The 57,202-nt window shown below is 42.4% G+C and carries 60 protein-coding genes (2 of these 60 only partly in view); 37 read left to right on the top strand and 23 right to left on the bottom strand.

Annotated features, from left to right (window positions below; genetic code table 11):
• Both FSB76_RS06125 and FSB76_RS06120 read left to right on the top strand, forming a co-directional pair.
• Nucleotides 1-1,256 carry the 3' end of a valine--tRNA ligase gene (locus tag FSB76_RS06125; RefSeq protein ID WP_147052701.1) on the top strand. Its footprint begins 1,411 nt before the window's first position, so the window shows 1,256 of its 2,667 coding nt (coding positions 1,412-2,667); its start codon lies off the left edge, out of view; it ends in the stop codon at nt 1,254-1,256.
• A gap of 96 nt (nt 1,257-1,352) precedes the next feature.
• Nucleotides 1,353-3,158, top strand: a complete 1,806-nt coding sequence (locus FSB76_RS06120; protein WP_147052700.1) for an ATP-binding protein — start codon at nt 1,353-1,355, stop codon at nt 3,156-3,158.
• Here FSB76_RS06120 and FSB76_RS06115 read toward each other — a convergent pair.
• Complete coding sequence (locus FSB76_RS06115) at nt 3,155-3,616, bottom strand: type I restriction enzyme HsdR N-terminal domain-containing protein (protein ID WP_147052698.1); 462 nt, start codon at nt 3,614-3,616, stop codon at nt 3,155-3,157. The genes FSB76_RS06120 and FSB76_RS06115 overlap by 4 nt on opposite strands.
• 236 nt (nt 3,617-3,852) lie before the next feature.
• Here FSB76_RS06115 and holA point away from each other — a divergent pair, with 236 nt between their 5' ends.
• The 3 genes from holA to FSB76_RS06100 all read left to right on the top strand — a co-directional run bounded on the left by holA (nt 3,853) and on the right by FSB76_RS06100 (nt 6,590).
• The gene (gene holA, locus FSB76_RS06110) at nt 3,853-4,875 is read left to right on the top strand and encodes a DNA polymerase III subunit delta (protein ID WP_147052696.1); all 1,023 of its coding nucleotides are present in this window, start codon (nt 3,853-3,855) and stop codon (nt 4,873-4,875) included.
• 286 nt (nt 4,876-5,161) lie between these two features.
• On the top strand, nt 5,162-5,725 hold the full coding sequence (gene cysC / locus FSB76_RS06105) for an adenylyl-sulfate kinase (RefSeq protein ID WP_147052695.1): 564 nt from the start codon (nt 5,162-5,164) through the stop codon (nt 5,723-5,725).
• Between the two features lie 37 nt (nt 5,726-5,762).
• The gene (locus FSB76_RS06100; RefSeq protein ID WP_147052694.1) at nt 5,763-6,590 is read left to right on the top strand and encodes a sulfotransferase; all 828 of its coding nucleotides are present in this window, start codon (nt 5,763-5,765) and stop codon (nt 6,588-6,590) included.
• A gap of 90 nt (nt 6,591-6,680) precedes the next feature.
• On the opposite strand, the gene FSB76_RS06095 is transcribed toward FSB76_RS06100, so the two are convergent.
• Nucleotides 6,681-9,581 (bottom strand): PAS domain-containing protein, encoded by a 2,901-nt coding sequence (locus FSB76_RS06095; protein WP_158642851.1) that lies wholly within the window; start codon nt 9,579-9,581, stop codon nt 6,681-6,683.
• A gap of 296 nt (nt 9,582-9,877) precedes the next feature.
• Nucleotides 9,878-10,471: a DUF6624 domain-containing protein gene (locus FSB76_RS06090; protein ID WP_147052690.1), complete on the bottom strand. Its 594-nt coding sequence runs from the start codon at nt 10,469-10,471 to the stop codon at nt 9,878-9,880.
• Between the two features lie 288 nt (nt 10,472-10,759).
• Between FSB76_RS06090 and FSB76_RS06085 the strand changes: the two genes are divergently transcribed.
• Genes FSB76_RS06085 through FSB76_RS06065 form a run of 5 tightly spaced genes read left to right on the top strand, consistent with a single transcriptional unit; the run spans nt 10,760 to nt 15,035 of the window.
• The gene (locus FSB76_RS06085) at nt 10,760-11,287 is read left to right on the top strand and encodes a thermonuclease family protein (protein WP_158642850.1); all 528 of its coding nucleotides are present in this window, start codon (nt 10,760-10,762) and stop codon (nt 11,285-11,287) included.
• A 39-nt stretch (nt 11,288-11,326) separates the two neighbouring features.
• Entirely contained in the window at nt 11,327-13,768 is a 2,442-nt protein-coding gene (locus tag FSB76_RS06080) for a penicillin acylase family protein (RefSeq protein ID WP_147052686.1), read from the top strand.
• A 4-nt stretch (nt 13,769-13,772) separates the two neighbouring features.
• Nucleotides 13,773-14,126: a hypothetical protein gene (locus FSB76_RS06075; RefSeq protein ID WP_147052685.1), complete on the top strand. Its 354-nt coding sequence runs from the start codon at nt 13,773-13,775 to the stop codon at nt 14,124-14,126.
• Between the two features lie 4 nt (nt 14,127-14,130).
• Nucleotides 14,131-14,478, top strand: a complete 348-nt coding sequence (locus FSB76_RS06070; protein WP_147052683.1) for a tetratricopeptide repeat protein — start codon at nt 14,131-14,133, stop codon at nt 14,476-14,478.
• 38 nt (nt 14,479-14,516) lie between these two features.
• The gene (locus tag FSB76_RS06065) at nt 14,517-15,035 is read left to right on the top strand and encodes a hypothetical protein (protein WP_147052682.1); all 519 of its coding nucleotides are present in this window, start codon (nt 14,517-14,519) and stop codon (nt 15,033-15,035) included.
• 283 nt (nt 15,036-15,318) lie between these two features.
• Here FSB76_RS06065 and FSB76_RS06060 read toward each other — a convergent pair whose 3' ends face one another.
• From FSB76_RS06060 to FSB76_RS06050, 3 genes are all read right to left on the bottom strand, one after another.
• On the bottom strand, nt 15,319-15,498 hold the full coding sequence (locus FSB76_RS06060; RefSeq protein WP_147052680.1) for a hypothetical protein: 180 nt from the start codon (nt 15,496-15,498) through the stop codon (nt 15,319-15,321).
• A gap of 4 nt (nt 15,499-15,502) precedes the next feature.
• Nucleotides 15,503-16,396, bottom strand: coding sequence for an Rpn family recombination-promoting nuclease/putative transposase (locus FSB76_RS06055; protein WP_147052678.1), 894 nt, complete (start codon nt 16,394-16,396; stop codon nt 15,503-15,505).
• A gap of 171 nt (nt 16,397-16,567) precedes the next feature.
• The gene (locus FSB76_RS06050; protein ID WP_158642849.1) at nt 16,568-17,899 is read right to left on the bottom strand and encodes a MutS-related protein; all 1,332 of its coding nucleotides are present in this window, start codon (nt 17,897-17,899) and stop codon (nt 16,568-16,570) included.
• Between the two features lie 215 nt (nt 17,900-18,114).
• On the opposite strand from FSB76_RS06050, the gene FSB76_RS06045 reads away from it, so the two are divergent.
• Together FSB76_RS06045 and FSB76_RS06040 are read left to right on the top strand one after the other, a co-directional pair.
• Entirely contained in the window at nt 18,115-18,393 is a 279-nt protein-coding gene (locus tag FSB76_RS06045; protein WP_225976432.1) for a hypothetical protein, read from the top strand.
• A complete protein-coding gene (locus FSB76_RS06040) occupies nt 18,390-19,388 on the top strand; it encodes a fumarylacetoacetate hydrolase family protein (RefSeq protein ID WP_147052673.1) in 999 nt (332 codons plus the stop codon). Before FSB76_RS06045 ends, FSB76_RS06040 begins: the two co-directional genes overlap by 4 nt.
• Nucleotides 19,389-19,476: 88 nt before the next feature.
• On the opposite strand, the gene FSB76_RS06035 is transcribed toward FSB76_RS06040, so the two are convergent.
• Nucleotides 19,477-20,151 (bottom strand): lipid-binding SYLF domain-containing protein, encoded by a 675-nt coding sequence (locus tag FSB76_RS06035; RefSeq protein WP_147052672.1) that lies wholly within the window; start codon nt 20,149-20,151, stop codon nt 19,477-19,479.
• 246 nt (nt 20,152-20,397) lie between these two features.
• Nucleotides 20,398-21,069, bottom strand: coding sequence for a lipid-binding SYLF domain-containing protein (locus FSB76_RS06030; RefSeq protein WP_147052670.1), 672 nt, complete (start codon nt 21,067-21,069; stop codon nt 20,398-20,400).
• Nucleotides 21,070-21,305: 236 nt separating this feature from the next.
• On the opposite strand from FSB76_RS06030, the gene FSB76_RS06020 reads away from it, so the two are divergent.
• On the top strand, nt 21,306-22,517 hold the full coding sequence (locus FSB76_RS06020) for an IS4 family transposase (RefSeq protein ID WP_147052667.1): 1,212 nt from the start codon (nt 21,306-21,308) through the stop codon (nt 22,515-22,517).
• 18 nt (nt 22,518-22,535) lie between these two features.
• Here the strand turns inward: FSB76_RS06020 and FSB76_RS06015 are convergent, their stop codons facing one another.
• Nucleotides 22,536-23,033, bottom strand: coding sequence for a DUF1203 domain-containing protein (locus tag FSB76_RS06015; RefSeq protein WP_147052665.1), 498 nt, complete (start codon nt 23,031-23,033; stop codon nt 22,536-22,538).
• Between the two features lie 202 nt (nt 23,034-23,235).
• On the opposite strand from FSB76_RS06015, the gene FSB76_RS06010 reads away from it, so the two are divergent.
• Together FSB76_RS06010 and FSB76_RS06005 are read left to right on the top strand one after the other, a co-directional pair.
• Entirely contained in the window at nt 23,236-24,222 is a 987-nt protein-coding gene (locus FSB76_RS06010; RefSeq protein ID WP_147052664.1) for a LuxE/PaaK family acyltransferase, read from the top strand.
• Nucleotides 24,223-24,281: 59 nt separating this feature from the next.
• The gene (locus tag FSB76_RS06005) at nt 24,282-24,992 is read left to right on the top strand and encodes a PH domain-containing protein (RefSeq protein WP_147052663.1); all 711 of its coding nucleotides are present in this window, start codon (nt 24,282-24,284) and stop codon (nt 24,990-24,992) included.
• Between the two features lie 153 nt (nt 24,993-25,145).
• Here the strand turns inward: FSB76_RS06005 and FSB76_RS06000 are convergent, their stop codons facing one another.
• From FSB76_RS06000 to tyrS, 3 genes are all read right to left on the bottom strand, one after another.
• A complete protein-coding gene (locus tag FSB76_RS06000) occupies nt 25,146-25,601 on the bottom strand; it encodes an RES family NAD+ phosphorylase (protein ID WP_147052661.1) in 456 nt (151 codons plus the stop codon).
• Complete coding sequence (gene parS, locus FSB76_RS05995) at nt 25,601-26,095, bottom strand: type II RES/Xre toxin-antitoxin system antitoxin (RefSeq protein ID WP_147052660.1); 495 nt, start codon at nt 26,093-26,095, stop codon at nt 25,601-25,603. The genes FSB76_RS06000 and parS overlap by 1 nt, the downstream gene beginning before the upstream one ends.
• A 136-nt stretch (nt 26,096-26,231) precedes the next feature.
• A complete protein-coding gene (gene tyrS / locus FSB76_RS05990; protein WP_147052659.1) occupies nt 26,232-27,515 on the bottom strand; it encodes a tyrosine--tRNA ligase in 1,284 nt (427 codons plus the stop codon).
• A 170-nt stretch (nt 27,516-27,685) separates the two neighbouring features.
• On the opposite strand from tyrS, the gene FSB76_RS05985 reads away from it, so the two are divergent.
• Nucleotides 27,686-28,354: a hypothetical protein gene (locus tag FSB76_RS05985; RefSeq protein WP_147052658.1), complete on the top strand. Its 669-nt coding sequence runs from the start codon at nt 27,686-27,688 to the stop codon at nt 28,352-28,354.
• A 3-nt stretch (nt 28,355-28,357) separates the two neighbouring features.
• Here the strand turns inward: FSB76_RS05985 and FSB76_RS05980 are convergent, their stop codons facing one another.
• Nucleotides 28,358-28,648: a hypothetical protein gene (locus tag FSB76_RS05980; RefSeq protein ID WP_147052657.1), complete on the bottom strand. Its 291-nt coding sequence runs from the start codon at nt 28,646-28,648 to the stop codon at nt 28,358-28,360.
• Between the two features lie 227 nt (nt 28,649-28,875).
• Here FSB76_RS05980 and rpsA point away from each other — a divergent pair, with 227 nt between their 5' ends.
• The 8 genes from rpsA (at nt 28,876) to FSB76_RS05940 (ending at nt 35,986) form a co-directional block, all read left to right on the top strand.
• Nucleotides 28,876-30,855 carry a 30S ribosomal protein S1 gene (gene rpsA, locus FSB76_RS05975; protein ID WP_147052656.1) on the top strand — a complete coding sequence of 660 codons (1,980 nt, stop codon included), beginning with the start codon at nt 28,876-28,878 and terminating at the stop codon, nt 30,853-30,855.
• A gap of 70 nt (nt 30,856-30,925) precedes the next feature.
• Nucleotides 30,926-31,471: an RNA 2'-phosphotransferase gene (locus FSB76_RS05970; RefSeq protein ID WP_147052655.1), complete on the top strand. Its 546-nt coding sequence runs from the start codon at nt 30,926-30,928 to the stop codon at nt 31,469-31,471.
• A gap of 8 nt (nt 31,472-31,479) precedes the next feature.
• Nucleotides 31,480-31,875, top strand: a complete 396-nt coding sequence (locus FSB76_RS05965; RefSeq protein ID WP_147052654.1) for an ACT domain-containing protein — start codon at nt 31,480-31,482, stop codon at nt 31,873-31,875.
• A gap of 116 nt (nt 31,876-31,991) precedes the next feature.
• Nucleotides 31,992-32,537 (top strand): bifunctional pyr operon transcriptional regulator/uracil phosphoribosyltransferase PyrR, encoded by a 546-nt coding sequence (pyrR, locus tag FSB76_RS05960; RefSeq protein WP_147052653.1) that lies wholly within the window; start codon nt 31,992-31,994, stop codon nt 32,535-32,537.
• Nucleotides 32,538-32,600: 63 nt separating this feature from the next.
• Nucleotides 32,601-32,972: a four helix bundle protein gene (locus tag FSB76_RS05955; RefSeq protein WP_147052652.1), complete on the top strand. Its 372-nt coding sequence runs from the start codon at nt 32,601-32,603 to the stop codon at nt 32,970-32,972.
• A gap of 97 nt (nt 32,973-33,069) precedes the next feature.
• Nucleotides 33,070-33,996: an aspartate carbamoyltransferase catalytic subunit gene (locus FSB76_RS05950; protein ID WP_090467170.1), complete on the top strand. Its 927-nt coding sequence runs from the start codon at nt 33,070-33,072 to the stop codon at nt 33,994-33,996.
• 3 nt (nt 33,997-33,999) lie between these two features.
• Nucleotides 34,000-34,539 carry a hypothetical protein gene (locus FSB76_RS05945; protein ID WP_147052651.1) on the top strand — a complete coding sequence of 180 codons (540 nt, stop codon included), beginning with the start codon at nt 34,000-34,002 and terminating at the stop codon, nt 34,537-34,539.
• Nucleotides 34,540-34,555: 16 nt separating this feature from the next.
• Complete coding sequence (locus FSB76_RS05940; protein ID WP_147052650.1) at nt 34,556-35,986, top strand: serine hydrolase domain-containing protein; 1,431 nt, start codon at nt 34,556-34,558, stop codon at nt 35,984-35,986.
• Between the two features lie 129 nt (nt 35,987-36,115).
• On the opposite strand, the gene pruA is transcribed toward FSB76_RS05940, so the two are convergent.
• The gene (gene pruA / locus FSB76_RS05935; RefSeq protein ID WP_147052649.1) at nt 36,116-37,753 is read right to left on the bottom strand and encodes an L-glutamate gamma-semialdehyde dehydrogenase; all 1,638 of its coding nucleotides are present in this window, start codon (nt 37,751-37,753) and stop codon (nt 36,116-36,118) included.
• 98 nt (nt 37,754-37,851) lie between these two features.
• On the bottom strand, nt 37,852-38,046 hold the full coding sequence (locus FSB76_RS05930; protein WP_147052648.1) for a KOW motif-containing protein: 195 nt from the start codon (nt 38,044-38,046) through the stop codon (nt 37,852-37,854).
• Between the two features lie 168 nt (nt 38,047-38,214).
• Between FSB76_RS05930 and FSB76_RS05925 the strand changes: the two genes are divergently transcribed.
• The 6 genes from FSB76_RS05925 to FSB76_RS05900 all read left to right on the top strand — a co-directional run bounded on the left by FSB76_RS05925 (nt 38,215) and on the right by FSB76_RS05900 (nt 41,326).
• Nucleotides 38,215-38,829 carry a FeoB-associated Cys-rich membrane protein gene (locus FSB76_RS05925; RefSeq protein WP_147052647.1) on the top strand — a complete coding sequence of 205 codons (615 nt, stop codon included), beginning with the start codon at nt 38,215-38,217 and terminating at the stop codon, nt 38,827-38,829.
• A gap of 131 nt (nt 38,830-38,960) precedes the next feature.
• Complete coding sequence (locus FSB76_RS05920) at nt 38,961-39,506, top strand: tetratricopeptide repeat protein (RefSeq protein WP_158642848.1); 546 nt, start codon at nt 38,961-38,963, stop codon at nt 39,504-39,506.
• A 51-nt stretch (nt 39,507-39,557) separates the two neighbouring features.
• On the top strand, nt 39,558-39,905 hold the full coding sequence (locus FSB76_RS05915) for a VOC family protein (protein WP_147052645.1): 348 nt from the start codon (nt 39,558-39,560) through the stop codon (nt 39,903-39,905).
• Nucleotide 39,906: 1 nt separating this feature from the next.
• Nucleotides 39,907-40,470: a hypothetical protein gene (locus tag FSB76_RS05910; RefSeq protein WP_147052644.1), complete on the top strand. Its 564-nt coding sequence runs from the start codon at nt 39,907-39,909 to the stop codon at nt 40,468-40,470.
• A 9-nt stretch (nt 40,471-40,479) separates the two neighbouring features.
• Nucleotides 40,480-40,836 (top strand): MmcQ/YjbR family DNA-binding protein, encoded by a 357-nt coding sequence (locus FSB76_RS05905; RefSeq protein WP_147052643.1) that lies wholly within the window; start codon nt 40,480-40,482, stop codon nt 40,834-40,836.
• Nucleotides 40,837-40,921: 85 nt separating this feature from the next.
• On the top strand, nt 40,922-41,326 hold the full coding sequence (locus FSB76_RS05900; RefSeq protein WP_147052642.1) for a VOC family protein: 405 nt from the start codon (nt 40,922-40,924) through the stop codon (nt 41,324-41,326).
• A 383-nt stretch (nt 41,327-41,709) separates the two neighbouring features.
• On the opposite strand, the gene rpsJ is transcribed toward FSB76_RS05900, so the two are convergent.
• The 7 genes from rpsJ to FSB76_RS32680 all read right to left on the bottom strand — a co-directional run bounded on the left by rpsJ (nt 41,710) and on the right by FSB76_RS32680 (nt 46,475).
• The gene (rpsJ, locus tag FSB76_RS05895; RefSeq protein WP_022830652.1) at nt 41,710-42,015 is read right to left on the bottom strand and encodes a 30S ribosomal protein S10; all 306 of its coding nucleotides are present in this window, start codon (nt 42,013-42,015) and stop codon (nt 41,710-41,712) included.
• A 134-nt stretch (nt 42,016-42,149) separates the two neighbouring features.
• Nucleotides 42,150-44,261: an elongation factor G gene (gene fusA / locus FSB76_RS05890; RefSeq protein WP_147052641.1), complete on the bottom strand. Its 2,112-nt coding sequence runs from the start codon at nt 44,259-44,261 to the stop codon at nt 42,150-42,152.
• Nucleotides 44,262-44,422: 161 nt separating this feature from the next.
• A complete protein-coding gene (gene rpsG / locus FSB76_RS05885) occupies nt 44,423-44,890 on the bottom strand; it encodes a 30S ribosomal protein S7 (RefSeq protein ID WP_147052640.1) in 468 nt (155 codons plus the stop codon).
• Between the two features lie 19 nt (nt 44,891-44,909).
• Nucleotides 44,910-45,332: a 30S ribosomal protein S12 gene (gene rpsL, locus FSB76_RS05880; protein WP_067190071.1), complete on the bottom strand. Its 423-nt coding sequence runs from the start codon at nt 45,330-45,332 to the stop codon at nt 44,910-44,912.
• A 250-nt stretch (nt 45,333-45,582) separates the two neighbouring features.
• Nucleotides 45,583-45,792, bottom strand: coding sequence for a hypothetical protein (locus tag FSB76_RS05875; RefSeq protein ID WP_147052639.1), 210 nt, complete (start codon nt 45,790-45,792; stop codon nt 45,583-45,585).
• A gap of 279 nt (nt 45,793-46,071) precedes the next feature.
• Nucleotides 46,072-46,260, bottom strand: coding sequence for a hypothetical protein (locus tag FSB76_RS05870; protein ID WP_147052638.1), 189 nt, complete (start codon nt 46,258-46,260; stop codon nt 46,072-46,074).
• Nucleotides 46,261-46,352: 92 nt separating this feature from the next.
• A complete protein-coding gene (locus tag FSB76_RS32680; protein ID WP_262713503.1) occupies nt 46,353-46,475 on the bottom strand; it encodes a hypothetical protein in 123 nt (40 codons plus the stop codon).
• A gap of 196 nt (nt 46,476-46,671) precedes the next feature.
• On the opposite strand from FSB76_RS32680, the gene FSB76_RS05865 reads away from it, so the two are divergent.
• Both FSB76_RS05865 and FSB76_RS05860 read left to right on the top strand, forming a co-directional pair.
• Nucleotides 46,672-46,893, top strand: coding sequence for a hypothetical protein (locus FSB76_RS05865; protein WP_147052637.1), 222 nt, complete (start codon nt 46,672-46,674; stop codon nt 46,891-46,893).
• Nucleotides 46,894-46,950: 57 nt separating this feature from the next.
• The gene (locus tag FSB76_RS05860) at nt 46,951-48,711 is read left to right on the top strand and encodes a DUF885 domain-containing protein (RefSeq protein WP_147052636.1); all 1,761 of its coding nucleotides are present in this window, start codon (nt 46,951-46,953) and stop codon (nt 48,709-48,711) included.
• 411 nt (nt 48,712-49,122) lie between these two features.
• Here the strand turns inward: FSB76_RS05860 and FSB76_RS32060 are convergent, their stop codons facing one another.
• Nucleotides 49,123-52,440, bottom strand: coding sequence for a leucine--tRNA ligase (locus FSB76_RS32060; RefSeq protein ID WP_158642847.1), 3,318 nt, complete (start codon nt 52,438-52,440; stop codon nt 49,123-49,125).
• A gap of 328 nt (nt 52,441-52,768) precedes the next feature.
• On the opposite strand from FSB76_RS32060, the gene FSB76_RS05845 reads away from it, so the two are divergent.
• The 5 genes from FSB76_RS05845 to FSB76_RS05825 form a co-directional block, all read left to right on the top strand.
• Nucleotides 52,769-53,560 (top strand): hypothetical protein, encoded by a 792-nt coding sequence (locus FSB76_RS05845; RefSeq protein ID WP_147052635.1) that lies wholly within the window; start codon nt 52,769-52,771, stop codon nt 53,558-53,560.
• A gap of 373 nt (nt 53,561-53,933) precedes the next feature.
• Nucleotides 53,934-54,710 (top strand): hypothetical protein, encoded by a 777-nt coding sequence (locus FSB76_RS05840; protein ID WP_147052634.1) that lies wholly within the window; start codon nt 53,934-53,936, stop codon nt 54,708-54,710.
• A 150-nt stretch (nt 54,711-54,860) separates the two neighbouring features.
• On the top strand, nt 54,861-56,129 hold the full coding sequence (gene dctA, locus FSB76_RS05835) for a C4-dicarboxylate transporter DctA (RefSeq protein WP_147052633.1): 1,269 nt from the start codon (nt 54,861-54,863) through the stop codon (nt 56,127-56,129).
• 96 nt (nt 56,130-56,225) lie between these two features.
• Complete coding sequence (locus tag FSB76_RS05830; protein ID WP_147052632.1) at nt 56,226-56,555, top strand: hypothetical protein; 330 nt, start codon at nt 56,226-56,228, stop codon at nt 56,553-56,555.
• 183 nt (nt 56,556-56,738) lie between these two features.
• Nucleotides 56,739-57,202, top strand: the start of a protein-coding gene (locus tag FSB76_RS05825; RefSeq protein ID WP_147052631.1) for a glycoside hydrolase family 30 protein. Its footprint extends 1,012 nt past the window's final position; 464 of the gene's 1,476 nt are visible here — the first part of the coding sequence; its start codon is at nt 56,739-56,741; the stop codon falls past the right edge of the window.

Genomic DNA, 57,202 nt, shown 5'->3' with positions numbered 1-57,202 from the left:
TTTCATCATGGTTGTGGCCAATATCTGTTTTTGACGGTTTTAAAGATCCAAACAATGCCGATATTAATTATTACTACCCAACTAATGACCTGGTAACCGCACCCGAGATCCTGTTTTTTTGGGTAGCCAGGATGATTATGGCCGGACACGAATTCAGGGGAGAGTTGCCATTTAAAAACGTTTACCTTACCGGTATAGTACGGGATAAGCTGGGGCGCAAAATGTCCAAATCATTGGGTAACTCACCCGATCCGCTTGATCTGATCGAGCAATATGGCGCTGATGGCGTACGTGTGGGTATGCTGCTTTGTTCGCCTGCCGGTAACGATTTAATGTTTGATGTAAGCTACTGCGAACAGGGCCGTAATTTTGCCAACAAAATATGGAATGCCTTTAAGCTGATTAAAGGCTGGGAGGTTGATGACAGCCTTGAAAACCCTAATGAGATAGCCATTGAATGGTTTGGCAGCCGTTTTAACCAGGCCCTGGGCGAGATTGAAGATAACTTTGGCCAATACCGTTTATCAGAAGCGCTGATGGCTACCTACAAACTGGTTTGGGACGATTTCTGCGCCTGGTACCTGGAGATGATTAAACCCGCCTATCAGCAGCCTATTGATAAAATTACCTATGCCGCTACTGTTCAGTATTTTGAAAATATATTGAAAGTGCTGCACCCCTTTATGCCATTCCTCACCGAAGAATTATGGCATGACGAAATATTTGGAGAACGCGCCGAAATGGACTGTTGCATTGTTGCTCAATTGCCAAATATTGGGGAAATAAATGCACAGTTGCTTGGGGAAGTGGAGATTATAAAAACGGTTCTTACGCAAATCAGGTACATTCGTAATAAAAATGAAATTTCGCCTAAAGAGGCGCTTGAGCTTTCGTATAAATCAAACTCCGGGATAAATTATAATCAGTATGAGGCTATAATAGCTAAATTGGGTAATATAAGCCGGTTTGCTATGGTTGCCGATAAAGTTTCAGGTGCAGTTAATTTTATTGCTTCAACCGATGAGTTTTTTATTCCGCTAAGTCAAAATCTTGATCCGGTTGCCGAGTGCGCAAGGCTTGCCAAAGAGAAAGATTATCTTTTGGGCTTCTTAAAATCTGTTAACGCCAAGTTGGGCAACGAACGTTTTATGGCCAATGCCAAGCCCGAAATTATTGAAATTGAGCAACGCAAAAAAGCCGATGCCGAAGCAAAATTAGCCATCATCGAACAAAATATAATTGATTTGGCTTGCTAATTGCATGAATGAGAGGCTGCGAAATGCAAAACTAAAATAGGCTTTCAATCTTAATTGACTGGCTATAACGTTTGGTATAAGCAATGTGCTTTAATCATGAGTAAAGGAGTAAGCTTTTTCAACTTTTCAATTTTCAGCATTTTATCAAAGGAGCAGTCGTTTCTTGATCAGGCGCGTATCAGGCTGCTTTATTTTGGGTTTCCTTTGGTGTTTATCGCCTTAGGGGCCGTTTTTATGAGTGTTTATTTCCAGGGGCAAACTATGCTGGCTTATACAGCCGGCGTATTAATGGTTTGTGTTGCCGCGCTGTTTAAATTTTTAACATACCGGCCTCAGTGGCGTTTAATATCTCATTTACTGCTTAGTGCGGGCACTATTGTTAACACCAGCATAGTTTATATCACTTTACAATCGGTAAATATAATTACCGTTCAGGTAATTATATTGGTTATCGTGTTTAGCTACTATATGCTTGGGCAAACAGGGGGGCTGGTATATTCTTTATTGAACACGGTGCCCGTATTAATTTTCATGATTATTGAATTTACAAAGGGGTACGTTATCGGTATTAAGCCAGACAGGATAGATCAATCAACTATTATTATTACCCTTTTTGCCAACTTTATCCTGTTGATATTTATTCACAGCCATTTTTATACTGCGTTTTTAAAAAACATAAAACAGCTGAAAGAAAGTGGCGAACACCAGGTTGCACTAAACGCCCAGCTTGAAAAAGCAATAAACAAAGCCGAAAAATCAACCCAGGCCAAATCGGAGTTTTTATCAACCATGTCGCACGAGATCCGTACGCCGTTAAACGCGGTAATTGGCATGAGCAACCTGCTCATGATGGGCAACCCGAGGGCCGATCAAAAAGAAAACCTGGAGATCCTGAAATTTTCGGCCAATAATCTTTTAGCTGTGGTAAATGATGTGCTTGATTTCAATAAGATAGAATCGGGCAAGGTTGTTTTTGAAAACATCAGGTTTAACCTGGTTGAGCTGATGAATAATATTTGCGGCGCACAAATAATTAAGGCCGAAGAAAAAGGACTGTTATTTAAGCTGGATGTGGATAGCACGTTGAACAATAAGATAATTTTTGGCGATCCAACCCGTATCACCCAGATTATTTATAACCTGGTAAGCAATGCTATAAAATTTACAGCAACCGGCAATGTATGGGTTAAAGTTACCTGTTTTGAGGACCGGCATGATAGGGTTACGGTTAAATTTTCGATAAAGGATACCGGTATTGGTATCGAGGAGCACAATCTTACCAGTATTTTTGAACCGTTTACCCAGGAATCATTAACAACAACCCGCCAGTACGGTGGCACAGGGCTGGGTTTGGCCATTGTGAAACGATTACTTGATTTGCAGGGCCTGCATATGCACATATCCAGTAAGCCGGGCGCCGGTTCGGAGTTTTCATTTAATATGGAGTTCCCGGTATCAACAGAAATGGCTATTGAAAAAGCGATAACTCCGTTGGTACAGGCGCAGGAAAAAGATGATGTAATATCAGGTATCCGCGTGCTTATTGCCGAAGATAACATCGTGAATGTTATGCTGATGAAAAAGCTGTTATCTAAATGGAACATAACGCCTACCATTGCCGAAAATGGCTTACGCGCGGTTGAATTAATGCAATACGGCAACTTTGATATTATATTGATGGATTTGCAGATGCCGGTAATGAATGGCCTTGATGCCACCATGGAAATAAGGAAAATGGCCGATCCAAAAAAATCGCTTATCCCTATTATCGCCCTTACGGCTTCGGCGTTGCTGGATATTAAAGAGAAAATTTTTGAGGCAGGTATGAATGATTATGTTTCAAAACCATTTAAGCCCGATGAGTTGCTGGAAAAAATGCAGATGCTGGTACGCGCGGCTTAACCAGGCTTGCTGTAAACCGGCAGTTCTTCAATAAACTGATACTTTTTTTGTTCGTGATTGATTGTGCAATAATAGTGCTGCAGGCCATTACTTACCGCCAATAACGATACTTTGTGCACCATATTATACCTGGCTACCTGGTCGAAAGTTTTTTGATCGATGCTAACAGATGGCGCTTTACATTCTACAATCAAAATCCGTTGCCCGCTGCTGTCAAATACCACTATATCGGTACGTTTTTGCAATCCGTTAAGCTTTAGCCCTCCCTCCAGCCGGATGAGTGACCGTGGATATCCTTTTTGCCTGATAAGGTATTGTACAAAGTGCTGCCGTACCCACTCTTCGGGTGTAAGCACGATGTTTTTTTTACGGATTTCGTCAAACAAGCTCAACTGCCCGTTATCGTCGCTTATTTTAAAAGGATAGGGGGGGAGATTGAGGGGATGTAAATTCAAAATTCAAAATTAAAAAGTCAAAAGTAAAAAGGAATATCTGAAACATCGGCCTGTTTTATTGCTTAATTAAAAATTCAACAAAGGAAGTGTGGCATAGGGTCACAAACCCGGCACTTTTCAAAATATTACTTTCCACATTTACATCATTATGCGGCATTACCGCTTTGATTTTTTTAATTTTGAATGTTCAGCCAGAAAGTCATTTTTGAATTTTGACTTTTTAATTTTGCCTTAAAAGAATGACAGCTGCCGATATAGTAAAGGATATAAAGAACCGTAAATACAAGCCCTTGTACCTGTTGCACGGCGAAGAGCCTTATTTTATTGACGTGGTGAGCAACTACATTGAACACCATTTGCTGCCGGAGGCCGAGAAAGGCTTTAACCAAACCGTGGTATACGGCAAGGATACCGATATGATGGCTGTGCTTAATGCGGCCAAACGCTATCCCATGATGGCCGATTACCAGGTAGTTATGGTAAAGGAAGCCCAGGATATGAAATGGGGTAAGGATGATGACAGCAAAAAAGGAATCGACCCTTTATTGAGTTACCTGGAAAAGCCCCTGCCAAGTACCATACTTGTGTTTTGTTATAAGTATGGCAAGTTTGATAAGCGCAAAAAAACTTACAAGGCGATAGAAAAAAATGGGCTTATTTTTGAGTCGGCGCCTTTGTATGATAATAAGATACCGGCCTGGATAGAAAGTTTTATAAGCGATAAAGGTTATAAAATAAACCAGCAGGCATCGGCCATGTTATCTGAATACCTGGGTAACGACCTATCTAAAATAGCTAACGAACTGGAGAAACTAATGCTTAACATAGCCGCCGGGCAGGAAATTACCCTGAAGCTGGTGCAGGATAACATTGGTATAAGTAAAGAGTATAACGTATTTGAACTGCAAACCGCCCTTGGTAAAAAGGATGTTTTAAAGGTTAATCAGATTATTAATTATTTTGAAGCAAACCCCAAGGCAAACCCAATTGTGCTGGTATTAGGCAACCTGAATAACTTTTTTAGCAAAGTGTTGGCCTATCATTATGTAAAAGATAAATCGCCACAGAACGTAGCCCGCGAGATAGGGGTGAACCCTTATTTTGTAAAAGATTATGAGTTGGCCGGCCGCAGTTACAATTACCCCAAAACAATGCAAATCATCAGCTACCTGCGCGAGTATGATTTGAAAAGCAAAGGTGTTGAATCAAACGCCCCCCATGGCGAACTGATGAAAGAGTTGATGTTTAAAATACTGCACTAAGCCATTATCGTCTCAAAAATCAGCTGTATTACTATCTCAATCAGGTAACATTTTTGTTAGGTGTATCATGTGCCTGTGTTTGTCCGTAGCGCAGGTATTTTACGCAAAAACGCCTTTTAACGTTATTTGAGGGTTTTTTATTCCCCCCGTAACGGTGCTTGTTACAATGTAATTAACTATTTACATTGTGACAAAATTAACCGGTAATTTAATTTATTATGTTCACTTCATCAAAGGCAACCTGCAGTGCTTTTGGGCCTGATCATAAAACATAAATTACTGAAATATGATACTTCTATTCTGCGGATTGTCTGGGGCTGGTAAAACAACATTAGCTAAAAATGTTGCAAATGAATTAACCGAACTGGGAATAAGAACTGAAATAATTGATGGCGATGAATATCGCAATGAAATTTGCCGCGATTTAGGCTTCAGCAAGGCCGATCGCTGTGAAAATATACGGAGGCTGGGCTTTGTTGCCAGCCGCTTCTCGGCTCACGGTATTGTTACTATCGTAAGCGCTATTAACCCTTATGACGAAATGCGCCGCGAACTTGCCGAAAAATATGAACATGTAAACATTGTGCATATTGATTGCCAGGTAAAAAAACTCATTAGCCGCGATACCAAAGGGCTTTACAAGAAAGCATTTTTACCCGACGGGCACCCCGATAAACTGAGCAACCTTACAGGTATTAACGCGCAGTTTGATGTTCCATACGCTCCGGACCTGTATATAAATACCAGCGAATGCACGGTAATACAAAGCACCTCCTCTTTGCTTTATTTTATCCTGAATAACCTTCATCCGGCTGATAAGGTTGAAAAGAAAGTGGTCCATAATAGTTAAAATCTGCAGGTAGCCACTATTTATTGCCAAACGCATTATGCAAAAACGAACGCTTATTATAGCCGGCATGCACCGCTCCGGAACCTCGCTTATAGCGCACTGGCTTACCAGGTGTGGTATGCAACTGGGCGAAAAGCTGGTTGAACCCGGGCCGGGGAATCCTGATGGACATTTTGAAGATGTAGAGTTTTTAAAAATGCACGAAGAGATACTGGCCAGTAATAACCTGCCCAAAACCGGCTTAACAGACGGGCATGTTGATGCTTTCTCTATCTACGAGAAAGAGAAGATGAAAAGTGTTATCAGGGTTAAACAACAACTGTACGACCAATGGGGATGGAAAGACCCCCGCACTTGCATGTTTCTTGATGTTTATAAGGAACTTATCCCGGATGCCTGCTATTTGGTTATTATACGCGATTACCGGTCTGTAACCAGTTCGCTGTTAAGGCGGGAGTTTAAAATTATTGACAGAAAATACCTTGGCCGCAAATACCTGTCGAGGTTAATATGGTTGATTTTTAGACGCGCACGCAGAAGAAATGCTTTTTACCGGATAAATACCGAAGCCTATTTAAAAGTTTGGATTAATTATACCCGTGATATTTTAGCATGCATCAAAAAGTTGCCTCCTGAAGCCTTTGTTGTAGTTAATTATGATATGTTGAGCAAAGAGGATACATGCGTTTTTGGGCACCTGCAAAACAAATGGAATTTCACGCTAACCTATTCAAAATTTAAGGATGTTTTTAAGGAGAACCTGATAGGCCAGGATATTGATATAAACCCATACATCACCAATAAATCCCTGTTAAACCAGGCAAAAGAATTACAGGACGAATTGATGGGTTACATGAGCCTCTGAAGGGGGAAGTCTTTAGTCTGGAGTCTTAAGTCCTAAGCCGGAGTTTTTTTTCTGACTTAGAACTCAAGACTTAAGACTCCAGAGTTAACACTACTTACTTTCTATCCATTCCTCTGCCGATTTAATATCTGTAAAAAACTCAATCGCCAATTTGCCTTTTAATGTGTAAATGCTTTTTCGGGCAGATAGCTGGCTGAAAACACTTGGCGAGTGTACCCAGGCAAAGTATCGCAATCCGGCTTTCTCCATGTCAGGGAACCATTCGGTATTACCCCAGTCAGATGCTTCCGACCAATTACCCAAAACATGAATGTTACTGTTAAGCACCTTGCTTACGTTGTTTTTAATAAGCATATCCTGCATTTTTAAACAGCCATGCTGTACCGATTCGAGGTTTTGAAACCCTATCCAATCAACATCAAGGCGCTTGTGCTGCTGGTTTAATTTGATGGTAATGGTATCATCCTGGTAATGGGTATCGCTATCTGCAATGGGTACGGTTTTAGTAAGTGTTTCGGGTATCAGCCTGAAAAAGAAAGTTGAGCCTTTACCCGGTGTGCTTTCAATCCAAAAGCTGCCATTATGCCTTTTTAATATCTCGGCCGATATAAACAGGCCAAGGCCAAGCCCCTCAAACCGCATAGCGGTGTTATCAACCCGGTAGTAACGGTCAAACAGCCGCATCAGGTTCTTTTCTTCGATGCCGATGCCAAAATCCTCTACCGAAACTATGATGCTGCCATCGGCATGTACGCTGCAATTAACCAATACCTTTTCGCCTTCGGGCGAATATTTGATGGCGTTGCTGAGTAAATTATTTACTACCTGTTCCAGCCGGAAACGGTCGCCGGTATAAGTTACATCATCTGCTTTTTCAAGTATGATCCGGTGCGATGTGGTAGCCTGCTGCACGCTCTCGATGCTATCTTTAAGCATCTCCAGGAAGTTGAAAGGCTCCATGGTATACTCAATTTTGCCAGCGTTAATGCGGGTTACATCCAACAGGTCATTAATCAGCTTTTCCAGTCGCAACACATGCGAGGCCGATTTTTGAACAAAGTTGCCAAGCTTCTGCGGATCTGCCGTACGCTGCATTAACTGGTTAAATGCTTTGATGCTGGTTAGCGGCGTTTTTAGCTCGTGGCTGGCGATAGACAGGAATTCATCCTTCTTTTGTTCGTTATTTTTTTGAATTTCGATATTGGTATTTGTACCCAGCCACAACCTGATCTGCCCGTTCTCCACCAGCGGGAGCGCCCGGGCCAAATGCCAAACGTACTGCTCATCGTGAAATTTGAGGCGAAACTCCACCATAAATTCTGTGCCGCTCTGTAGCGCGGCCTTCCATCTTTTGGAGCTAAGCTGCCTGTCGTCGGGGTGGATAAACTCTTGCAGGCTGCGGCCCAATATTTGGTCCATACTTTGGCCAAAATCGTCGCAAACTACTTCGTTTACATAATCCAATGAGCCATCGGGGCGGGCTGTCCAAACCTGTTGTGGCATGGCGTTAAGTAAAAAGCGAAAACGCTGCTCGTTTTCTTTCTCTTTTTGGCGGGTAAGTACGGTTTCAGTCAGCTCAAAAACAAAAACCAAAATGCCGTCAACAACGCCTTCGGCATCATACCGGGCCTGGTAGATAAAATTAAAATAACGGTCTTCAATGGTGCCGCCTGCCTTGCGTGCCAGGGGTACCAAAAGCTCTTTGCCTTCAAAGGTATTGCCGGTGTAATACACGCTTTTTAATATATCAATAATCGGAGTTCCGTTCAACTCCGGCAGTGCTTCTTTAATGGGTTTTCTTAATATATCCCGCCCGGGGAAAAGTTGTTGATAGGAAGGGTTTACCAGTTCAAATACCATTTCGGGGCCGTCAAGCACGCAAATTCCGGTTGGCACCTGCATAAAAAAACGTTTTAGCCTGTCGCGCTCCCGGGCGGCCTCGGCCTGGGCGTTAAACAGTTCTATATTACGTTGCTGAACCCTTTCTTCCAGTTCATCATTCAGCAGCTGGATATTTTGCTGCGCCCTGAAAAGTTCTTCGTTGGTGGTATGCAACTCTTCATTTGCCGATTGCAGCTCCTCATTACTGGCCTGTACTTCTTCATGGGCGTTGGCCAAACCATAGTTTAAAGCCAATAGCTCTGCCTCGTTTTGCTCCAGGCGCTTTTGGGCCAAAACAAGGTCGGTTATCTCATATTTAAAACTTAAAACCGATGTTATTTCACCATCGTCATTGCGCACGGCCTGGTACACGTAGTTAAAATAATGTTCTTTAACGGGGCCGCCCGGCTCATCGGCCAGCGGGATGTTGATCTCGTTGCCTGCAATGGTTTCGCCGGTTTTGTACACATGTTGCAGGATATCCCAAATTGGCTGACCGGCTACCTCGGGCAGGGCATATAACAAAGGCTTGCCCAACACTTCCCGATTAGGAAAAAGTTCTGTTTTATAGCGCGGGTTTATAAATTCGTACACCATATCGGGCCCTGTAACTATCGCAATCTGGGCCGGAATTTCCGCAAAAAGTTTTTCAATTTGCCTGCGTAGTCTTTCGGCTGTGGCGGCCGCCTGGGTTTCTTTATCCAGGCTGTCTTTTAAAGCACGTTCGGCAAGCACCTGCCGGGTAACGTCTTCGGTATGATGAATGATGTAACAAATTTCGCCCTCGGCATCCAAAACCGGGGTATGCGAGGTTTTCCAATAGCGCTCTTCTAACCGTTGCTGATCATCAAAGACCGGTATATCAAACCGCATCACGGGCAACTGATGTGGCTGCAGGGTTTCCAATACTTTACTCAGCGAAAGGGCAATTCCGCCTTCTTCTGATGACCAATCCGGAATTTTGGGGAATACATCAAAAAGATACTGCTCTTCAATTCCAACGCGGGTTTTGTTGGTAAGCTGCAAATAAACATTGCTGGCAGTAAGCATATAAAGTGCGGGCGAGAGTATGAGGTAGGGCTGAGGCAAGGTCTCAAAAACCCTTAACATTTCCGGGGGTAATGCAGAACTGTGTTTTAAAGCCATTTAAGCTATAGAAAGATGTATACAAGATTACTAAACGAATAGCAGATATTAAAATGATATTAACTGTGAAATTGTTTTAGAAATTATTCATTGGTTCAATGGTTCAATGGTTCATTGGTTCATTGGTTCATTGGTTCATTGGTTCATTGGTTCATTGGTTCATTGGTTCATTGGTTCATTGGTTCATTGGTTCATTGGTTCATTGGTTCATTGGTAAAATAGCAGATAAGTTAGGCAAATTTTGTTAATTGTTAGAATTATCACCTGTTAAACTGCTTTACATAATCGGCCAGCGGGCCTAAATCCATTTGCTTCCTGAGCTTATTAACCAGTTTAGGGTACTTTAACGGGAAGGGCGCCCATTTGCCGGTTTTAGGGTCGCGCTTTATTTGGGTACCGTAAATTTGTTTTTGATTTTTGCCTACCAATACCCTGTCGGTTAGCAACGCGTAATTGGTTTTGCTGGCATTGTTTTTATCCACTTCTTTTTTTAACAGTGCCAGTACCATTTCCTGGAAGGCAATATCATCATCACAATGCTGCACTATCGCCCAAAAATCGTTGCTTGTTTCGCCAACCTGGTCGTAACCGGGAAACCCATATTTTTTAATGATGAGCTTTGCTTTAATCTCATTAATACTGTCGGCTTCGGCCCATTTTTGCTGGATAGTTTCGGCGCTGTAAACCGATTTTTGATTGCGCTGTAGTTTTTGATCTTCTATCCGCCAAAATTGGTCGTCTTTAAACATCGAATCAATTTTTTTGATTAACGCCGGGTTTAATTTGCTGGTTTGGGCTGATGGCGGAAGGCCAAAGCATCCAAAAATTAGGAGTAAAAAGGTTAATGTTTTCATATTAACTAAAGATATAGTTAATTATGGTTAAATTCAAAACCGATAAAAGATCACCTTCACAAGAACGTAGTTATCCGATCAAATTCAGATGTTTCTGAACCGGAATTTATAGAATTAATGAATTAGCAGAATTCTAAAAATTCCTAAATTCGATGAATTCCGGCTCTGGCAAAAAATCAAAATCAGTACAAAAATACGCTCATCATCTGCATATTTGCACATCTGAAATCTGCACATCCAATTTTCATGTTCAAAAAATATTCCTCGCTATTCCTTGTCATTTTGCTCTTGCTCTGGAGCTGTAACCCCAAGCCAGAATTCCTGTATAAAGTGGTAAAAATTAAAGATGGCGATACCATTGGCCTGCTTAGCAGCGATAACCAGCAAGTGACTGTAAGGCTGGCCGAAGTAGATTGCCCCGAAAAAACACAGGCCTTTGGTCAGGCAGCTAAAAAGTTCACTTCGGATTTGTGCTTTGGCAAGTACGTAAAGCTGGTAGGTAACGTGCATGACCGTTACGGCCGCACGGTAGCCCTGGTTATTTTAGAGGACGGCACCAATGTAAATTACCAGTTGGTAAAAAGCGGTTACGCATGGCAATACAAACAATATTCGCAAAGCGCCCAACTGGCCGGATATGAACAGGAAGCCCGCCAAAGAAGGCTGGGCCTTTGGGCCGATGGCAACCCGACACCTCCATGGGAGTACAGGCGCGAGAAAAAAGCGGGTGCTCTGACAACCCAACCCGACAGCCTGCAGCAAAAACCAAAAAAACATTACCGCAAGCGTAGGCCAAAGCTTGAAGAAGCGTATTAAAACCTTAACTTTATAGTCGATATCCCCCTCATTTGACTGATGAAATTTATAAAAGCGTTTTTTTCCATAGCCTTTACCCTTGCCCTTATCTGGTTATTGCAAACCAAACACGGCCCGGTGCCACCGGTGGGTAAGTTTTTAAGCCCGGCAGACGGTTTTTGGCAAAATGCCGAGAGTAAACATATTTTAGCATCGCGTACATTAAACCTTACCGGGCTAACCGGCAAGGTTATTATTAAGTACGATGAAAACCGAATCCCCCACATATTTGCTGATAACGAACATGATTTGTACTATGCCCAGGGTTATGTAACGGCAACGGAGCGCCTTTGGCAATTGGATATACAAACCCGGAGCGCCGCAGGCAGGCTTGCCGAAATCGCAGGCCCGCAGGCTTTGGAGATTGATCGCTACCACCGCCGCATGGGGATGGTTTACGGTGCCGAAAACTCTTTGAAAGAAATGATGGCCGCCAAACCCATCCGCGAAATGATTTTGGCGTATACCGATGGCATTAACGCCTACATACACCAGCTTGGCCCGCGCGAATATCCGCTGGAGTTTAAACTATTGGATTACGCCCCTGAAGACTTTAAACCCATTAATTGCGCCTTTTTACTGAAGCTAATGTCCGAGACGCTGGCAGGTGGCTCCAACGAGTTTGCCATGAGTAATGTGCTTAAAAAGTTTGGCGCCAATGCTACTAACGACCTGTTCCCGGATTATCCTATGCGCGAAGATCCTATTATTCCTGCAGGCACCAAATGGAACTTTAAGCCGCTGCCTATCCCCAAGCCATCCGGCAGCTTTTTGGCGGCTATGAATGATAGCGCCAAGCGCGTGGTGAAAGAGGAAGGTATTGGCAGCAATAACTGGGCAGTTGCAGGCAGCAAAACCGCTAATGGTTACCCTATTTTGGCCAATGACCCGCATTTAAATTTAACCTATCCATCCATCTGGTTCCAGCTGCAGCTTTCGGCGCCGGGGGTAAATGTATATGGGGTAAGTTTGCCGGGGGCGCCCAGTATCATATTGGGTTTTAACAACAACATTAGCTGGGGTATTACCAACGTAGATGCCGATGTGCTGGACTGGTACCAGGTTAAATTTAAAGATGATAAAAAGAACGAGTACTGGTACAATAACCGGTGGAATAAAACTACACGCAGGGTAGAGGTGATTAATATCCGCGGCCAAAAGCCTTTAATTGATACCGTTATTTACACCCATCATGGGCCGGTAGTTTATGAAGATAAAAGTAAAACCACCGAGCATACCCCCGGTTTTGTGCCCATTGGCGATGCCTTGCGATGGATAGCGCACGACAGATCAAACGAGTTGATGACCATGTACATCCTGAACCACGGTAAAAACTACGATGATTACCGCAAGGCGCTTACTTATTTTAATGCCCCGGCATCAAACTTTGTATTTGCCAGCCGCGATAAAGACATAGCTATAACCCCCAACGGTAAATTCCCATTGAAATATAAAGACCAGGGCAAGTTTATACTGGACGGCACCGACCCTGCCGACGACTGGCACGGCTGGATTCCGTTCGATCAAAACCCAACGGTTAAAAATCCGCCGCGGGGTTTTGTAAGTTCGGCCAACCAATCATCAACAGATCAAACCTACCCTTACTATATTAACTGGCAGTTTGCCCCATACCAGCGTGGTAAGCGCATTAATGACAGGCTTAGCGTGATGCACAACGCTACCGTAGATAGTATGCGGATATTACAGACGGATGTATACAGCATTCGCGCGCAGGATATGATGCCTGTGCTGCTCAAATACCTTGATGCCAGCAAGCTGGATAAAACCCAAACTGTAGCTTATAACACGTTAAAAAACTGGGATAAAAACTTCGCGATAAATTCGGTAGGAGCAAGCATTTTTAATGCGTGGTGGCTTAAAATATATGATATGATATGGAGTGATGATTTTGCCGCTAAAAACCTGCGGGACAATTACCCATCAATGGACCGTACCGAAAAGCTGATAGCCAAAGAACCCAATTCAAAATGGTTTGATGATACCCGCACGCCGGTTAAAGAAACCTGTACCGAGATTATAAATGCGGCATTTACCAACATAGTTGATGATATGGTACACAAATACGGCCAGCCCGGTAAGGCCTGGCAATGGGGTATGGTTAAAAAAATGGAGGTTGCCCATCTTACCAACCAGGAAGCTTTAGGCTCGGGCAATTTTGAATCGGGCGGAACCGGATCAACCATCAACGCCTTAAATAACGGGCACGGCCCGTCATGGCGTATGGTGGTACAAATGGGGCCAACGGTAAAAGGCTACGGGATTTTCCCTGGCGGCGAAAGCGGCAACCCCGGTAGTTTCTACTATGATGATATGCTCAAAACCTGGCAAAATGGCGAGCTGAAGGAGCTGCTGTTTATGCAATCGCCTGCCGAAAAATCAAGCCGTATTAAAACAACCCTAACCATCAGCAATCAAAAATAAGCTTATGTTATTCCTCATTATCCTCATATTATCCTTTGCAAGCGGTTTCTTTTTACCCTGGTGGGTAGTGGCTATAGCCGCCTTTTTGGCCGCGCTTTTTGTTGGTAAAACAGCAAGGCAGGCATTTATTTCGGGTTTTGGCGCTGTATTTATTGTATGGATAGTGCTGGCCCTGTTTAAAAGTATCCCCAACGATCATATTTTGGCCAAACGCATAGCTGCGCTGTTTCATTTGCCCTCATGGTGGTTAATATTGGTTATCACTGGTGTAGTTGGTGGTTTGGTAGCGGGGTTTTCGGCTTTATCGGGGCTTTTGGTTAAAAAGGCTTTTGAAAAGGAGGCCGATATTCGGGCGTAAGTTTATGGGATTAATAAATTATCTGAAGCGTAATATTAGTATATCAAAAAACTCGGCAAAACAATTATTAAAAAATGCTATCGCCCATGAAGAACGTGGCGAAACGGCCGATGCGATAGCTTGTTATCATCGTGTCATTAAAGCAGACGAAAGTTGGGCGGTACCTCATTATAATCTTGGCTTGTTATACAAATACCAATGCAATTGGCAATTATCATATAAGCATAATAAAATTGCGGTTGAACTGGATAAAGATGACGAGGCCGCGATTTGGAACCTTGGTATAGCTGCAACCGCATTGAAGGATTGGAAAACCGCAAGAACATCCTGGAGTAAATTTGGTGTCAAGTAGAAATTAATGATGAAGAACCTGATCTTGTATTAGGTGCGGTGCCTATAAGATTAAATCCCGATACCGATGGCGAGGTTGTTTGGTGCAAGCGCATAGATCCTGCAAGAACAGTCATTGAAAATATTCCTTTAGCCAAATCGGGCCACAGGTTTGGTGATATGTTACTTAACGATGGCGCTGCCGTAGGCCATCGAAAGCTTGAAGATGGAACCGAAGTGCCTGTGTTTAATGAACTTCAACTGTTGAGCAAGTCGGCCTATAAAACGTTTTCAGTAACTGCTTATACACAAGTAAAGCAGGATGTGGAAAAGCTTAAGGAGTTGTGTCGCAATTCCGGTGTTGAAATGGAAGATTGGTCGACCGTGAGGATGCTTTGTAAACAATGCAGCGAAGGTACTACGCACACCGATCATGATCATGAATTACATGTTGATGAAGACAGCGGGCGATACATTGGCCTGGCTGCAATAAATCACGAGGCTGTACAAGAAGCGCTGGCCGGCTGGCGGGTTATTACTTTGTGTGAGCATTCGGCGCTCGTTTTAGAATTAGAGTAGATGATGGCATTGTGGATTTTGAACCCTTTCAGGGCTGTTTGATTTCTCGAGGGCATAGCCCTGACACGTTTTGTAGCAATGGTTTCAACCCGTTGAATATAATAGAGAACAGCAATTGAGTGCCATCGGCACGGTTCATTTTAGCCGCCCCGCATCTTCACGATAAGTAAACCAATCAACTGATTAAAAGGCGCTTTTGGATTTGATGTAAGTCGGGCCTGTATCAAATCTGAAAATTATCAATTAGGATTTGGGTTTTCAAAAGATAGCACCCAATAAAATACTATAGCTTTTCTATTTCTTCAATAGGGAGCTTAGTGAATTTTACAATTTGGGCAATTGGAAGACCGTCTTTTTTCATTTCAGAAGCAATGGAGAGCGCTTCTTCGTGCCTCGCTTTAGCCTCGGCATACTCCAGCACATTCTTATTATCCCATTTGTATTTTAAGCTGCTATCATACATGGCTTTAAAGCTTTTCTATTTCCTCAATAGAAAATTTAGTAAACTTTGAGATTTGGGCAACTGGCAGACCGTCCTTTTTCATTTCACGGGCAATTGCTATTTTTTCTTCAAATGCCTTTGTACGCTCTTCTTCACGGGCTTTCGTATCAGCTTCTTGAATAGCATAGTCCAGCACATTCTTATTATCCCATTTGTATTTTAAACTGCTATCATACATGGCTTTTTCCTCCTTTGTCAAATTAGTATACTCCGCAATACTGAATAGTTTTTCAAATATGGGTTTCCGAAGATAAACCGGGATTTTCTCAAACCGGCTCATATTTTTTAATACATGAAGCCACCTGTCCAAATCGGTTTCCAGTTCGATGTCATCTTTCACAAATTTACCTAATTCTATGTACGTATAACCCAGTTTATCGTAAAATATTTCGCCGGTATCCCTGTTGCACAGGCAAATATCATGCAAGTATCTATTTGCCGGGCTATCTTCCAGCGTAAAATCTTCCAGCAAGGCTATTAAATATACTTCGGCTATGTTGTAACCCCAGGCATTGCGTTTGCCTTTTGGTGCCTGTTCGCTTATGAGGCGGGAAGTATAAAATAAAGCCCTTTCTTTAAAATACCCTTGCTTTGCCCGTTGTACTTCAATTAAAAAACGTTCGCCACTATCGCCTGTACATAGCAAATCAAATATAGCAGCGCCTTCGTCTTTAATATCGCCGGGATGTTCATTTTTATTGTAAACCAAATCTACAATGTGCTTGCGCCCCCTGAACACTTCGTTTAAAAAAGCGATCAGTAAATCCTTATTAGGTTCGCTGCCAAATATTTTTTTAAAGGCGAAATCAACTAAAGGGTCGATGTATTTACCAGTAACAGGTGGTTTATTGTTGGGCATAGTCAAATATAAAAGTTTATTCCCTATTCGCCATCGCCACGAAGGTAGCCCGCACCGGGATAAAACGTCAAAGGGATGTAAAGGGACACTTGTATTTGTTTTTATCGGCCTCTTTACCAAAGGCTGGTTTGGCACATTCAATAGTAAATGACCCGCTCTTTCTGAGGAATCCTATGTTTTTAAAGCGTTTTTTATTATTTCCAGGATCCGTTCATTTTTTACAATCCACATGCCTAATCGCTCTTCTGTAATACCCTCTTTAAGTTTATAAGTGTTTACAGGGTTGGTGTCTTCAAAAATAGTTTCCATATACCTGAAATTAATATTTTCGATGGACGATAATTCATGGGCAACCTCAACAATATGTGTAGAAACTAAAAAGAAACAGGTTTTTACTTCTGCAAAGGCCGCAATTATAGCCAGGGAGGCATCGTAGGCATCTTTAACATTTGTACCTCTGAACAACTCGTCAAAAATCACAAAAATACCTTCTGACTGATTTAATTTTTCGGCAACCTGCTTTACCCGCAGAACCTCTTTATAAAAGTGGCTATGTCCCTGTTCAAGATCGTCGGCCAGGTTTATGGTTGTAATCAGGCCCTTAAAGGTCGGGGTGGCCATATGTTTAGCAGGCACAGGAAAGCCTATTTGGGATAAATAGATAGCAATTCCAATTGATTTAAGCAGCGATGATTTGCCCGCCATATTGGTTCCGGTAATAAAGCAAACGTTCCTGCCGGCGCTGAATGCTATATCATTATCTTTAGGATTGGCAATAAACGGATGGAATAATCCCTGGATAGTTAACGCCCTCGCATTATTTTCATTAACTATCGGCAACGTGAAACCAAGCTTTTTACCACTTAAACCAACGGATTGATAAACATCTAACTGATAGGCAACATTCAACAAAGCTTTCATTTTCTCGTACGCAAGCTGCCTGAAGAGGTGGTCGGCTTTTGCCATATCCGCGGCGTTGCGATTAGGTTTCTTTATCAATTGTTTGAGCCATAAAAGCTCTTCGGGCCTGAAAGTATTTAAAATAGCAGAGCGGAATTCCTGTATTTTTTGGGGCAGATGGCCCTGAAGTGCGTCAGCGTAATTTATTAAGCTATGGAGTATTGCCAGCGTACTTTCTATACCGGTTTTTATTACATAGTAATCATTGTTGTTATTGAATGTATGTATGATTTTTTCTAAGAATCCAGTTATAACTGAAAATGGTTTCGGATGATAATGCTTTTTGAGATAAAATTCTACAAAATCATAATCGTTTCTATTAAGGTCAATGGTAATATTGTGTTCCGCGATGTAGAGAAATACTTCTATTCTTTCTCTTATCTGAACAGGATCGGTAAGCGGCTTGTTGAACATATCATGCAGCGCTTCGCTGCCGCCAATTGTATTGGTATGGCTGAAGAGGTTATATATAGATTGGCGGGAATTGTTATTTTGAAATATTGCCAAATCATTGAGCGTTTGCCTATCTATATCGAAATTCATAAGGGTGCCGGTAAGAAACATCAACGCTCAAAACAAGAATGTAGTTTTCCGTGCCTGTATTATTTAATTCGGTGTAAATCGCCTTTCGCGAAAAAGTGCTGTTCATTATAAAATTTAACAAAGCTATATCCTTCTCTTAATCCCTCACTAAAATTCATTAGCTTTGATATAACCGTTTATAAAATAAGCCAAACATGAGGATAAGCGTAATACCCATGTTACTTGCCATCTTAGTTTTTGTTTTTTTGACCGTATTTTACTCCAAAAATAACGCTCCTGTTGATGGTGTAACATCAGTGGGCTTCCCATGGCTTGCTTATTGGAGGCTTGGTGGAAGAACAGCAGGCCATCAGCGCCATGAATATTTTTCTGCACTCTTTTTGGTAACGAATTTAGGCGTAGCCTTACTCACCATAGCAACCTGCAACGTGATGTTTCATTTGCTATACCTCCGAAAGACCTTTCTAACCATCTATAAAACCAAAAATCCATGAAATTAGTATCCTACAAAACCGAAGACCGGGAGCATTTGGGCGTTTTTGTAAACGGCCATATTTATAACCTCAACTCCTGCGATAAGCTGATACCCGATAATATGAACGAGTTTTTGTGGGGCGGCGATGAACTGATGGATCACGCGCGCAGGGTACATGCCGCAATCAGCAGCGGTAAAATGGAAGCTAAAGAAGAATTGTTTTTTGAGTTAATAGCCCCCGTGCCTCACCCATCATCATGCCGCGACGCCTATGCCTTCAGGCAGCATGTAGAAACCGCCCGCCGCAATCGTGGTGTTGCCATGATCCCCGAATTTGACCAATACCCTATATTTTATTTTACCAACCACAACGCCATACAAGGCGCCGGCGAAATTGAATGCATGCCCGATCATTTTGATAAGCTTGATTTTGAGCTGGAAGTAGCTGTTGTGCTTAATAAAAAAGGCCGCAACATTCGCGCTGCAGACGCAGATAGTTTTATTGCTGGGTTTATGATCATGAACGATATGAGCGCCCGCACCCTGCAAATGGAAGAGATGCTGCTAAACCTGGGGCCTGCAAAGGGCAAAGATTTTTCGACTGTAATTGGTCCCTGGCTGGTAACGCCCGATGAACTGGAAAAATATAAAGTGCCTGCCAAGCCCGGCCATACCGGTAATGCTTATAACCTGGAAATGAAATGCGTGGTAAATGGTAAACAGGTATCTACCGGTAATATGGCCGATATGGAATGGACCTTCGCCGAGATCATCGAACGTTGCGCCTATGGATGCGATGTGTTGCCCAGCGATGTAATAGGATCTGGGACGGTTGGCACAGGCTGTTTCCTGGAACTTAACGGAACGGAGGTGTCAAATGATCCGTCGTATCAGCCTCAGTGGCTAAAGGATGGCGACCTGGTAGAAATGGAAGTTACCGGCCTGGGCATGCTTGGTAATATAATCACAAAGGCTAAGGACGATTTTTCGATACTCAACCTGAAGAAGAAATAGGTCGAAGTCTAAAGTTCGAAGTCTTAAGTCCGAAGTCTGATTTGTTTTCTCGACTTTAAACTTAAGACTTCGGACTTAGAACTTAAGACTATTTAAACGCTTTTAAAGCATCTTTCAAGTCCTTAACTTCTTCCGAATCGTTTTTTGCACTTTCAAAAATGTCCTGCGACGAATCGGTATTGCCGTAATAGTTTTCATCGGCATTGTTATCAATGTTCAGGCCCGAGCCATTCAGGCTGATGCCCGCAAAAAGACCACGGCTGCGCGAATAAGAATAAATTTCGGCCTCCAGTTTATAATCGGTAGTTGCCGATTTATTGCGGTTAACCGGGCCAGCAGCAGCCGATATATCGCCGCCGATAGTAAAATTGCCTTTTTTAATATCGGTTAACACGCTTTTATGACGGAACACCAGGATCAGATCAACAGATTGTACACCTATCTGGAAGCCAACGCTGCCACCAGTAAGGGTAACAAAAACCGGGTCGCTCCATTTGCCATCGGCAAGCTTCACCATAGCCACGCCCTTGCCGCGTTTACCGCCAATGCCCAGGCCGGCATTAATCAATTTTGGGATAATTACGATGCCTTCATATTTTTTCATCAACTCGCTCGGAATGCTTTCTTTCATCTCGGCAAAGTTCTTGAGCACGGTTGCCGAATTTTGGATCCGCTCCGTTTCTTTATCATCGGCCTTGGCCGATATCAGCACAAAAAAAAGGCTTAATATTAACGGAAATTTTAACAGTTTTAACGTTTTCATAGGGTGTGTAAATTAAATGCAATGTTAGCAATTAACGTAAGCAACTCATAAAACGTGCAGTTGTTTGTGTTATTTATTAACCTTTGTATGACTTACGGGGAAATCGCGGTTAATAAAACTGTAGCTTACAAATCAATGGCGATGAAGTTAAATAACTCATCGCCATTGATTTGTTTTAGCTAAAACCTAACGCAGTTGCTTTTTTTAGTGGAAAAACAAGCCGGTATTTTGTTAGAATTGTAATGCTTAAAAAGCGCTTAAAGTTTCCTTTAACACAACAACCGACTCTTTTTTACTGTTAGACATAGCGAAAATATCTTTTGACGAATCGTTATTTCCGTAAAACTTGGCATTGGCTGTTTTGTCGATACCAAGATTTGAGCCATTGATGGTAATGCCGGCAAATAAGCCCCGGCTGCGAGAGTAGGAGTACACCTCGGCTTCCAGTTTGTAATCGGTACTGGCTGTTGAACTGCGGCCAACCGGGCCGGCTGCTGCTGAGATATCGCCACCAATGGTAAAGTCGCCGTTCTTAACTTTGGTCAGCACTCCTTTATGACGGAATACCAAAACCAGGTCGACTGATTGTACACCTATTTGCAAACCAAAACTGCCACCGGTTAAAGTAACAAAAACAGGGTTGCTCCATTTGCCATCGGCCAGTTTTACCATAGCTATACCCTTACCACGCTTGCCGCCTATGCCCAGGCCGGCGTTGATTAGTTTGGGTATAATTACAATTCCCTCATATTGCTGAAGCAGCTGGCGCGGTATGCTTTCTTTCATTTTAGAAAAATCTTTCAATACGTTTGAAGCGCTGTGCACACGTTCGTTTTCCTTATCGCCGGCTTTGGCCGATATCAGGACAAAAAATAGGCTAAGCATCAATGGGATAGCCAGAAATTTTAATGTTTTCATGGGGTATAATATTTAATGTAATTGTTGATGTATAATCAACCCATATACCCCGCTGGTTGTTTTTAAATTAAATTATTTAACTGTGTTGTTATTTGCGCTCAATTTTGCAGATAAAACAACAGGCCTGGGCGTTGCGCGCATGCAGATATTCGATCACTGTTGTCCGGGGAAATAAAAAAGGAGGCATAACCTCCTTTTAAAAGAGTAGCTTTAGTTACCACACCAAACTATTCTTTATGCCCAAAGATAATTTTTTTAGCGGACAGCCGGTATTCGCACAATTGCTTAGTTTGATCCCCCGCCATATTGTTTCAAAGCAAAGCCAAAAGTATTCTGCCGATAGGTATTGTAAGTCATTCATGAGTTACGACCACTTGGTCACGATGCTCTACCAAGGCTTTTTCCAATGCCTTTCCCTGCGTGAATTGGTTACGGGGTTACAGGCGAACCGAAGCAGGCTTCTCCATCTGGGGTTGACCAATACCCCACGCAGGAGCACGCTGTCGGATGCCAATAGCAGGCGCCCGGCTGATTTCTTCGCGGCGGCCTATCATCAACTGTACAGATATTTCTACGGAAGTTTACCGGACAGCCGCCCTTCGCTTAAGAAGCTTTTCATTATCGATTCGACCACGATCTCCCTTTTCTCGAATATTATGGGCGGTGCAGGTATGTCGAAAAGCAATGGCAAAAGGAAAGGCGGGATAAAAGCCCACGTAATGATCGATGCGGAACATAATTTGCCCTGTTTTACCTTACTTACGGAAGCCAGGCACCACGACCTTGTATTCCTGCAGGAAGTACAGGTACCGCCAGGCTCTATAGTCGTCTTTGACCGGGCTTATACCAATTATAAACAATTCGAGGCGTGGGGCGCACAGGGCATTGCCTGGGTTACCCGGCAGAAGAATGATGCAAACTACCAGTTGTTGTCCGAATCCCCTGTTTCTACCTATTCATCCGAACAGGGGGTAATAGCTGACCAGTCCCTGCTGCTTGGACGGCATAGCAACAGGCGCAAAGTATCCCTTATCCGGGCCCGCAGGGTCGTTTTTAAGGACCCTGCCACCCAGAAAGAGCTCGCGTTCATTACCAACGAGCCCACTCTTGCGCCCGAACAGATCGCTGCTTTGTATAAAAAACGGTGGCAGATAGAATTACTGTTCAAACGCATCAAGCAGCGATACCCGTTGAGGTACTTTTTGGGGGATAATGTCAATGCTATCCAAATACAGGTCTGGTCTATGCTGATATGCGACCTCCTTGTCCAGATCGTCCTTTCCCAAGTCAACAAAGCCGGTAAACGGAAATGGTCTTACGCTAACTTAGCAGCTATGGTCAAGCATCACCTGATGACCTATATCAACCTGATGGCTTTCCTTTTTGACCCAGAGAAAGCCTTGTTAAACTACAAGCCGCCTGAACCAACTGCGGCTACGCTTTTCTAAAGGGCCTTGATTTTTGAATTACCACTTAAAACTGCCTTTATTTAATTGGGAGCCGGTTTTTTCTGTGTTTATAAATTTCCCCGGACAACAGTGATATTCGATGTTGGGATGTTGGTCAAATAACTCGTTTATCAATTCATCCACATCAGCATCGCCAACCAAACGTGTTAAAGCCATCATCTGATCTTTAGTGTATCCAATAAGTGATAGCGGAAAGCTTTGTTTATTCGCCTTAATTTCGGGCGGGAAGCGGAATATGTCGGCATACTCTTCTACATCTTCGGCATTGACAAATACCGGCCCGGGTTGGTTGTAAGCATTTTCAAGTTCAAAGGGTGAGTGTTTAAATAGTAGCCGCTTGTCAACACCTTTGTTAAACGGTTTTAAGGATACGCGGCAGGGGCCCAGGCCGGTTGCCAGTTGCTCAACAACCGGGTTGCCAAAGTCGTCGGTCATGGTTGCTTTTATTTTTTGGACGAACGCTTTGGATAGCGGCACAATTTTAAAGTTGTTCATGATATTGTTTTTTATGTAGATCAAAGTTGGCACAACGGGCAATGAGTTAAAACCCGGAACTTGCGGAAATCGTGTTGTCTGAATCAGAATTTTCAGGATTTTAAAATTTTCAGAATGTAATTTTTAATCCTTCTTATTCTTTAATTCTGAAAATTCTGATTCAGACAGAAAATCCATAAATCAACGGTTATCTTTGCCCTGCATGACGATCCCCGGTAAACAACAGGTTTTTTCGATAAATAATAAAGAGCAGTTTGAGCAAACGGCGCTGGAGGTTTTTAAATACCAGGCCCAAAATTGCGTCATATACAGACAGTTTATCGAAGGGCTAAAAATCGATTTGACAAAAGTTACCACCGTTGAAAAAATTCCTTTTTTGCCTATCGAGTTTTTTAAATCTCATGCCGTTGTTAGTTCAAATGATCTAATTGAGGTTACCTTTACCAGTTCGGGCACAACGGGCATGATAACCAGCAGTCACCATGTAACGGATAAAACCTGGTACGAAGATAGTTTCAGGAATGCATTCGGGCTGTTTTATGGTGATATTAAGGCCTATACGGTATTAGCACTGTTGCCTTCTTACCTGGAGCGCGAAGGCTCGTCGCTTATTTATATGGTTGATGATTTGATAAAACAGTCTGATAACCCGGATAGCGGCTTCTTTTTATATAACCATTATGAACTTTATCAACAGCTTATAAAACAGCAGGAAGCTCAAAAGCCTACGTTATTAATAGGGGTTACCTTTGGGTTGCTTGATTTTATTGAGCAATACAGTATCAATTTCCCAGGGTTAATTGTAATGGAAACCGGTGGTATGAAGGGCCGCCGTAAGGAGATGATCCGCGAGGAATTGCACCAGGCTTTGTGTAAAGGTTTCGGGGTAAGCGCTATACATTCTGAATACGGCATGACGGAATTGTTATCACAAGCTTACTCAAAAGGGGAGGGGATTTTTGATTGCCCGCCCTGGATGCAAATCATCATCCGCGATACTAACGATCCTATCACCACGTTAAGCAATGGAAAAACAGGCGGAATTAACGTGGTCGACCTGGCTAATATTAATTCTTGCTCATTCATAGCCACACAGGATTTGGGTAAAACCTATACCGATGGCTCGTTTGAGGTGTTGGGCCGGTTTGATCAAAGCGATATTCGTGGATGTAATTTGCTGATTGCTTAAAACTTATAGCCAACTTAAGTATTATTGTTATTTTTGCACGCATCATAAATGCTGAAAACATGATTGAGAAATTTTTAAACGAGGAACAAGATCCAAAAACGGTTGAGAAAGTTTATTTCCGCCTGGTCGACCTGCTTTCTTCTGGTGAAGAGATCATTTATATAGCGGTTCAAAAAAAGCCATTGGTGAATTTATTTCCGGATTGTATTGCCATAACCAATAAGCGTATCTTATTTTTTACCCCGGCTAACCTGGGCCTGTCCATCAAATTTGTTGATTTTGTATGGAAGGATATTGTTGATGTATATACAAAAGAGGAGATTATCGGCGCCATATTCAGCGTAAAAACCACTAACGGAGCCGAAATGGCTGTTGATTACCTGCCTAAGGTGCAGGGGCGTAAGTTATACCAATACGCCCAGGAACGTAAAGAAGTTGAACGTGAAGCCCGCCGCCAACGCGACCTGGAGCAAAAACGCGCAGAATCCGGCGCTGTTCAGTTTGATAACGCGGCCCGTACAACGCCCGCCCAGCAGGTGTTTGCCGCCCAGGCGCCGGTAGCAGCTCCACAAATACCAGCACCGGCACCAGCGCCTGTTGCTCCGCCTGTTCCAACCCCGGCACCCGAGCCGGTTGCGCAGCAAGCTGCGGCCCCAAAACCGGATGAACTTACCGAAAAGTTAAAGCGGCTTAAAATGCTTTTTGATAACGGCCTGATATCTCAGGAAGAGTACAATGCCAAGAAGCTCGATTTACTGAGCGATTTTTAGGTTGGTCATTAGTCGTCGGTCATTAGTCATTTAAAAAAAAAGCGATGGGTTTTCAAAACCGCCATCATTAGTTTTAGCTATTGATGTTTGGATTGTAAAAGTTCAATGACTAATGACAGCGTAGCGAAATGACCAATGACGGCGCAGCCAAAACTAATTCAAAAGCCTTTCGTCAAAACTAAAGGACTCCCGGTTTGTCACTTTGGCTTTTAATGCTTCGGGATGCAATGGGTTTAGCAGATAATTATATTCGGCAGGTACTATGGATGAGGGTACTTTCATTACCAGGAATTCGCATTTCTTTAAAAAGTCATCGCCTAATTGGCGTAGTATCACCGGGGGAGGTATGTCCCGCCAGTTTATGGGCAATAATGCAGGGGCTAATGTATAGATGTTATCTTCGGGAATCTCAATTTCTACAAGGCAAAAATTGTCAGGTACCAATAGGGGAGGCAAATGGACTAATACCTCAAGCACCGCCAGCGCCCGTGATGAAGCCATGTAAAGCATCGATTTACCTTCACTGTTCCAGCGGCCACCATACAAGCGGGCACCTGTACCGCTTAAATCGCCGGCGTAATTACAATTACTGATGCGGTAAAGGATCATTAGGCAAAAATACCGTGCTCAATACGGCCCAATTCTTTAAAAACCATATCAAAACCGGCCGATGTATCCAGTATAGTAACCGGGGCTTCGCCTTTGAAAATAAGTGATGGTGTTTTTATCCAGGTTTTGAATTTATCCATCGATCCAAAAACTTCCTGCCCACGGGTATAAAGGCGGGCAAGTTCAACGGCTTTTTCGGCGTATTCAGTTTTAATAATGGCATCGTCTTCGTAGCGCTGTAATGTGCGCTCACTAATGTGTAAGATAACGGCTAACTCCTGTAGGGTTAAAGATATTTTTTTTGCCAGTGAAAGTAGCGCACTTTTAGGGAAACCCTGACGAGCCAGGTTAATGATGTCAAAATCGGAGTTGAGGGTTAAGGATTTTGCGCCCCCAAGCAGATTATAAAACGAAGGCATAGTACCTACGCTGCCATAGGCTACCATAGGCTCGTGGAGCACGTTTTGCGTTTCTTTTTTTGTTTTGTACGACATATATACAAATATAATTACCATTTGTCGGATATGCAAATATTAGTCAATAAAAAAGCGATGAGTTTTCGGCTCATCGCTTCTTTATTTAATACAAGACTTGTGAACTTTCAAAAACTTCGTAAGCCTGATCATGTGCTTATTCGGCTACTATCAAAAAGTAATTCTTTTTCCCTTTCTGCGCTACTATAAATTTTCCGTTTAACAGAGCATCTGCATTATAAACGTCATCGGCCGTTGCAATCTTTACCTTGTTTATTGATGCACCACCACCAATAATCGTTTTCTTTGCTTCGCCCTTTGATGGGAAGATGGTTGTTTTAACGGCCAACAAATCGGTAATGCTGATTCCCTCATGTAATTCGGTTAACGAAATTGTAAAGTTGGGTACGCCGGCGAATAAAGCCAATACTTCGGCATCGTTTAGTTCGCTTAAAAATTCTATGCCAACATTCCCAAATAAAAACTCAGATGATTTAATCGCTTTTTCATACTCGGCTTCGCCATGCACGCGAATGGTAATATCTTTTGCCAGGGCTTTTTGTAGCACCCTTGTATGTGGTGCTGCATCGTGCTCGGCCTCCCAGGCTTCAATCACTTCCCGATCATACAAGGTAAATATCCTGATATATGCCTTCGCATCAACATCAGTCGTGTTCAACCAAAACTGGTAAAACTGGTAAGGCGATGTACGCTCCGGATCGAGCCAAACTGCGCCACTTTCGGTTTTGCCAAATTTGGTGCCATCTGCTTTTTTTATTAATTGGGTAGTAAGTGCAAAAGCTTCGCCGGCATCTTTCCTGCGAATCAGCTCGGTACCGGTAACAATATTACCCCATTGGTCGCTGCCGCCCATTTGTATGGTGCAATTATGGTGTTTCCACAGGTAATAAAAATCATATCCCTGAACCAGCTGGTAAGTAAACTCGGTAAATGACATGCCGGTATCGCCCTCCAGTCGTTTCTTAACCGAGTCTTTGGCCATCATGTAATTTACGGTGATGTGCTTACCTACGTCGCGAATAAAATCAAGAAAAGTAAAACTTTTAAACCAATCGTAATTGTTTACCATTTCGGCACTGTTCATACCACTGTCAAAATCAAGGAAACGGGTAAGTTGTGCCTTTACAGCCTCCAGGTTATGCTGCAAAACATCTTCAGATAATAAATTACGCTCCTGCGATTTGCCCGAAGGATCGCCCACCATGCCGGTTGCGCCTCCAACCAGTGCAAACGGCTTATGGCCCGCGCGCTGGAAGTGGATCAGGGTCATGATCTGTGTAAGGTGGCCCACGTGCAGTGAATCTGCAGTTGGGTCAAATCCTATATATCCCGAAGCCATGCCTTTATTAAGCATTTCTTCGGTGCCAGGCATAATGGTATGCAGCATACCACGCCATGTTAGTTCTTCAACAAAATTCATATTAAGTGTTGTTTCAAAGGTTGCAAAGATATAAAGCTAAAGCAGAAAGTAACCAAAAAGATACCTTTGGATACTTTTCGCCATTAGTTAACCGCAGGTAAATTCTATTTCAAATAATTACTTATTCTTTGTATCTTGAGCAAAACGGGGTATTTTGCAGCTCGAGGCTTATGAATTTTTTATCGCATTATTATTTCGACAGGGATACCAGCAACTGTTACCACGTATTGGGAACGGTACTGCCCGACCTGTTGAAAAATGCCGATAAACACATTGTTCTGCACCCCGAAAAACTGCAACACCCTGATAACGATGTTAATTCTATAATAGTTGGCTGGAATAAACACCTGGCTGTCGACAGGTATTTTCACTCTTCTGATTTTTTTACCACCCACTCGCACGAGTTAAAAAAATTGCTGCGCCCGGCAATCGAGGGCTCGCAGGTGAAGCCATTTTTTTTAGGTCATATCGCATTAGAACTTATTATAGATAATTTGCTGTTAACCACGGGTAAAGTAAAGGTTGATGAGTTTTACGATCATCTATCCGGATGTAAAACAGAAACTATAAACGGGTTTTTAACTTTTTCTGGTCTGAAAAATACCGAAGTGTTTTTCAGGTTTTATGAAAAATTTAAGGAGAGTAAATACCTGCACACCTATGCCGAAACCCACCAGATAGCTTATGCGCTTAAGCGTATTTGTATGCGCATCTGGAAAGATCCTTTTACGCCTCAACAGGAAGCTGCGATGAATGATGTATTAGGTATATACCGCGATTACCTGGAAGATAGCTTTATGTCGATTTTTACCGAGATAGAGGCTGAGTTAAATACTTAAAAACTATTTAATTGCTTCAACAAGGGCATTAAAATCTTCTTTAAGTAGTAACTGATAAAGCCTTTCAACTTCTTGCCAATCGTTGGCCTGGTAATTTATTTGTTTACCGTCTATTACGCATATCATTTTTAATGACTTATCTGTCTCCAAAACATACTCTTCATCTTCGGTTCCAACCCAAAATGCCCCATGTTCATCGTCCATTTCCTTAATTTCGGCAATGGCAGCCAATACGTTTTTCATCTCAATATCGTCCTCGCCGTCTGACCATGCCCGTTGTAAATATTTCATCATAACCTACTCATTAATAAATTATACCATTCAATCTGCTTTATCAAAAAAACAAGCTAAACTATATAAAATCGATTGTTTTTATTGAGCAATAGGCTATTTGGTTAATACGCACTCAAAAACTGCCTAATTATCAGCAATTAACATTAAATAATTCTTTTTTTAATAAAATTATGTCCTTACCTTTGCAGTCCCAATTAACAAATTGGGAAAAGGAGATAAATTATTTAATGGCAAAAAAACAAGAAGCAGAAAAAGAATTAAAAGCGAAAGAAGCTGAACTGGGTACAGTTACCGCATCTGGCGAAAAAGAAACTATTGAATCAGAAGCTGATTCAATCTCGATCGAAGAGATCAAATCTAAAATTGCAGCTACACCGAGCGAAGATTTCGACTGGGATGCAGATGACAAAAAGTTTGGTAACTACAGCGATAGCGACCGTGAAAAATTTGAAAAATTGTATGATGGAACTTTCAGCTCTATCACCAAAGGCGAAATTATCACTGGTACTGTTGTTAATGTTAACAACAAAGATGTAGTATTAAACGTAGGATTTAAATCAGACGGTTTAGTTTCAGTATCAGAATTCCGTGATACACCTGATCTGAAGATCGGTGACACAGTTGATGTATTTGTTGAGTCGCAGGAAGATGCTAACGGTCAGTTGGTACTTTCACGCAAACGTGCAAAAACTCAAAAATCATGGGAGCGCATTAATTCAGCACTTGATAATGATGAAATCATCACTGGCTTTGTGAAGAGCAGAACTAAAGGTGGTTTAATTGTTGATATCATGGGCGTTGAAGCCTTCTTACCAGGTTCACAAATCGATATTAAACCTATCAGGGATTACGATGTGTACGTTGGTAAAACAATGGAATTCAAAGTTGTTAAAATCAACCACGAGTTTAAAAACGTAGTGGTATCGCACAAAGTGCTGATTGAAGACGATTTGGAAAACCAAAAAACTGAAATTGTTGCCCGCCTTGAAAAAGGTCAGGTATTGGAAGGTACTGTTAAAAACATTACAGACTTTGGTGTATTTATTGACCTTGGTGGTGTTGATGGTTTATTACACATTACTGATATTTCATGGGGTCGTATTGAGCATCCACGCGAAATTCTTTCATTGGATCAAAAAATCAACGTTGTTGTGCTTGACTTTGATGACGAGAAAAAACGTATCGCTTTGGGCTTAAAACAATTAACTCCACACCCTTGGCAGTCGCTTGACGAGAACATCGTTGTAGGCTCAAAAGTAAAAGGACGTATTGTTACAGTTGCTGATTACGGCGCATTCCTTGAAATCATCCCTGGTGTTGAAGGTTTGATCCACGTATCAGAAATGTCATGGTCACAAAACCTGCGTAACCCTCAGGAATTCCTGAAAGTTGGTGACGAGATTGAAGCACAAGTGTTAACACTTGACCGCGACGAGCGCAAAATGAGTTTAGGTGTTAAACAATTAACTCCTGATCCATGGCAAAATGCCGGTGAGAAATATGCTATCGGCACAACTCACGTAGCTACAGTTAAAAACATGACCAACTTTGGTGTGTTTGTTGAACTGGAAGACGGCATCGACGGCTTAATCCACATCAGCGACTTATCATGGTCTAAAAAAGTTAACCACCCTAACGAATTCACTAAAGTTGGTGAAAAATTAAACGTGGTTGTTTTAGAACTTGATATCGATAACCGTAAATTAAGCTTAGGCCACAAACAGCTTGAAGAAAACCCTTGGGATACTTTTGAAACCATCTTCACAATTGATTCAATTCATGAAGGTACCGTGTTAAAAGTAACCGACAAAGGTGCTATCGTAGCTTTACCTTACGGTGTTGAAGGCTTTGCGCCAACCAAACACCTGGTTAAAGAAGACGGCAAAAGCGTTAAAGCTGAAGAGGCTGCTGAATTCAAGATCATTGAATTTAACAAAGAAAACAAACGCATTGTAATTTCACACTCACGTATATGGGAAGAAGCTCGTGCTGATGCTCGTGTACAGGAATTTGAAAACCGCAAAAAAGAAGCAAAATCTGCAAGCAACGCGGTTAAAAAAGTGAAAGAATCAGTTGAAAAATCAACTTTAGGCGACCTTAGCGTATTAGCTCAGTTAAAAGAGCAAATGGAAGGTGCTGAAAGCAAAGCCCGCAAAGCTGCGCCAGCCCCTGCTGCTAAAAAAGAATCTGAAGGCGAAGAAGCATAAGCTTAACTGACGTAATATTCTTAAGCCCTTCCGAGAAATTGGAAGGGCTTTTTTTGTAATATTAAATACCATGAAGGATACAAAACAAACCAGTAAGCTCATTAGCTACTGGCTAAGGCATCACCCGGAGGACGGCAACCTCAACATTGATGATTTTGGCTGGGCGTCGATTGATGAACTAATACAATCACTCGCCACAAAGGGGCAGACTTTTACTCATGCCGAAATTGTGGAACTAAGCAAATCATTTGATAAAGTGAGGTGGGAGTTTAGTGGCGATGGCAGTAAGATAAGGGCAACACACGGCCATTCCATTGAAGTGATTTTAGATGAAAAGGCTGTTAAGCCGCCTGCTTTGCTTTATCATGGTTCATCGTCAAATAAAATAGATGCCATAAAAGAAAATGGTTTGCTTGCCATGCAGCGACAGTTTGTACATTTATCAACAGATAGGGAAGTAGCGGTATCAGTTGGAAAAAGGCACGGAAAGCCCTTGCTTATAGAAATTGATGCTGCAGCCTTAGCGGCCGACGGGTGGGTTTTTTATCAAGCAAGCGAGAATGTTTGGCTCACCACCAATATTCCTGTTAAATATCTTAAAATTGAACAAAAATAATTTAATCCATGGCCGGAGAAACCAACCTCGACAACCTATTGAGAAACATGACACCCTTATTGAATGAGGGGGATTATGTTTATTGTACCGTTACCGATATTGATACTATTGATATCAAAAACGTTTTGGGCATTTTTAAGGAAGAGGAGGCCGTTACAGTTATCCTTAAAAAGGAAATTGCCGATCAACTTGGCTTAAAATACGAATACATTGCCGCCTGGATTACCCTAACCATCCATTCTTCATTAGAAGCCACCGGCCTTACAGCCGCTTTTGCTGCCGCTTTGGCCAAAGAAGCAATAAGCTGTAATGTAGTTGCCGCCTATTATCACGACCATATTTTTGTGGCCAAAAAAGATGCGGAGCGGGCAATGGCAGCTTTGAAGAATTTAGCCGATAAATAATATTTTTTACCCAAAGTATGAGATTTACTGTGATTTAAAAAAGTCTCCCCTTCCGGGGGAGATTTAGAGGGGGCTTTCAAAACTATTTACTATTTTTGCCCAAATCCACCCATACGATGCAAAATCTAACGCTGCTCGACGGACAGAAATTTCAGATCACCATACAACGTTTGTGCCGCCAGTTAATTGAAAACCATAATGATTTTTCACGCTCGGTATTAATTGGTATTCAACCACGGGGCATTTACCTGGCCCGCCGCGTTGCAGAAGAACTCCGCAAAATCCTCCCCGAAAGTAAAATTATGCAGGGCGACCTTGATATCACCTTTTACCGCGACGATTTTCGCCGCCAGGGATCGCCATTGGTGCCCAATCAAACCAAGATTGATTTTATCATCGAAGGCAAAAAAGTGATCATGATGGACGATGTACTTTGGACAGGGCGCACCATCCGTGCAGCCATGGACGCAATGCAGGCATTTGGCCGGCCCGAGAAGGTAGAATTGCTGGCACTGGTTGACAGAAGGTACTCAAGACATATACCAGTAGCGGCAGATTACGTTGGAATTGAAGTTGACTCTATTGCATCGCAGAAAGTTGTGGTGAGTTGGAAGGATACCGACGGGGAGGATAAGATAGTATTAATATCAGAAAGGGAATAGAAATAATATCGAACACTGAATATCGAACGTCGAATAATGAAAGAAATAAGAACTTTGAAATAAATGAGTAACGTTAAGTACGATTTAGAGGAACGACTTATCGATTTTGCAGTTCTTATAGCCGACATTGTTGAAGCATTACCAAATACGAGGCTCGGTAATTATATAGCCGGTCAATTGGTTCGATCAGGATGTTCCCCAGCGCTAAATTATGGAGAGGCTCAATCGGCAGAATCAAGGAATGATTTCATTCATAAAATGAAGGTCATTCTTAAAGAATTGAGAGAATCTATGATTTCTCTGAAGATTATCAAAAGACGAGGGATGCATAACGTTGAAAATACAGCTATCGCAATAAATGAATGTAATCAACTGACGGCAATTTTTGTAAAGAGTATAGAGACAGCTAAGAAAAACAACATAAAAGCACAATAACGACATTTATCAATACCGAATAATACAAGTACTTCTTAATTTAAAATTACTTCATCATTCGACATTCGATATTCAGTGTTCGATATTATTAAACATCATGGCAGGACTAAGCACAAGGCACTTATTAGGCATAAAAGATTTAAACCGGGCAGATATTGAGTTGATATTTGAAACGGCCGATACCTTTAAATCCGTTTTAAACCGACCGATAAAGAAAGTGCCTTCTTTACGCGATGTAACCATTGCCAACATATTTTTTGAGAATTCTACCCGTACCCGTTTATCGTTCGAGCTGGCAGAGAAGCGGCTTTCGGCAGATGTGGTGAACTTCGCGGCATCGTCTTCGTCGGTAAGTAAAGGCGAAACCCTGATAGATACGGTAAACAACATCCTGGCCATGAAGGTGGATATGGTGGTGATGCGCCATCCTTATGCAGGTGCCGGCATCTTCTTATCCAAACATGTAAAAGCCCAGATAGTGAACGCCGGTGATGGTGCACATGAGCACCCTACGCAGGCTTTGCTTGATGCTTTTTCTATCCGTGAAAAATACGGCGATGTAGCCGGTAAAAAGGTGGTGATTGTGGGCGACATTTTGCATTCGCGCGTAGCACTTTCAAACATACTTTGCCTTAAACAATTGGGTGCCGAGGTGATGGTATGCGGGCCCACAACGCTGATTCCTAAATATATTGGCTCATTAGGTGTTAAGGTTGAGCATAACCTGATCAAAGCCTTAAACTGGTGCGATGTGGCCAACATGCTTCGCATCCAGCTGGAGCGCCAGGATATTAAGTATTTCCCATCTTTAAGGGAATATACCATGCTTTTCGGACTCAATAAAACTATATTGGATTCGTTAGATAAGGAGATCACCGTAATGCACCCCGGCCCAATCAATCGCGGGGTGGAAATTACCAGCGACGTAGCAGATAGCAAACAATCTATCATATTAGACCAGGTAGAGAATGGTGTGGCCGTGAGGATGGCCGTGCTGTACCTGCTGGCTGGGCAAACACCATAAAAAATGAGGAGGGGACTGCTTAAATCATTTATCAGATCGAATTATAAAAGCACCATTATTGCCCTTCCTTTCATTTTGGTGTTGGTATACTTTGATCATTCCTCATATATCCTGTTTTTTTTCCTTTTATCTATAGCCCGTGATTATTATCATTATGAAGCAAGGCAATCTTATATTAATAGCTTAAAAGCCAAAGGCCTTACTCCGGATGATATTTATAATATCAATTTTGTTAAACAGTGGGATGAGATCCGCAAAAAAGGCTTGTGGTTATATTGCATCACTGATGGCGGTGTAATTCTGGGAGCTTATTTATGGTTGGGTATAAGCGTATTGCTGATAGCTACATCAATTGTTAAGTTTCAAAACCTTGTTGATGAGCCCGGAAACATGTTTGCGTTCATAGGTTATACCTATTTAACCGGTGCTGTAATCGGAATTATAATAAACAGGATAAGATGGCCATATAATGAAGGCAGATTTGTGAAACTGACCGATCCGTTGAGTGAAGATTTTCAGCAGATGTTACTTGACGACCAATAGATTAAAACTATCAAAGATGAAATCTCAAACGCACTATTGTTTAATTATACTCATCGTATTTTCGATGATTTCGTCTTCCGCATCTGCCCAAAGCATCCAGCAGCGCAAAACCGATTCGGTATTCGCTTTGGTAAAACACTACTTTAATGCCAAACAGGCCGATTCCATATATGCCCTTGCGGGCGATAGCTTCAAAGCGCAGCTAAGCCGTACCGCATTTGGGAATGTGAGCGAGAAACAGCTTTTTCCGCTGGGCGAGATCAGGGGATCATCATTGGTCAGTTTTGTAAATAATAAGGTAGCTACTTATAAAGTGATCTTCAACAGTGTTACTTTACAATTGCTGATAGGCCTTGATCAGGCTAACAAGATTGATATTTTGCTTTTTCAGCCATTTAAAGAGGCTACAGCCCACAGGATAGAACGGGCTGCAACGTCGAACAAAATGCTTACCATTATAGATAACGCGGTAGCAGAAGCTGTTTCTCCTTACATTGAACAGGCTAATACCGCCGGCCTCAGTATTGGTGTTTTAAAAGATAATAACATTAACACTTACGGGTATGGCGAAACTGCCAAAGGCAAAAGTAACCTGCCCGACGCCAATACTATCTTCGAGATTGGTTCTATCACCAAAACTTTCACATCGGTTATTTTGGCCTACTATGTAAATGAAGGCAAGTTAAAACTGAACGACCCCATTACCAAATACCTGCCCGATTCTGTAGCGGCCAATCCAAATTTAAAGGGTATTACACTGCTTACTTTAAGCAACCACACGTCCGGGTTGGAACGCATGCCGGATAATTTGCCTGCCAACACCGATCCCCTTAATCCCTATAAGCAATATAATAAAAAGCTCCTGTTTGCTTATCTAAAAACCTGTAAGCTAAACAGTGTACCGGGCGAACAGTATGCGTATTCTAATTTAGCCGTGGGTTTGTTAGGAACCATACTTGCGCAGGTGAGCGGTAAAACTTACGATCAGCTGGTGGCCGATGTTATTTGCAAACCATTAAAAATGGAGAGCACAGCACAACATTTAACAGCTGCCTTACAGGCCCGTGAAGCTATTGTTTATAATACTGAAGGCAATGCAACACCTTTATGGGACTTTGATGCCCTGGCGCCTTGTGGGGCTTTACATTCATCGGTTAACGACTTGCTGACCTATGTTAAAGCCAATATGAATCCGCCTGACGATAAATTAGGTAAAGCGCTGGAATTAACCCACCAGTTAACTTTTAAAAAAGACGCTAAACTGGGCCTGGCCTGGCATATTATTACTGTAAACGGCGTAGAGTACATTTTTCATAATGGCGGTACGTTTGGCAGCAGTTCGTTTTTAGCTTTTAACCACGAGAAAAATCTTGCCGTTGTGGTATTATCAAACTGCGGCGAAACAGTAGATATGGTTGGGATAAATATTTTGAAGAAACTACAATAAGCTCCTTTCGCCGACAAACAGTTTCAAACATAATACAATATAACAACAAGAGGCTGCATCGAAAGATACAACCTCTTGTTGTTTTTTAAGCCCTCTCCCTTCAGGGGAGGGTTTGGGTGGGGCCTGAGTCTACAATTCCTTAGCCAAAAACGGGTACCTGTAATCTGTCGGCGGATCAAAGGTTTCTTTGATAGTGCGCGGAGATACCCAGCGCAACAGGTTAATCATCGAACCTGCTTTATCATTAGTGCCCGATCCTCTTGCACCGCCAAATGGCTGCTGGCCAACAACGGCGCCTGTAGGTTTATCATTAATATAAAAGTTACCTGCGGCGTTGCGTAAATGCTGGGTTGCTTTGGCAATGGCATAACGGTCCTGCGAGATAATAGAGCCTGTAAGGGCGTAAATGGAAGTTTTATCTACAATGTTAAGCACCTCATCAAATTGATCGTCCTCGTACACGTAAATGGTTAACACGGGGCCAAAAAGCTCTTCGCACATGGTTACATAGTATGGGTCATCAACTTTCAATACGGTTGGCTCCACAAACCAGCCTTTGGTTTTATCGTAGCTGCCGCCGGCAACAACTTCAACGCCTTCATCTGTTTTGGCAGCATCAATGTATTTGGCCAGTTTATCAAAAGATACTTCGGTTATAACGGCATTGATAAAGTTTTCAAAATCCTCCACCGGGCCCATTTTAAATGAGGTAATATCGCGCAGCATGTTTGCTTTTACCGCAGGCCATAACGAGGCAGGGATATAAGCCCTTGAAGCCGCAGAACATTTTTGCCCCTGGTATTCAAAAGCACCACGAACAAGGGCTGTGCTCACTACGTCGGCATTGGCGCTTGGGTGGGCAAGCACAAAATCTTTACCGCCGGTTTCGCCTACAATGCGCGGGTAGGTTTTGTATTTGTGGATGTTGGTACCAATAGTTTGCCAGATGTTTTGGAAAACCTTGGTCGATCCGGTGAAGTGGATGCCCGCAAAATCGGGGTGGTTAAATATTACTTCGCCGGCAACAGGGCCATCAACATAAATCAGGTTGATAACACCAGCAGGTACACCGGCTTCTTTGAATATTTTCATGATCACGTTAGCAGCATAGATCTGCGTGTAAGCAGGTTTCCAAACTACTACGTTGCCCATCATGGCGGCCGATGCAGGTAAATTACCCGCTATGGCTGTAAAGTTGAACGGGGTTAATGCAAACACAAAACCTTCAAGCGGACGTTGTTCCAAACGGTTCCAAACGCCTTTGCCCGATACGGGTGGCTGTTGTTTGTAAATTTCGGTCATGTACTCCACGTTAAAACGCAGAAAATCTATCAGCTCGCAAGCCGAATCGATCTCGGCCTGGTAGGCGTTTTTTGATTGACCAAGCATGGTAGCCGCGTTTATAGCAGCACGGTACGGACCGGCAATCAAGTCGGCAGCTTTTAAAAATATGGCGGCACGTTGTTCCCAGGGCAGGTTTTCCCAGTCGGCTTTAGCGGCAAGGGCCGCATCAATGGCGGCGGTTACATGGCTGGCATCACCCTCGCTAAAGGTAGCTAACAGGTGTTTATGATCATGCGGCGGGCGAATTTCCAGCTTTGTGCCGGTGCGTACTTCCTGCGCGCCAATGTACATAGGTATATCTAACTGTTGCGCGCGGGCCTCGTCTAAAGCAGCCTTGAGGGCTACACGCTCTAAACTTCTGGGTCCATAGTTTAAAACCGGCTCGTTTACAGGAGCCGGGACATTAAAAAATCCTTTAAGCATAATGGGTCGTCAATTAATAGGTCAAAGATAGGCATTTGTGATTGACGATGGGTGAGGGGAGTGTCAAAATGTTGATAGGGAAGGATTGGGGCTATATTTTAGGGATTTTCCTGAGGTATCACCACCACATTCTTACCTAATGTTTTAAACCGGTCGCCGTTTTCTTGTACCACGGTAATGGTAATGTGCCCGGTTTTACTGGTGTTTATATCACGTACTTTGCCTGATTTTCCGGCATGGGTTCCACCTATAACTTTACAATTGTCTCCATCTTTTAAGTTTTCTGTAGCCATATTTGTGTGTCGTTTAGTCTGTAATCTAAGCTTAAAGTTAATTAATGTCTGTTAATATCATTGTAAAACGCCAGCATTTTGGAATTTAACGCTATGCGATTTTTAGTTGGAAAGATATGCTTGCCCGGCATGAAAAAAATCGTTTTTTAAATTTATATTCATACTAAAATGGAAATACTATTTATCATCGTCGGCGCTATTGTTTTTGCCATCATCGGTTTTGTTGTTTACCGCCTTTTAAAAGTAACGGCGAAACGAAAAGAACTCGAAAGCCTGCGATTTAACAGGATCCAGCCACTTTTTGATCAGTTGAACAGCGAAACTGAAATATCAACAAGTGATGTTTTACCATTTGCGCAAAATATACTTACAAGGCATGATGCTTATCATCTCCTAAAAAAATATGATAAGGCCGAGCTTTTCCCTGCAGAATATTTTACGCTTTTAAAGGGTGCAGAAAGCGCCCTGGTAGTCTGGCTCGAGTTTCCAACGGAGCTTGACGCCTGTCCCGATGAAATTGAACACATAAAACGGGTGACAATTGATTTTGACGGCAATAGCAATTTTGTACATTATGAGGTGTTTAAATATCGAGTTGATGCCCCTCACTGGGCCGCAAAAAATGGATGGATGCTGGGTGTTGTCGGCCCGTTTTTTGACGATAGCGGGCCTTATCATTATGCGCAGGCAACATTCAGCAGAATAAATAGTTCTGCAGACAAAGTAACGCCCGAAGATGAGGTGAGATGGGTACATCAAAATATCTCCATGAGGAGGCGGTAAAGAACGACTAAAAAGTGAGGGCTGTCACTACAACATAATAGCTCAAGAAAATATTACGTTAAAACCAATTTTATCATATGAAAAGTCTTGCAAAATATACCCTCATAACGTTGATTTTAATAACTGCTGCCATGAGCTGTTTAGCTCAGGAAGATTACCTGGAAAAAGGCAATACCTTTTTAGATAAGGGTCAGTTAAGCAAAGCCGAGAGGGCGTTTAGGGATGGGATCAAAGCCGATCCAACAAACCTTATTTATCAATGTCAGCTGGGGCTTACCCTGATTCAGCAAAAAAAGTTTGCAGCATCTGAAATTGTACTTCAACAGGTTTTAAAAAATGATTCAAATAATGTAGCAGCCCGTTGGTACAGCGGAATAGGTTATTTTGAAAATACGCAGGACAGAAAATCTGTTAATGAATTTTTAAAGGCCTTACCTTTAATTGATAAGCAGAGTGGGCAATATTACTCTGCCAACTGGTATATTGGTAAATGCTACGCCAACCTGCTAAAAACCGAAGGATTAACGTATGCCGAGACCGACCAGATGTTTGCCAGTTACCAAGAGTATTTAAGGTTGCAACCTGATGCAGAAGATGCCGCAACAATAAAGGCATATATTGAACATAAAAAGGCCCGGCGGCCGCCTGCAAATGTAAAAATATGGGTCGATTTATAAATTTACGACGAGCGTAATTGCTTACTACAGGGGCGGAGAGAGTCATTCATCATGAAAGTAAAACTATTGGTAATAAGAACAGGGGATATGCAAAAGCTTGCCAAATTTTATGAGCTATTAGGTTTTACTTTTGATTATCATAAACATGGTGATTCACCTTATCATTATTCAGCTACCGTTGGTGAAACCGTTATTGAAATTTATCCGCTTATAAAAAGCCAAACCGAAGCAGATAAAAGCTTGCGCTTAGGTTTTGAGATTGATAATTTTGATACAATCATTGAACTGTTAAAGGAGAATAACATTGTATTTGCAGCACAGCCAGTATTAACAACATTTGGCTTAATGAGCGTAGTTATTGACCCCGATGGGCGGAAAATTGAATTGTATAAAAAATAAGATGAAAAAGCTACTTGTATTATCTATGTTATTGATAACAGGTAATTCAACTTTCGCTCAATCAAAAAAGGTTGTAGTTGCTAAGTTGAGACCATTTATCCCGAAAGATTATTCTGTTTTGGCCTATGAAACCGGCGACCTTAATCAGGATACCTACCCGGATATTGTATTGGCTTTAAAAAATAACCAGGAAACAGATAGCGACCAAACAGCAAGGCCACTGTTGATACTTTTGGGTAAAAAAGGCGGCGGCTTATCGCTTTATGCACGTAACGACAGTGCGGTGCTTTGTAAGGGTTGTGGCGGCGTGTTTGGCGATCCGTTTGAAGGTATAACCATTAAAGGCCGGTATTTTTCGCTGGAGTATTATGGCGGCAGCCGCTATCGCTGGAACCGGATTACCACTTTTAAATACGATCCGGTAAAAAAAGATTTTATCCTGCATCGTGATGCAGGGCTGTCTTACGATGATACGCAGCACAATAAAAAGTACGCTAAGGATGTATACCATAAAGAGGCTTTCGGCAAACAGCGCTTTGTGAAATATAAGTATGATACAGATTAACATAGTACGATGACTATAGAAACTCTTCAAACCATTTGCCACCAGTTACCCGGTGTTACCGAGGATATCAAACTGGATCATCACCTGTGCTTTAACGTTGGCGGTAAAACCTTCCTTTTTACCGGTCCCGATTCGGTGCCGGTAACGGCGGCTGTTAAAGTGCCGGATGAAGACTTTGAAGAAGCTCTTCAAATGGAATGCTTTTCGCCGCAGGCTTATATCGGCCGTTATAAATGGGTGCATATAGCCGATATTAACTGCCTGAACGAAAAGGATTGGGGATTTTATATCGAACAATCGTACCGCCTTATAGTTAATAAGCTGCCGGCCAGGGTTAAAAAACAACTTAATATAGCCGGAGAATAAACACCCTTTAATTGTCGTATTTGCACCGCATGTGTTTGGGTGTATGGGTTTACATTTGTATTATAACTTTTAAAAACAATCTATCATGGCAACTCAAATATTTGTAAACCTACCTGTTAAAGACCTTAACAAATCCATCGAATTTTTTACCAGCCTGGGCTACACCTTTAACCCGCAATTTACCAACGAAGTAGCTGCATCGTTGGTGATAAGCGATACTATTTACTTTATGCTGGTGACGGAGCCTTTCTTTAAAACTTTTACCAAAAAAGAAATTGCTGATGCCACCCAGGTAACCGAAACTATTAACTGCATTTCGTTAGATAGCCGCGAAGCTGTCGACGAAATGATTGCCAAAGCAGTTGCCGCCGGCGCCACCACACCAAACGATAAGCAAGACCATGGCTGGATGTATGGTTGGGGTTTCCAGGATCTGGACGGTCACCTTTGGGAATTTGCGTATATGGATATGAGCCATTTGCCGGGCTGAGCAGAGTCAAGAGATTAGAGTCAAGAATTAAGAGTATAAAATTCTGTTCATTCTTAAATTCGGTAAATTCTGATTCATACAAATTTTGCGATAGGGATCGGCGCGGATACCTGCCTGTGGCTAAGGCCCGTGCAGTATGAGCATAGAGCCCGGGCCGCAGGCATCGCCCTTTTAGTAGTAAGTAGTTAGCATCAAGTAACAAGACAGAACCATTCGTCATTGCGAGGGACGAAGCAATCCCGAACTATGCGGGACTTAGCATGTAGGGGATTGCTTCGTACCTCGCAATGACGAAAAAAAATACTGATAACAAAAAAACACCACCCGAAACCGGATGGTGTTTTTTTATGTTGTTCCACACCTTTCAGTGGACCGGGCATCTATCAAACTTTGATTTCAACTTCAACGCCGCTTGGCAACTCAAGCTTCATCAGCGCATCTACAGTTTTCGAGTTCGAGCTGTAAATGTCTAATAAGCGCTTGTATGAGCATAATTGAAATTGCTCACGTGCTTTTTTGTTTACGTGTGGTGAACGTAAAACGGTGAAAATTTTCTTTTCGGTTGGTAACGGAAGTGGTCCGCTAACTACAGCGCCTGTTGGCTTTACTGTTTTTACGATTTTCTCGGCAGACTTATCTACCAGGTTGTAATCGTAAGATTTTAATTTGATCCTGATTCTTTGGCTCATGTTGTTTGTTAATTATACCAACCATAAGAGCTATTAATTATGGTTGATTGGTTGATTATGTTTATTAAGTTGATTGAGTTAAGCAAGATTGAACTTAATCAACCTAATCTAACCCAATCAACCAAATACTTTACTTACGCGTTTGCAGCAGCTTTTTTGCCTTTTACTTTGGCAACTACTTCTTCCTGTACGTTACGTGGTGCTTCAGCATAGTGATCAAACTCCATGGTTGAAGTAGCACGGCCAGATGTGATGGTACGTAACTGGGTTACATAACCAAACATTTCTGAAAGTGGTACAGTAGCTTTAATTACCTGTGCACCTGCACGTGAATCCATGCCTAAAAGCTGGCCACGACGACGGTTCATATCACCGATTACATCACCCATGTTTTCTTCAGGGGTAAGGATCTCGATTTTCATGATCGGCTCAAGCAGTACTGGTTTACATTTTGGCAATGCCTCACGGTAAGCCATCTTAGCTGCTAACTCGAAAGATAGCGCATCTGAATCGACTGCGTGGAACGAACCATCAATTAAACGTACTTTTAAGCTCGTTAACGGGAAGCCGGCTAATACACCGTTTGCCATTGAAGCCGCAAAGCCTTTTTCAACAGATGGAATAAACTCACGGGGGATTGAACCACCGCTAATTTCGTTCACAAACTGTAAACCTTCTTTACCTTCGTCGTTTGGTGAAAGTATAACCTGGATATCGGCAAATTTACCACGACCACCGGTTTGTTTCTTGTAAGTTTCGCGGTGCTGAACAGTACCGGTAATAGCTTCTTTGTAAGCAACTTGTGGCGCGCCCTGGTTAACCTCTACTTTAAACTCACGTTTCAAACGGTCCATGATAATATCTAAGTGAAGCTCGCCCATACCGCTAATAACGGTCTGGCCGGTTTCTTCGTCAGATTTTACGTGGAAAGTTGGATCTTCTTCAGATAATTTACCTAAAGCGATACCTAATTTATCAACATCAGCCTGAGTTTTAGGCTCAATAGCCAAACCGATAACCGGCTCAGGGAATTGCATCGATTCAAGAATAATCGGGAATTTCTCATCGCACAGGGTATCGCCAGTTTTAATATCTTTAAAGCCTACTACCGCAGCAATATCACCTGCACCTACGTTAGGGATAGGGTTTTGCTTGTTGGCATGCATCTGGAATATACGTGATATACGCTCTTTGTTATCTGAACGCATGTTGTGCACATATGAACCAGCCTCAAGGTTACCTGAGTATACGCGGATAAAACATAACCGGCCTACAAAAGGATCGGTTGCAATTTTAAACGCTAAAGCTGCAAATGGCTCTTTTTCAGATGGTTTACGTAAAATCTCTTCGTTTGTATCAGGGTGGTGGCCTACAATACCTTCAACATCCATTGGCGAAGGCAATAATTCCATCACGTAATCAAGCATGGTTTGTACACCTTTGTTTTTGAAAGATGAACCGCAAACCATAGGCACAATTTTAGCATCTAACACAGCTTTACGCAATGCATCTAAAATTTCGCGTTCGGTGATTGATTCTGGTGCCTCAAAGAATTTCTCCATTAAGGTTTCATCGTAATCAGCTACTGACTCAAGCAATTTCTCTCTCCACTCGGTAGCTTCCTCGATCATATCCTCAGGGATAGGCACTTCGGTAAAGGTCATACCTTTATCATGCTCATTCCAAACAATACCTCTCCAGTTAATTAAATCAACCACACCCTGGAATTTCTCTTCAGAACCAATTGGCAATTGCAAAGGCACTGCGTTGCTGCCTAACATGCTTTTTACCTGTTTTACAACATTTAAAAAGTCGGCACCGCTACGGTCCATTTTATTTACGAAGCCTATACGGGCAACGTTATAATTATTTGCAAGTCTCCAGTTTGTTTCTGATTGTGGCTCAACACCATCAACGGCACTGAAAAGGAACACCAAACCATCCAATACACGCAGTGAGCGGTTTACCTCAACGGTAAAATCCACGTGGCCCGGGGTATCAATAATGTTGATATGGTATTTGTGACCCCTGTAATTCCAGTTTACTGTAGTAGCAGCAGATGTAATGGTAATACCACGTTCCTGCTCTTGTGCCATCCAGTCCATGGTAGCTGCACCTTCGTGTACTTCACCAATTTTGTGGCTTACACCAGCATAGTAAAGTATACGCTCGGTAGTGGTAGTTTTACCGGCATCAATGTGAGCGGCAATACCTATATTTCTTGTAAATCTTAGATCTCTTGACATAGTAATTATTGAGTTATTGATTTATTGAATTAGTGATTTAATTGAATTTCACTAATTAAGTCATTCACTTAGTATTTTTAGAAAGTGATTGGCGAAATAATGAATTACTGATTAGGATAATGTTATCTAATCAATAATTCACTAATTCAATAATTCACTAATTAGAATCTAAAGTGAGAGAACGCTTTGTTGGCTTCAGCCATTTTGTGCGTATCTTCTTTCTTTTTCACTGCTGCACCTTCACCTTTAGCTGCTGATATGATCTCGCCGGCTAATTTCTCCATCATGGTTTTTTCACCACGACGACGGGCATAGCTGATTAACCATTTCATACCTAAAGCGATTTTGCGCTCCGGACGAACTTCGGTTGGTACCTGGAAGTTAGCACCACCAACACGACGGCTTTTAACTTCAACTGCAGGCATAACATTGTTTAAAGCCTTTTTCCAGGTTTCTAAACCGCTTTCGCTGGTTTTCTTTTCAACAATATCAACTGCGTTATAAAATATAGAGTACGCGGTAGATTTTTTACCATCATACATCATGTTATTTACAAACCTTGTAACCATGGTATCATTGAACCGTGGATCAGGAAGGATAATTCTCTTTTTTGGTTTTGACTTTCTCATTGCTTTCTATCCTCCTTAATTATTTTTTCTTCTTAGCTGGTGCGCCTTTGGTAGGTGCAGCTGCCTGACCTGGTTTAGGACGTTTTGTTCCGTATTTACTACGACGTTGGTTACGGCCGGCAACACCTGATGTATCTAACGCACCACGGATGATGTGGTAACGTACACCTGGTAAATCCTTAACACGACCACCGCGGATCAAAACGATAGAGTGCTCCTGTAAGTTGTGACCTTCACCAGGGATGTAAGCATTTACTTCTTTACCGTTGGTTAAGCGCACACGGGCAACTTTACGCATTGCTGAGTTTGGTTTTTTAGGGGTAGTGGTATACACGCGTGTGCATACGCCTCTTCGCTGTGGACAGCTGTCCAACGCTGGCGACTTACTCTTGTCAACCAGAGCTACTCTACCTTTTCTAACTAATTGCTGAATAGTAGGCATTTTTTCCTTTTTGTATTTACAGTTTTATCCTTATTTTAAGGACTGCAAAGGTACGGAGTATTTTTTGATTTTCAAGGGATTGGCTAGAAAAAGTTTTGTAAAGGGTTGGTTTGGTGGATGGAAGGGGGCGTTGAGGGGTAATTGATTGATATTTTAAGTGTTATGGGGAGTTATTGAAAGCACTATTCCTATTCCCAGTATCGTCATTGCGAGGAACGAAGCAATCCCCAATGTGTCAAGTTGCCTGAATTTACAGGTTATTAAGTCTATCAATAACATCATCCGCCGAAAGGGGGACATTTTTGCCAGAGTGAAACTCTTTTAAAGACTTTTTTGCTGTTTTAGCAATCTCGTCTCTACGAGCTTCAATTTGTCGCTTTTGTAAAATTTCAAGTAGCATTTCCCTGGATGCAAAATCCAATTGCATAATATCTTCAAGTGTTGAATTGATGGTTACCATGGGTTAGTTATTTAAACAAAAATACAAAAAATAGGGGTACAGCGAATGACTATATTGATAATGGCAATGCCTTCGGCCCGCGCTGTTTGTTCATACTGCACCGGCCTTAGCCACATTGGCCGGTATCCACGCCCATCGCTATTGCGGGCTTGGGATACAAATATTTTTTTTGGATGGCTTGGTAACTGCTGGATTAGCCTATATAAACAAACAAAGCGGTGATTACTCACCGCCTTGCCATCAATCACTCACAAACAATCACTCAAAACAATCTTTTTATTAGTAGTGGTTATAGCCACCCTGGTTGTAATCATGGTCGTGGCCACGTCCGTGGTCGTCATGATCGCGGTAGTGATACCTGTCATGATGGTATCCTCTTCCATATCCATCGCGTACCACACAACCCGATGATACCGATACTACTACTGCTGATATTAATAGTGCAAATGCAACAAATCTCTTTTTCATGGTGTTTAATTTTAATGGTACCTGTTAATTAAACAACGTACACATATATGACGTTTTGTTTTTGAAAAGGATTAACCGGGGGTGGCATTTTATTAAAAACCCGCGTCGATGATCTGCTGGTAATAGGGCGATTCGGGCAGGGCAAACTCTTCGGCTTTCGGCATCCATATTTTATAATCGGCCAGGTTGCCTGTGTTTTTGTAGCAGGTTGCCATGTTAAAAACCTGCCTTGTTTTTATTGCCTGATACTGGTTAAATGATTGAGGTACCGAAGGGACTTGTGTTGGCCAAAACAGGGACAAATATTTGGATGCGCCTAAATTGCGCGATCGGTTTAGTGTTAACCATGTTAAAATATAAAATATTGATTATAAGGTATTTATAAAAAATATATTTGAAATGTGTTAAGTTATGTTAACCCAATTCGATGCATTTGCACTGCAAAAAAGCCTCCAACTTTTTATTGTTGGAGGCTTTTTTTATTATGGCGCTGCCGGTTTTGGCGGCGTTGGCGGATGCGGCATGTTCCTTGGCGGAGCGCAGTTTGTAGCTAAGGTGGCAACCATTGCTGCAAGCAACAGTATGCCGGTGAATTTCTTTTTCATAGTGGTATGTTTTACAGTTATAATATAAGTTGGCTGTTAATTGTTTTCAAAAACCATTAACTTAGGTTTTTACAATACAATCATCATGAAAAAAATATCCTTACTGATTATTCCTTTCTGCATCCTCGTCGGTTGCAAGCCTAAACCCGCAGCCAATAACAGTGATGCGTTATCCGGCGATGCTGCCTTCCAAAAAATTGCCGACGACTACCTCGACGGTTACCTGGCCTGGCGGCCGGCCAATGGCGTTGCCCTTGGCTACCACCAATACGATGGCAAGGTTACCGACATCAGTAAGGCCTCTATTGAAAAAGAACTGGCGCGGTTAAAAGAATTTGATACCAAATTGGACTCCGCCGATACGGCCTCCTTTAGCCCCAAAACATTTTACGATTACCGCATTTTACGCTCGGCCATTAAACAGGAACTTTGGACTTTTGAAGATCTGGGAACCTATACTAAAAACCCCATGACCTATGCTGGCGCGGTTGACGTAAGTATTTATGTGAAGCGTAATTTTGCACCGATAGCCGATAGGGTAAAATCAATCATAGCGATAGAAAAACAGGCCCCTAAAATGATGGCCGATGCTAAACTAAACCTGAACGATACCTTGGCGAAACCGTACGTAGAAACCGCTATACAGATAGCAGAAGGCTCGGCTGCTTTTTTGGGCGGCGACCTGAAGGTGGCGTTAAAAGATGTGAAGAACGATACGCTGATGAAAAGCTTCAACAAGGTTAACGCGGCTGCCATAGCGGCAGTAAATGATTTTGCCGCTTATCTGAAAAAAGTAAAACTGCCCAAAGCCAATAACAAATACGCCATTGGTACAGCCAACTACCAAAAAATGCTGCTATACAGCGAGGGGATAAAACTTACGCCCGATAAGATATTGGAAATAGGCCTGGCACAGTTAAAAAAAGAACAGGATTCGTTTAATGCCGCGGCTAAGGTGATCAACCCCAATAAAAAACCGGTTGATGTATACCACGATCTGCAAAAAGACCATCCCACTGCTGAAAGCCTGATCCCGGATGCTAAAAAGAACCTGGAGCAGATTCGCCAGTTTTTGATCGATAAAAACATTGTTACCATGCCCTCACAGGTGCGGGTGAAGGTGGAGGAAACACCGCAATACGCCCGCGCTACCGGCACCGCATCAATGGATACGCCCGGTCCGTTTGAAACTACCGCTACTGAGGCCTATTACTATATAACCCCTGTTGACCCTAAATGGACGGCGCAACAAAAGGAAGACTGGCTAAAACAGTTTGACTATTACACCACCGACAATGTAACCATCCACGAAGCCTACCCGGGTCACTATACCCAGTTTTTGCACCTGAATGCTTCATCGGCAACAAAAATTGAAAAGATCTTCGGCAGCTACGCCTTTGTGGAAGGCTGGGCACACTACTGCGAAAAAATGATGGCCGACGAAGGCTACGGCCACAATGGTGACCCGGTGAAGGCTGCCAAATACCGCCTGGCGCAGTCTGGCGATGCCCTGCTGAGACTTTGCCGCTTATGTGTATCCATCAAAACACATACCCAGGGCATGAATGTAGATGATGCCACCAAATTTTTCATGAATAACTGGTACCAGGGCGATAAGCCATCGCGCCAGGAAGCCCTGCGTGGTACCTTTGACCCCGGTTACCTGTTTTACACCATTGGCAAGCTGGAAATCCTGAAACTACGCGATGACTACCAAAAACAGGAAGGCACCAACTACTCCCTCAAAAAATTCCACGATGCCGTACTTGACCACGGTATGCCGCAAATTGGCATGCTACGAGAAATTATGTTGAAAGATAAAAGTACCTGGGGCGATGTTTTGTAAGAAGCCGAAAGCTTAAGGCTTAAAACTGAAAGTATTACTGTCGAATATTCGTCATTGCGAGGTGCGAAGCAATCCCCGATATGCTAAGTCCCAGATAGTTCAGGATTGCTTCGTACCGATGACGGTAGCTTAGAACATTCGTTTAATTAATCCTAATCTCGTGGTTTGTGTACTCACAAACCGCAGCTTCCAATGCTTTGAGTTTGATCCCATAAAACAACAACCATCGGAAGATGCCTGTGAGGACACAGTCATCGGAAGTGGACTAAAGACGTAAATCAGAAAGCTCTTAATAAAAAAAGAGAATGACATCGTAGCTCAAGCCGCAATGCCATTCTCTTTTTATAGCTTTTTAAGCTATCATCTGCACATCTGAAATTTGCAAATCTGCACATCCAAACTCCCGGGGGGCTACACCACCATATTCACAATCCTGCCTTTAACTACAATCACCTTTTTAGGGGCTTTGCCGTCAAGGTATTTTTGTACGTCGGCATTGGCTAATACGGTTTCTTCTATTTCCTTAACCTCCAGGCTTAACGGAATATTCAGGTTCATTTTCATTTTACCATTGATAGATATCGGGTAAGCAAAATCATCCTCAATTAAATAAGTGCTGTTGAACTTAGGGAACGGCGCGTAAGATAAAGTACCGGCCGGGTTGCCAAGTAAAGTCCATAACTCCTCGCAAATGTGAGGGGCATACGACGACAAAATGATTACCATATCCTGCAATACAGCACGGTTATTACATTTTAAATCGGTTAACTCATTTACAGCTATCATAAAGCTGGATACCGAAGTATTGAACGAGAAACGCTCGATATCTTCCTCTACTTTGCGGATAATCTTATGCAACGATTTCAACTCCGCTTTTGAAGGCTCGGCATCGGATACTTTGAACTCCCAGGCCTCGTTATGGAACAAACGCCAGAATTTACGCAGGAATTTAAATACGCCCTCGATACCGTTGGTATTCCATGGTTTGCTTTGCTCCAGCGGGCCAAGGAACATTTCATACATGCGCAGGGTATCGGCACCGTAGCGTTGGGCAATGTCATCAGGGTTAACAACGTTGTAGTAACGTTTCGACATTTTTTCAACTTCTACGCCGCAGATATATTTGCCGTTTTCTAAAATAAATTCAGCATCTGCAAATTCCGGCCGCCATTGTTTGAACTTGCTGATGTTCATCACTTCGTTCTCTACAATATTTACATCAACATGCAATGGCGATGTTTTATATTCTTTAATCAAACCATGAGATACAAAAGTGTTGGTTCCGCGACCTTCTTCGTCTATCAAACGATAAACAAAATTGCTGCGGCCTTGAATCATCCCCTGGTTAATCAACTTTTTGAAAGGTTCTTCCTCAACCACTTTACCAATATCTTTCAGGAATTTGTTCCAGAAACGGCTATACAACAAGTGGCCTGTAGCGTGTTCGCTGCCACCTATGTATAAATCCACATCTTTCCAATATTCAATGGCTTCTCTTGATGCAAATTCATTATCATTTTTTGCATCCATGTACCTATACCAGTACCAGCTACTGCCAGCCCAGCCAGGCATCGTCGAAAGTTCGTAAGCATAGCCACCAGCCCCCTCTAAATCTCCCCCGGTAGGGGAGACTTTAGCTGCAGTTGGTTCTTCTTCGCTTGATATTTTGGTTTTATCTCTTTCTGGGAGGCTATCTAATTTTGATTTTATAGATAAGGCAACGGATTGAACATCTTTTAATACTTCATCGTTTGAAAACCGTATTACTTCAAAACCGAAATGATTTAACACTTCAGTTCTTGCATCGTCAGCCTCTTTGTTTGCTGTGTGATGACGGCCATCAAGCTCAATTACTAAACCTTTTTGTAAGGAAACAAAATCAGCAATAAACTGCCCTATAATGTGTTGTCTCCTTATTTTATAGCCCAGTTTTTCGCCTCTTAGTAATTGCCATAGGATATCTTCAGCCTCTGTCGGCTGACTTCTATTATCACGGCTAAAGTCTTTTATCTGTTCATAATAAACAGGATCGGCAGTTTCTCTGTAATTTCCAGCCTGGTGAGGCTCAAAAGTCTCCCCTACCGGGGGAGATTTAGAGGGGGCTGCTTCCGGTTTGTAGCTCCAGTTTTCGGCACGACCTAAAGGCGGTTCACCCGATTCAGTAGGCAAATATTTATCAACTTCGGGCAATAACAGCGGTAAGTGGCTTTCTTCAATTAAATAAGGCAAACCATCTTTAAAATAAACAGGGACGGGCTCACCCCAGTAGCGCTGACGGCCAAAAATGGCGTCGCGCATCCTGAAATTGATTTTTGCTTTGCCGGCGCCAACCTCTTCCAGTTTGGCAATAACGGCAGCGGTACCCGCTTTATAATCTAACCCGTTCATAAATTCCGAGTTGATATAAATGCCTTCCTTAGTTGGGTCGGCCTCGGCATCTATTTTCTGGGTGTCAAGAATCTGCACTATCGGCAAATTAAAATGTTTGGCAAACAAATAGTCGCGCTGATCGCCGGATGGTACTGCCATTACAGCACCAGTTCCGTAACCAGCCAGTACGTAATCGGCAATCCAGATAGGGATTGGCTGACCGTTCAGCGGGTTTAAAACATAGCTGCCGGTAAAGGCGCCCGATACCGTTTTTGCATCAGCCATCCTGTCAAGCTCCGATTTCTTTTTGGTAACGGCAATGTAGGCATCAATATCGGCCTTCTGTTCAGGCGTAGTTAAACTGGCTACCAACTCATGCTCGGGCGCTATCACCACAAAGGTTACACCGAAGATGGTATCCACGCGGGTGGTGAAAACCTCTATATAGTTAGTGGTTAGTGGTGAGTGGTGAGTGGTTTTGTTTATTGGGAAGCGTACGCTTGCACCGGTACTCTTACCAATCCAGTTGCGCTGCATTTCTTTCAAAGGCTCGGGCCAGTCAATGGTGTCAAGGCCTTGTAACAGGCGTTCGGCGTAGGCGGTGATGCGCATGCTCCATTGCATCATCTTTTTTTGCTCAACGGGATAGCCGCCGCGTTCGCTAAAACCGTCTTTTACCTCGTCGTTGGCCAATACGGTACCAAGGGCAGGGCACCAGTTTACGGTGCTTTCGCGCAGGTAGGTAAGGCGGTATTTCAATAGTTCGGCCTGCTGGTCCTGGTTGCTCATCGCTTTCCATTCAGGGGCAGTAAAACTCAATGTTTCTTCATCGCACACGGCATTGATGCCTGCTGACCCGTTTTGCTCAAAATGTTCAACCAGTTTGGCTATGCTTTCGGCTTTGTCGGCATCCTTATTATACCAGCTGTTAAACAGCTGCATAAAAATCCACTGCGTCCACTTATAATAATCGGGCGAGCTGGTGCGCACTTCGCGGCTCCAGTCGAACGAGAAGCCAATCTGGTCCAGTTGGCGGCGGTAGGTAGCTATATTATCTTCGGTAGTTACCGCCGGGTGTTGCCCGGTTTGTATGGCATATTGCTCGGCCGGTAAGCCAAAACTATCGTAACCCATGGGGTGCAGTACGTTAAAGCCTTTAAGGCGTTTGTAACGTGCAAAAATATCAGATGCAATATAACCCAGCGGATGGCCCACATGCAGCCCTGCACCCGATGGGTAGGGAAACATATCCAGCACATAATACTTGGGTTTGGTGCTTTTATCTTCGGCTTTAAACGTATTGTTCTGGGCCCAAAACTGCTGCCACTTTTGCTCTATATCTTTAAATTGATAGTCCATTTTGTTGGTTATACGTATGAGGTTGCGAAATTAAGAAAATCTCTATTAGTATGGTAGTTTATTGGCGATTAGTTGATTGCTATAAAAACAATGCAAAAAACTGCGGGCGGGTGTTACTTATTGAAGCTCATTTTCGTAATCATAATTAACAACATAAGGGCCATCGGTAAAATCTTGCGTTTTTGCCTTATGAAATTGTTGAGATATGTACAAGCCACGTTGCTAATGGGTTGAGGGTGATGTGAATATATGTTAATAAATTACCCCAACTTATTTTATAATTAGCCGTAATAGAGTTAAATTTGGTCAATATATTTAAAACTTAAACATGAAACACAATTACAAACTAACCCTGATAGCAGTTGCAGGTCTTGCTTTAACCTATTTTGGTTGCAGCAAATTAAAAGACGACAACACAACACCAAACACAGCCGATCCGACGATGGTAAGTACCGAGATAGCTTCAAACCTTAGTGAGGCTTTGTATGCCGATAAAGGCGGCTTTAGTATTTCTGACGGATTGGATGATCCAACAAACATTGTGTTTAAGTCAAAAGGTAAGGTTAGAATTGAATCTGTAAATCATTTTGGTTGCGGTTCAAAGTTGGATACAACCTTTTCCTTTAAGTTGGGTGACAGTGATACATCGAAAATTGATATTTGGGAAAAAATCAAGTATGAAGTTGCATGCACAAACAACAAGAGATCAAGCATTACAGTTAACGATAGTTTAAACCTGGTATTAGTTGGCGGCGGTGCCAATATCACCGAAAAATATGGCAAAAGCTTTATTTTAAAAAGCCTTAACCCCGGAGTAAGCAACCTGAAACTGCAGTTAGATGGTGCTTTGAATGCTTACGTAAATGGTACTTACACAGAGGCCGGAAAAGCAAAAGCTATATCCGCATCATTCAACTTTAAACTAACCGGCTTAATGATAGACCGCGCTGCCGACGCCGATATAACCGACGGTCACGCAACATTTACCACCAAAGGAACATATGAAGGCAAAACATGGAACTACAGCGGTACAATTTCTTTTGTGGGTAACCATAAAGCCCAGTTTAGCATTAATGGAAAAAAATTCACAATAAATATTAAAACCGGGCAGGTATTATAAAACAGGCAAGTTATTTGATCCCCGCTGCCAGCATGGTTTGCGGGGATTTTTTTATTTAACAGCTTTTGTTTTACGTATTTTTTACTGTGTAGTGAAAAAATCCAATTGCTGTTTTCCATTATATCAAATAGATATCGAATTCAAAAGCCGTTATTTTTCTACAGGTGAGGAATGGCGGGTAAATTATTGCCCGGTATTTGGTGGAAAATATTACCCGTTATGTCGCCGCTGCTCATAAATAATACCATAAAACGTTAGTTTAAAAACCAACTCACTATTGTGCCTTTAAGTAACTATTGAATTTTAAGAATCTGCCACTTATATGGAATACTTATTGTTGTTTTCATCGCAATAAATATCTAAATCTATTACGATGAAATTAAACTTACCTAAGGTATTACCAGCAATTCTGGCGATCTCCCTGTTTTATGCCGCCTGTAAAAAAGTTGAAAACAAACCGTCCTCAACTACAACTAAAAGCGCTGATGAAGCAAGTTCGGCAATTGCTAAAAATCTTGCCCAATCGTTAACCGGTGCATTTGGCGGCGCCAGTATAAAAGATGGTGTAAATCCGTCAACTACCTTTTCAGCATCAACAAAACTTAAAATACAAAGCCAAGATTATCATTGTGGTTTTTATGTAGATACCAGCCTAAACCTTCTTTTTAACCAGGGCGATACTTTAAAAGCACACAAAACAGGAGGTGTAAGGTACTTTTTTATCTGCAACGATAAAAAAACAATAGGCTATGATCTGTTAGATTCGGTAAAAACGGTTGGTAGCGGCCCTGGTTACGCATTCACCTACGCTATTGTTCAGGATTATCATGTACGAGGCCTGAATACCAATAACTCCAACTTTTCGCTCAACGGTAAAATGAAAGCATTTACCGATAACCAGTACACCAAATATGGTACTGGCAGTTCGGTTCATAACCTTTATACGTTTACCAACCTGTATGTACACGGCGATGATAATTTTGATATAACCAGTGGCGATGCTACCTTTGAATCAACCGGCAAAACCACTGGCGGTGGGTGGGATTACAGCGGTACACTGCATTTTCTGGGTAACCACAAAGTTCAAATGACTTTTTTAAACCACGAATACCTTGTGGATATGATAACCGGCGAAGTAAAGCCTAATTAACGCTATTAATATAAATACAGCAAAAGCCTTTTTCCTGTTTGGAAGAGGGCTTTTTTATTGGTGCGGTTGCTATCGCCCCGCTAAAACTTTGTCTGGTAAAAATAGTTACCTAAAATCGTATACTTGCTAAACCAAAAAAGCCTGATACTAATGCCAATCAAAAAGCTTCCCCTTCAGGATGGTTGGGGCCTTCGCCTCATTTCAAACCTCACCTTCCAGGTGCTTGTGGCCATTGCCCTGGGCGTGGTGGTAGGCCTAAACTTTAAGGGTTTTGCTCCAACAGCCGAACTGATCAGCAAAACCTTCATCAGCCTGATCACTATGCTGATAGCACCAATCATATTTTTTACCATTGTGCTGGGTATTGCCGGTATGAGCGATATGAAAAAGGTGGGCCGGGTAGGCGGGAAGGCGCTGCTTTATTTTGAAATAGTAACCTCTTTTGCCCTTGTTATAGGTGTTGCGGTTGCCAATATCATAAAACCGGGCGCCGGTTTTCAAAATCATAACATGACCGATGCAACGGGTAAACTGGCCGTGTATGAAAAAGCAGCATCTGAAATGCACTGGGGCGATTTTATAGCTCATATAGTGCCCGGTAACGTATTTGAAGCTTTTGCCAAAGGCGATATTTTGCAGATTTTGTTTTTTGCCATCCTGTTTGGCGTTGGCCTGAGCCGCATGGGCGAAACGGGGCAGGCCGTTATCAGTTTGTTTGATAAGCTGTCTAAAGTGTTTTTCAACATCATGAAAATAGTGATGAAAGTTGCCCCTTTGGGCGCTTTCGGAGGGATGGCATTTACCATCAGCAAGTACGGTGTAAAAACCCTGCAGCCGCTGGCTATATTGATGGGTTCGGTTTACTTGACTATGTTCCTGTTTATTTTTGTGGTGCTCAATATCATTTGCCGCATTTACAAATTTAGCCTGTGGCAATATCTTAAATATATTAAAGAAGAAATACTGATTGTGCTAGGCACATCTTCATCCGAATCGGCCCTGCCTGCTATGATGGAAAAGCTGGAAAAGTTTGGTTGCTCCAAATCTGTAGTAGGTTTGGTTATCCCAACAGGGTATTCCTTTAATTTGGATGGCACCACTATTTACCTATCTATGTGTGTGATATTTTTGGCGCAGGTTTTTAATGTCCCTTTGTCGCTGGCGCAGCAGTTAACTATTATTGGCATCCTCATGATTACCTCCAAAGGTGCAGCAGGTGTTACCGGTAGCGGGTTTATTGTATTGAGCAGCACGCTTGCGGCCATTAAAATTATCCCGGTAGAGGGGTTGGCTATATTAATTGGGGTAGATAGGTTTATGTCAGAAGCACGGGCTATCACCAATGTGATAGGCAATGGCGTGGCAACTATTGTAATTGCGAAAAGTGAAGGAGAGTTTGTAAGCCCCCTAACCCCCTGAAGGAGGGATTTTTGATTTGCCATTTAAAAGATACGGGGAACATATTAATTGGCAAATACACGCCATGTATACCAGTTAATGTATAACTTGCAATATATGACGGATTATATCACGCTTATTAAAGACTGGGTTATTGCCTTGGGCGAGAAGCACGAGGTTGATCCTTTGCTTATTGGTATTCTTTATTTAGTTAGTAAGATCTGCTTTTTTTCGTTCCTGGGCTGGGTGCTCAAAACTTTCAGGGCCAAAAAGCCTATCCTTATTCCGCTGCTGCTTGCTTCGCTTAGTTTTAGCCTGCCTTATCTTTACCTCATCATTGCAGGCCGCAATATTTCCATTTGGGTATATGTGTTTATTGGCTTAATGTTTGTTTACGGAGGGTTTTCCATCTGGAAGAAAATTACTGCCAAACCTAATCCGGCTTAGGGCCTTACTAACGGTTTCAACTGTCGGTAAAATATATCTCTTCTTTTATAAAAAATTGAAATTTTTATTTATCATTGTGTCAATAAAACGCAATAGGTTTTTGCCCATTGTAAACCAATTATAAATAGGCTGATTACCAAATGGTAGTCGGTTTTAAAACATACATAAAGTATTAGTATCATCATGAAAAAAGCTATTTTGTTATTGGCAAGTGCAGGCATCAGTTTGCAATCGATTGCGCAAAAGATAACATGGGTTTCCAGCACAAAAACAGCTCATTGGGTTGCTGGCAATCTCAAAGCATCTTCGGGCAGGGGTAGCGCTGCCGATGTTGAAATTTTAACCGGAAGCCCCAAGCAAACTGTTAGTGGTTTTGGCGGATGCTTTAATGAGCTTGGCTATACATCGCTGCAATTGCTGAGCGCTGCCGACAGGCAGGCCATTATGAAAGAATTATTTGCCCCGGGTGTAGGCGCCAATTTTACCATTTGCCGGATGCCGGTTGGCGCCAATGATTTTTCGCTTAACTGGTACTCGTATGATGAAACCGATGGCGATTTTTTGCTGAAAGATTTTAGCATAGCCCATGATATGCACACCCTTGTGCCCTTTATAAAAAATGCTCAAAAGTTTAACCCTGCACTTAA

This window comes from Mucilaginibacter ginsenosidivorax, from assembly GCF_007971525.1.
GTDB classification, from domain to species: Bacteria; Bacteroidota; Bacteroidia; order Sphingobacteriales; family Sphingobacteriaceae; genus Mucilaginibacter; species Mucilaginibacter ginsenosidivorax.
The sequence above is the reverse complement of the archived record's forward strand: the minus strand, read 5'-3'. Positions and strand labels throughout refer to the sequence as shown.

Coding starts and splice junctions, on each gene's coding strand:
- FSB76_RS06075 (WP_147052685.1), top strand. CDS start 13,773: ATGTTATTCCTCATTATCCTCATATTATCCTTTGCAAGCGGTTTCTTT.
- FSB76_RS06060 (WP_147052680.1), bottom strand. CDS start 15,498: ATGTATGATAGCAGCTTAAAATACAAATGGGATAATAAGAATGTGCTG.
- FSB76_RS05985 (WP_147052658.1), top strand. CDS start 27,686: ATGAATTTTTTATCGCATTATTATTTCGACAGGGATACCAGCAACTGT.
- fusA (WP_147052641.1), bottom strand. CDS start 44,261: ATGTCAAGAGATCTAAGATTTACAAGAAATATAGGTATTGCCGCTCAC.
- FSB76_RS05955 (WP_147052652.1), top strand. CDS start 32,601: ATGAGTAACGTTAAGTACGATTTAGAGGAACGACTTATCGATTTTGCA.
- parS (WP_147052660.1), bottom strand. CDS start 26,095: ATGTCGTACAAAACAAAAAAAGAAACGCAAAACGTGCTCCACGAGCCT.
- FSB76_RS06095 (WP_158642851.1), bottom strand. CDS start 9,581: ATGTTAAGGGTTTTTGAGACCTTGCCTCAGCCCTACCTCATACTCTCG.
- FSB76_RS05980 (WP_147052657.1), bottom strand. CDS start 28,648: ATGATGAAATATTTACAACGGGCATGGTCAGACGGCGAGGACGATATT.
- FSB76_RS06035 (WP_147052672.1), bottom strand. CDS start 20,151: ATGAAAACGTTAAAACTGTTAAAATTTCCGTTAATATTAAGCCTTTTT.
- FSB76_RS06010 (WP_147052664.1), top strand. CDS start 23,236: ATGACGATCCCCGGTAAACAACAGGTTTTTTCGATAAATAATAAAGAG.
- rpsL (WP_067190071.1), bottom strand. CDS start 45,332: ATGCCTACTATTCAGCAATTAGTTAGAAAAGGTAGAGTAGCTCTGGTT.
- FSB76_RS32060 (WP_158642847.1), bottom strand. CDS start 52,440: ATGGACTATCAATTTAAAGATATAGAGCAAAAGTGGCAGCAGTTTTGG.
- FSB76_RS05830 (WP_147052632.1), top strand. CDS start 56,226: ATGACGGATTATATCACGCTTATTAAAGACTGGGTTATTGCCTTGGGC.
- FSB76_RS05840 (WP_147052634.1), top strand. CDS start 53,934: ATGAAATTAAACTTACCTAAGGTATTACCAGCAATTCTGGCGATCTCC.
- FSB76_RS05865 (WP_147052637.1), top strand. CDS start 46,672: ATGTTAACCCAATTCGATGCATTTGCACTGCAAAAAAGCCTCCAACTT.
- FSB76_RS06055 (WP_147052678.1), bottom strand. CDS start 16,396: ATGCCCAACAATAAACCACCTGTTACTGGTAAATACATCGACCCTTTA.
- FSB76_RS05970 (WP_147052655.1), top strand. CDS start 30,926: ATGAAGGATACAAAACAAACCAGTAAGCTCATTAGCTACTGGCTAAGG.
- FSB76_RS06040 (WP_147052673.1), top strand. CDS start 18,390: ATGAAATTAGTATCCTACAAAACCGAAGACCGGGAGCATTTGGGCGTT.
- FSB76_RS06080 (WP_147052686.1), top strand. CDS start 11,327: ATGAAATTTATAAAAGCGTTTTTTTCCATAGCCTTTACCCTTGCCCTT.
- FSB76_RS06100 (WP_147052694.1), top strand. CDS start 5,763: ATGCAAAAACGAACGCTTATTATAGCCGGCATGCACCGCTCCGGAACC.
- dctA (WP_147052633.1), top strand. CDS start 54,861: ATGCCAATCAAAAAGCTTCCCCTTCAGGATGGTTGGGGCCTTCGCCTC.
- tyrS (WP_147052659.1), bottom strand. CDS start 27,515: ATGAATTTTGTTGAAGAACTAACATGGCGTGGTATGCTGCATACCATT.
- FSB76_RS05940 (WP_147052650.1), top strand. CDS start 34,556: ATGAAATCTCAAACGCACTATTGTTTAATTATACTCATCGTATTTTCG.
- FSB76_RS05925 (WP_147052647.1), top strand. CDS start 38,215: ATGGAAATACTATTTATCATCGTCGGCGCTATTGTTTTTGCCATCATC.
- rpsG (WP_147052640.1), bottom strand. CDS start 44,890: ATGAGAAAGTCAAAACCAAAAAAGAGAATTATCCTTCCTGATCCACGG.
- rpsJ (WP_022830652.1), bottom strand. CDS start 42,015: ATGAGCCAAAGAATCAGGATCAAATTAAAATCTTACGATTACAACCTG.
- cysC (WP_147052695.1), top strand. CDS start 5,162: ATGATACTTCTATTCTGCGGATTGTCTGGGGCTGGTAAAACAACATTA.
- holA (WP_147052696.1), top strand. CDS start 3,853: ATGACAGCTGCCGATATAGTAAAGGATATAAAGAACCGTAAATACAAG.
- FSB76_RS05950 (WP_090467170.1), top strand. CDS start 33,070: ATGGCAGGACTAAGCACAAGGCACTTATTAGGCATAAAAGATTTAAAC.
- FSB76_RS06000 (WP_147052661.1), bottom strand. CDS start 25,601: ATGATCCTTTACCGCATCAGTAATTGTAATTACGCCGGCGATTTAAGC.
- rpsA (WP_147052656.1), top strand. CDS start 28,876: ATGGCAAAAAAACAAGAAGCAGAAAAAGAATTAAAAGCGAAAGAAGCT.
- FSB76_RS05930 (WP_147052648.1), bottom strand. CDS start 38,046: ATGGCTACAGAAAACTTAAAAGATGGAGACAATTGTAAAGTTATAGGT.
- FSB76_RS32680 (WP_262713503.1), bottom strand. CDS start 46,475: ATGGCAACCTGCTACAAAAACACAGGCAACCTGGCCGATTATAAAATA.
- FSB76_RS05875 (WP_147052639.1), bottom strand. CDS start 45,792: ATGGTAACCATCAATTCAACACTTGAAGATATTATGCAATTGGATTTT.
- FSB76_RS06005 (WP_147052663.1), top strand. CDS start 24,282: ATGATTGAGAAATTTTTAAACGAGGAACAAGATCCAAAAACGGTTGAG.
- pyrR (WP_147052653.1), top strand. CDS start 31,992: ATGCAAAATCTAACGCTGCTCGACGGACAGAAATTTCAGATCACCATA.
- FSB76_RS06120 (WP_147052700.1), top strand. CDS start 1,353: ATGAGTAAAGGAGTAAGCTTTTTCAACTTTTCAATTTTCAGCATTTTA.
- FSB76_RS06050 (WP_158642849.1), bottom strand. CDS start 17,899: ATGAATTTCGATATAGATAGGCAAACGCTCAATGATTTGGCAATATTT.
- FSB76_RS05870 (WP_147052638.1), bottom strand. CDS start 46,260: ATGAAAAAGAGATTTGTTGCATTTGCACTATTAATATCAGCAGTAGTA.
- FSB76_RS05920 (WP_158642848.1), top strand. CDS start 38,961: ATGAGCTGTTTAGCTCAGGAAGATTACCTGGAAAAAGGCAATACCTTT.
- FSB76_RS05860 (WP_147052636.1), top strand. CDS start 46,951: ATGAAAAAAATATCCTTACTGATTATTCCTTTCTGCATCCTCGTCGGT.
- FSB76_RS06070 (WP_147052683.1), top strand. CDS start 14,131: ATGGGATTAATAAATTATCTGAAGCGTAATATTAGTATATCAAAAAAC.
- FSB76_RS06030 (WP_147052670.1), bottom strand. CDS start 21,069: ATGAAAACATTAAAATTTCTGGCTATCCCATTGATGCTTAGCCTATTT.
- FSB76_RS05905 (WP_147052643.1), top strand. CDS start 40,480: ATGACTATAGAAACTCTTCAAACCATTTGCCACCAGTTACCCGGTGTT.
- FSB76_RS05910 (WP_147052644.1), top strand. CDS start 39,907: ATGAAAAAGCTACTTGTATTATCTATGTTATTGATAACAGGTAATTCA.
- FSB76_RS06020 (WP_147052667.1), top strand. CDS start 21,306: ATGCCCAAAGATAATTTTTTTAGCGGACAGCCGGTATTCGCACAATTG.
- FSB76_RS05900 (WP_147052642.1), top strand. CDS start 40,922: ATGGCAACTCAAATATTTGTAAACCTACCTGTTAAAGACCTTAACAAA.
- FSB76_RS06015 (WP_147052665.1), bottom strand. CDS start 23,033: ATGAACAACTTTAAAATTGTGCCGCTATCCAAAGCGTTCGTCCAAAAA.
- FSB76_RS06090 (WP_147052690.1), bottom strand. CDS start 10,471: ATGAAAACATTAACCTTTTTACTCCTAATTTTTGGATGCTTTGGCCTT.
- pruA (WP_147052649.1), bottom strand. CDS start 37,753: ATGCTTAAAGGATTTTTTAATGTCCCGGCTCCTGTAAACGAGCCGGTT.
- FSB76_RS05945 (WP_147052651.1), top strand. CDS start 34,000: ATGAGGAGGGGACTGCTTAAATCATTTATCAGATCGAATTATAAAAGC.
- FSB76_RS05915 (WP_147052645.1), top strand. CDS start 39,558: ATGAAAGTAAAACTATTGGTAATAAGAACAGGGGATATGCAAAAGCTT.
- FSB76_RS05845 (WP_147052635.1), top strand. CDS start 52,769: ATGAAACACAATTACAAACTAACCCTGATAGCAGTTGCAGGTCTTGCT.
- FSB76_RS06045 (WP_225976432.1), top strand. CDS start 18,115: ATGTTACTTGCCATCTTAGTTTTTGTTTTTTTGACCGTATTTTACTCC.
- FSB76_RS05965 (WP_147052654.1), top strand. CDS start 31,480: ATGGCCGGAGAAACCAACCTCGACAACCTATTGAGAAACATGACACCC.